Source organism: Aureispira sp. CCB-QB1 (assembly GCF_000724545.1).
In the GTDB taxonomy this organism is placed as follows: domain Bacteria; phylum Bacteroidota; class Bacteroidia; order Chitinophagales; family Saprospiraceae; genus Aureispira.
Window position 1 is genome coordinate 57,672 of sequence record NZ_JHBV01000025.1, and the last position, 43,349, is coordinate 101,020.

At 35.5% G+C, this 43,349-nt stretch carries 32 protein-coding genes (1 of these 32 only partly in view); 20 read left to right on the plus strand and 12 right to left on the minus strand.

The window, feature by feature from the left end; genetic code table 11:
• Positions 1-1,390, minus strand: the 5' portion of a protein-coding gene (locus tag CG11_RS12405; RefSeq protein ID WP_052596632.1) for a DUF1800 domain-containing protein. The gene continues 146 nt to the left of window position 1, outside the view; the window shows 1,390 of its 1,536 coding nt (coding positions 1-1,390); the start codon lies at positions 1,388-1,390; the stop codon falls past the left edge of the window.
• 395 nt (positions 1,391-1,785) lie between these two features.
• Here CG11_RS12405 and CG11_RS12410 point away from each other — a divergent pair, with 395 nt between their 5' ends.
• Positions 1,786-2,916 carry a hypothetical protein gene (locus CG11_RS12410; RefSeq protein WP_052596633.1) on the plus strand — a complete coding sequence of 377 codons (1,131 nt, stop codon included), beginning with the start codon at positions 1,786-1,788 and terminating at the stop codon, positions 2,914-2,916.
• A 305-nt stretch (positions 2,917-3,221) separates the two neighbouring features.
• Here CG11_RS12410 and CG11_RS12415 read toward each other — a convergent pair whose 3' ends face one another.
• Positions 3,222-3,653: an ATP-binding protein gene (locus tag CG11_RS12415; RefSeq protein WP_052596634.1), complete on the minus strand. Its 432-nt coding sequence runs from the start codon at positions 3,651-3,653 to the stop codon at positions 3,222-3,224.
• Positions 3,654-4,262: 609 nt separating this feature from the next.
• Positions 4,263-5,609: a sigma-54 dependent transcriptional regulator gene (locus CG11_RS12420; protein ID WP_052596636.1), complete on the minus strand. Its 1,347-nt coding sequence runs from the start codon at positions 5,607-5,609 to the stop codon at positions 4,263-4,265.
• Between the two features lie 693 nt (positions 5,610-6,302).
• On the opposite strand from CG11_RS12420, the gene CG11_RS12425 reads away from it, so the two are divergent.
• Positions 6,303-11,510 carry a PAS domain S-box protein gene (locus CG11_RS12425; RefSeq protein ID WP_052596637.1) on the plus strand — a complete coding sequence of 1,736 codons (5,208 nt, stop codon included), beginning with the start codon at positions 6,303-6,305 and terminating at the stop codon, positions 11,508-11,510.
• Here CG11_RS12425 and CG11_RS12430 read toward each other — a convergent pair.
• Positions 11,507-12,289 (minus strand): sugar phosphate isomerase/epimerase, encoded by a 783-nt coding sequence (locus CG11_RS12430; RefSeq protein WP_052596639.1) that lies wholly within the window; start codon positions 12,287-12,289, stop codon positions 11,507-11,509. The genes CG11_RS12425 and CG11_RS12430 overlap by 4 nt on opposite strands.
• 277 nt (positions 12,290-12,566) lie before the next feature.
• On the opposite strand from CG11_RS12430, the gene CG11_RS12435 reads away from it, so the two are divergent.
• The 12 genes from CG11_RS12435 to CG11_RS12490 all read left to right on the plus strand — a co-directional run bounded on the left by CG11_RS12435 (position 12,567) and on the right by CG11_RS12490 (position 26,371).
• On the plus strand, positions 12,567-12,869 hold the full coding sequence (locus CG11_RS12435) for a hypothetical protein (protein WP_052596641.1): 303 nt from the start codon (positions 12,567-12,569) through the stop codon (positions 12,867-12,869).
• A gap of 7 nt (positions 12,870-12,876) precedes the next feature.
• Positions 12,877-13,875: a UDP-N-acetylmuramate dehydrogenase gene (gene murB, locus CG11_RS12440; protein ID WP_052596643.1), complete on the plus strand. Its 999-nt coding sequence runs from the start codon at positions 12,877-12,879 to the stop codon at positions 13,873-13,875.
• Between the two features lie 210 nt (positions 13,876-14,085).
• Positions 14,086-14,529, plus strand: coding sequence for a hypothetical protein (locus CG11_RS12445; RefSeq protein ID WP_052596644.1), 444 nt, complete (start codon positions 14,086-14,088; stop codon positions 14,527-14,529).
• A 407-nt stretch (positions 14,530-14,936) separates the two neighbouring features.
• On the plus strand, positions 14,937-18,080 hold the full coding sequence (gene secDF, locus CG11_RS12450) for a protein translocase subunit SecDF (protein WP_052596647.1): 3,144 nt from the start codon (positions 14,937-14,939) through the stop codon (positions 18,078-18,080).
• 522 nt (positions 18,081-18,602) lie between these two features.
• Positions 18,603-19,259 (plus strand): sterol desaturase family protein, encoded by a 657-nt coding sequence (locus CG11_RS12455; protein ID WP_052596649.1) that lies wholly within the window; start codon positions 18,603-18,605, stop codon positions 19,257-19,259.
• Positions 19,260-19,437: 178 nt separating this feature from the next.
• A complete protein-coding gene (locus tag CG11_RS12460; RefSeq protein WP_052596651.1) occupies positions 19,438-20,058 on the plus strand; it encodes a T9SS type A sorting domain-containing protein in 621 nt (206 codons plus the stop codon).
• A 143-nt stretch (positions 20,059-20,201) separates the two neighbouring features.
• Complete coding sequence (locus CG11_RS12465; RefSeq protein ID WP_052596653.1) at positions 20,202-20,939, plus strand: bifunctional 2-polyprenyl-6-hydroxyphenol methylase/3-demethylubiquinol 3-O-methyltransferase UbiG; 738 nt, start codon at positions 20,202-20,204, stop codon at positions 20,937-20,939.
• Positions 20,940-21,231: 292 nt separating this feature from the next.
• Positions 21,232-23,640, plus strand: a complete 2,409-nt coding sequence (gene pbpC / locus CG11_RS12470; RefSeq protein WP_052596691.1) for a penicillin-binding protein 1C — start codon at positions 21,232-21,234, stop codon at positions 23,638-23,640.
• 64 nt (positions 23,641-23,704) lie between these two features.
• Entirely contained in the window at positions 23,705-24,037 is a 333-nt protein-coding gene (locus CG11_RS12475) for a hypothetical protein (RefSeq protein ID WP_052596655.1), read from the plus strand.
• A gap of 2 nt (positions 24,038-24,039) precedes the next feature.
• Positions 24,040-24,483 (plus strand): hypothetical protein, encoded by a 444-nt coding sequence (locus tag CG11_RS12480; protein WP_052596657.1) that lies wholly within the window; start codon positions 24,040-24,042, stop codon positions 24,481-24,483.
• Positions 24,484-24,724: 241 nt separating this feature from the next.
• Complete coding sequence (locus CG11_RS12485; RefSeq protein WP_052596659.1) at positions 24,725-25,096, plus strand: BlaI/MecI/CopY family transcriptional regulator; 372 nt, start codon at positions 24,725-24,727, stop codon at positions 25,094-25,096.
• A gap of 141 nt (positions 25,097-25,237) precedes the next feature.
• Positions 25,238-26,371 (plus strand): M56 family metallopeptidase, encoded by a 1,134-nt coding sequence (locus tag CG11_RS12490; protein ID WP_081909541.1) that lies wholly within the window; start codon positions 25,238-25,240, stop codon positions 26,369-26,371.
• Between the two features lie 135 nt (positions 26,372-26,506).
• On the opposite strand, the gene CG11_RS12495 is transcribed toward CG11_RS12490, so the two are convergent.
• The 3 genes from CG11_RS12495 to CG11_RS12505 form a co-directional block, all read right to left on the minus strand.
• A complete protein-coding gene (locus tag CG11_RS12495) occupies positions 26,507-26,995 on the minus strand; it encodes a hypothetical protein (RefSeq protein ID WP_197043839.1) in 489 nt (162 codons plus the stop codon).
• Positions 26,996-27,365: 370 nt separating this feature from the next.
• Positions 27,366-28,004 carry a 4'-phosphopantetheinyl transferase superfamily protein gene (locus CG11_RS12500; protein WP_052596665.1) on the minus strand — a complete coding sequence of 213 codons (639 nt, stop codon included), beginning with the start codon at positions 28,002-28,004 and terminating at the stop codon, positions 27,366-27,368.
• A 446-nt stretch (positions 28,005-28,450) separates the two neighbouring features.
• Entirely contained in the window at positions 28,451-29,272 is an 822-nt protein-coding gene (locus CG11_RS12505) for a lysophospholipid acyltransferase family protein (RefSeq protein ID WP_052596667.1), read from the minus strand.
• A gap of 300 nt (positions 29,273-29,572) precedes the next feature.
• Here CG11_RS12505 and CG11_RS12510 point away from each other — a divergent pair, with 300 nt between their 5' ends.
• From CG11_RS12510 to CG11_RS12520, 3 genes are read left to right on the plus strand one after another with little or no spacing between them, the layout of a single operon-like run.
• Positions 29,573-30,136: a dihydrofolate reductase family protein gene (locus CG11_RS12510; RefSeq protein WP_052596669.1), complete on the plus strand. Its 564-nt coding sequence runs from the start codon at positions 29,573-29,575 to the stop codon at positions 30,134-30,136.
• The gene (locus CG11_RS12515; RefSeq protein ID WP_052596671.1) at positions 30,120-30,506 is read left to right on the plus strand and encodes a hypothetical protein; all 387 of its coding nucleotides are present in this window, start codon (positions 30,120-30,122) and stop codon (positions 30,504-30,506) included. The genes CG11_RS12510 and CG11_RS12515 overlap by 17 nt, the downstream gene beginning before the upstream one ends.
• Positions 30,507-30,560: 54 nt before the next feature.
• Complete coding sequence (locus CG11_RS12520; RefSeq protein WP_052596673.1) at positions 30,561-31,886, plus strand: HTTM domain-containing protein; 1,326 nt, start codon at positions 30,561-30,563, stop codon at positions 31,884-31,886.
• A 33-nt stretch (positions 31,887-31,919) separates the two neighbouring features.
• Here CG11_RS12520 and CG11_RS12525 read toward each other — a convergent pair whose 3' ends face one another.
• Both CG11_RS12525 and CG11_RS12530 read right to left on the minus strand, forming a co-directional pair.
• The gene (locus tag CG11_RS12525) at positions 31,920-33,713 is read right to left on the minus strand and encodes a leucine-rich repeat domain-containing protein (protein ID WP_052596674.1); all 1,794 of its coding nucleotides are present in this window, start codon (positions 33,711-33,713) and stop codon (positions 31,920-31,922) included.
• 8 nt (positions 33,714-33,721) lie between these two features.
• Positions 33,722-34,363, minus strand: a complete 642-nt coding sequence (locus CG11_RS12530) for a hypothetical protein (protein ID WP_052596675.1) — start codon at positions 34,361-34,363, stop codon at positions 33,722-33,724.
• Between the two features lie 225 nt (positions 34,364-34,588).
• Between CG11_RS12530 and CG11_RS12535 the strand changes: the two genes are divergently transcribed.
• Positions 34,589-35,149, plus strand: coding sequence for an AraC family transcriptional regulator (locus CG11_RS12535; protein ID WP_052596677.1), 561 nt, complete (start codon positions 34,589-34,591; stop codon positions 35,147-35,149).
• Between the two features lie 160 nt (positions 35,150-35,309).
• Positions 35,310-37,502, plus strand: a complete 2,193-nt coding sequence (locus tag CG11_RS12540; RefSeq protein ID WP_052596679.1) for a cation-translocating P-type ATPase — start codon at positions 35,310-35,312, stop codon at positions 37,500-37,502.
• A gap of 13 nt (positions 37,503-37,515) precedes the next feature.
• Here CG11_RS12540 and CG11_RS12545 read toward each other — a convergent pair whose 3' ends face one another.
• The 3 genes from CG11_RS12545 to CG11_RS12555 all read right to left on the minus strand — a co-directional run bounded on the left by CG11_RS12545 (position 37,516) and on the right by CG11_RS12555 (position 40,371).
• A complete protein-coding gene (locus CG11_RS12545; RefSeq protein ID WP_197043840.1) occupies positions 37,516-38,079 on the minus strand; it encodes a rhodanese-like domain-containing protein in 564 nt (187 codons plus the stop codon).
• Between the two features lie 590 nt (positions 38,080-38,669).
• Positions 38,670-39,422 (minus strand): SDR family oxidoreductase, encoded by a 753-nt coding sequence (locus CG11_RS12550; protein ID WP_052596682.1) that lies wholly within the window; start codon positions 39,420-39,422, stop codon positions 38,670-38,672.
• A gap of 355 nt (positions 39,423-39,777) precedes the next feature.
• Positions 39,778-40,371, minus strand: coding sequence for a TetR/AcrR family transcriptional regulator (locus CG11_RS12555; protein WP_052596684.1), 594 nt, complete (start codon positions 40,369-40,371; stop codon positions 39,778-39,780).
• A 408-nt stretch (positions 40,372-40,779) separates the two neighbouring features.
• On the opposite strand from CG11_RS12555, the gene CG11_RS12560 reads away from it, so the two are divergent.
• Positions 40,780-43,245 (plus strand): DNRLRE domain-containing protein, encoded by a 2,466-nt coding sequence (locus tag CG11_RS12560; RefSeq protein ID WP_052596686.1) that lies wholly within the window; start codon positions 40,780-40,782, stop codon positions 43,243-43,245.
• Positions 43,246-43,349 lie beyond the last annotated feature (104 nt).

The window sequence follows — 43,349 nt, forward strand, 5'->3', positions numbered from 1 at the left end:
GGGAAAGTTGTTGTGTATTACCTAGTATTTTCTGAACAAAAAATTGAACAATTTCTTTACTGCTTTGCACCGAAGGAGGAAGCAAGTCATCTACGTCAAATGTTGCCATTTTATGCCAATTATCAAATAGAATAGATGGGATGCTATTCCAGCGTTTGAGCATCATATTACTATTGAGCCAATAAGAGGCTTGATCGGGATGTCCTGTAGGCGTAGTCCAAGAAAATAAATGATAGCCCATTTGTTCTAACATCCATTGTAGGTTGAGATTGGGCATAAAATCCAAGTCCAATATTCGAACCATAGAACAAAGTAATTCAAAAGGATTTTTAATTTTATTGCCTAGAGCATGACGAAATTCTTTGGATAAAAGGATGGTTTTGAGCACAGCCCGAATTTGCTGTGGAGAATCTTGTTCTTGCATCCATGTTTGGGTTGCTTTCGTGATAATTGACTCAGGAGGATCATCGGCTATAAAACGAATGCACAACTTTTGGCAGATAAAACGAGCCGTTCCTGGGTGTGCTGCGAGTAAGTCTAATACTTTCCGTCCATCAGCCAATGGCCCTTGGTTTGCTTCAAACTCTACCCCTAGAATTCGTTTTTGATAATTGTCGTGCCATTTTTCTAGGTATAAAAACTCTCCTGTATGAGGTTTATCTCCATTTTCTGTCCAAGCCCCATCAGCAACCGTCCATCCTGTAAAGGCACGGGCTGCTTCGTAAATATCCTCATCAATATAACCAATTGCCTGACCTTCTGTCGCACCTGGAACATCTCGCCATTTGTTATAAATATGATTGAGATAGTTGTCTTTGCCCAAGGTATGCAACTCAAAGAGTTCTCTTGCAAAATTCTCATTGGCAGGACTAGCTCGACTAGAGGCATTGTTTAAATAAAATAACATTGCTTGACTAGTGGCTACATCCTCTAAAAAGGTTCTAAAATTTCCAAAGCAATTTTTACGAATAACAGCTTTGTCATATAAGGGCAATGTTGCAGCAATGCGTTCATCTGCATGAATACTGACATTGAAGTGGTTGTGCCAAAAATGAACCATCACTTCTCTAAGTTGCCAAGGACTGTAGATCGCATTGAGGCAGGTATTAATGATTACTTCAGCAGCAGGTATTGTTTGATGTGCTTCTTTTTTTACCAATGCCCAAAGCTCAGAGAGTTGGGCATCAAGAAATCTAAATGGTTGCCCTGCTGCCTCCGACTCCTCTTGAATGAATTTGAATTTTCTTCGTTGTTCAATTAATTTTGGTGACTCTTGATTAGAAGGATTTAGCTGTTCTTCAAGATAGGCTTCAAAACCAATTGTATTGATACGCTCTAAACTCTGTCTATTGGGACCAAATCCGATTCTATGGAGTATTTTTCGATTCATTAGGAAGAAAAATTTAAGAAAAAGTAATTTTGGGATTAAACATTACGCTGTAAAAAAACGTATTGACTAATTGCGTTTCTACTAAGCAATAGTTCGTTGAAACCACGAAGTAGCAGTGTAGCTAACTACTAACTAAAGTAATGTAGAGAAGAAAAGACAAGGGGCTAATCCTTTACTATTAAAAGTGAATTCAAAAGGAATGCCAAGACAAAACAGAGCGAAGGACATTCTACTTAAAATATAATAATTATATTTGTAGTAGTGGCTGGCAAGACCTGTTAGACTGCTTAGCTTAGCTTGGCTGGCTTTATTTATGGAATTTCCCATAGGGGGTTCTACGTTCGCCATGATTAGGAGGTTTCAGTAGGCTATTCTTAAACATCAATTTTATTAAAATGAAAGTAAATATAAAAAATATCTTAATTGTTCTAAGTGTGTCTTTTTTGTGGAGTTGTGGAGAAGATTACTCAACAATTGATAAAAATGTTACTTTCCCTAAAGCTGTTGTTCAGCCAGATGGTGTTCGATTTGATTATTTGATGTATGATAACGATTATAATTGGGTGCCCCAAAATGGAGATCCAACAGAATATGGCAATGAGCATAAGCAGTCTGAATCTTCAGGACTTTATTTTAAATTAAGTAATAAGCGGGCGTTTGGTCCAGGTGTAGATGCTACTGTGCAAGGGGAGAAAGAAGGGGAGTGGTATCGTATTTCTTTTGCGTGCATGAAACCTTCAAAAGTAATTGTCAAACCTGAGGATGTAAAAGGAATTCTTGTGGTTAGTTTTGAAAGAGGCGATTCTGTGTTAAATTATACAACTTATCCAATTCAAGATTTACTAAAAGAACAAAATAAGCAGTTTGTTGATAAATGGGAAACACTGTCTGTTTGGTATGAGGTGCCTAAGGAGGTGCAAGAAGGTGACCGTTTGAAAATTTACCCTTGGAACCCTGTAGGTGGAGATTTGTACTTAGATGATTTTACTGTAGAAACATGGACAACAAAAGCACTAAAGCCTGAAGGTGTGATTTGGAGTCATATTGTTACAGAGCAAAATTATGAAACGAGCGATTTGGCAGGGCAAACAACGAAAGAAACAGCAGCAAGAGGTTTATTCTCTTGTGTCTTGTCTAGTCAAGAAGGCAGAGCACAATACGGCAAAGGATATTCAGGAATGTTGGCATCTGCCAAAATTCAACCTGGTGATTATGTGAAGGTTGCTTTTGCTGGGTTAAAAAAACACCACGTAAGGCAAGTAGCCAAATCCGCTAATATGGTTGTTTCTTTAGAACGAGATGGCAAGCAGTTGTTTTGGGAAGGGTTGGCAATAGACCCTAGATTAAAAAAAGGAGATAGACAGGCTTATGGAAAATGGGTGAACTTGGTGATGTGGAAACAAATACCTGAAGATGCTAAAGAAACAGATGTTCTTAAAATTTACCCTTGGAATAATAATTTGGATCCGATTTATATAGATGACTTACAAATAGAAGTTTGGAAAAAAGAAGGACAGGGTGAGTAGAACTCTATTTTTATTAACATCAATAGTTCGTTGAAACCACGGAGTAGCAGCGCAGCTAAACTTTATTGGTTTGATAATCAGCAAGTTGTGTCTTTGTTGTGTTTTGTGTTAAAATTTTGATTATCAACTGCGCAGCACTCACGAAGTAAACTAATATAAATGTGCTTTTTTATCTTTTTGGTAACTAAGCTTGCGATCTCACGAGCGTAGCGAGCTAAAAAAGTAAAAAACTAAGCTTGCGCCCTCATGAGCGTAGCGAACTAATCAACGACCACGAAGTAGCAGCGCAGCTAACTACTATAACATTAGACCCGATTCTTGCACATAAAAACAGTATTTAATTGGTTGTCTCGTTGATAGTAGTAGGTGTCCATACATTTTCGTACCAAATGCAGTCCTAGGCTTCCGATGTCTTCTAGAATAGAGTGTTCTTTACGAACTTGATTGGTAGGAAAAAAAGGGTTGAAAGCTATTCCTTTATACTGCAATTCTATGATTAGCTTGCCAGTATTGGATAAAGAAAATACTAGATCAATAGCTGTTTCTTGGGATTTGAAAGCTGTATAATCTAAAATACTAGATAGGAGTTCTTTGATGGCAATATTAATTTTTTGAATGACAACAACAGGTATTTCATACATATTGGCAAATTGCTCTAAACTAGAAATAGCTTTTGTAGTTTCTAAAGAGGAATATATGGTTATTTTTTTCTTAGAGATAGTTTTTTGTGTATCCATGTTATTCATAGCCATTAAATACAAATAAGAAAATTAAGCGGGCTTAAGAAACTCTATTTTTGATAAGAAAAGGGCTGATGATCCGGGGGGAATCATCGCCCGAGTAAAATTGGAAGTGATTAATAACTTTTTCAAGTTATTTGGTTTCATAGCAACTTACATGGTCTGCTACACTTATATGTGTTGGGGGAATAAAATTAATCTTAAAATGCTTGAAATTAGTACGAGTACTATTTTTCTATTTGATTGATGATAGGCTTAATGTTAAACCTACATAAATTGTTGCAAAAAGAATGCAACTGATATATGAGTTATTTTTACCATAATACTAAACTGTCCTACGATTTAGCACCTCAAAAAGAATCCCCATTCTATTTGGTAAAACATCAATCTACCAGTTGCACTTAGTCTAAAAGTTCCATTAAACTAACTATCAATATAAAAAGGATAGTTGCTCTCTATAAGTATAAAACCGAGCCAAAAAATAAAAAGTTGAATATTAGTCTTTTATGTATTTTTGTTGGTGGAATTTAATCCATCTGGTAGACAAAGGTGTTTCTAGTAGAGACATTTTGGATAAAAAAAGTGCTTTAAAATAACAAAACGGCATCAAGAGTCTTCTTTTAGCAATTTGTAGATGGTAGAACGTCCAATTTCTAACTTTTTAGAGACCAAAGTGACATCATTATTGTGTTTTTCTAAATAATGGCGAATAATTTTTTTAGTATAATCTCGCATGGTCATTTCTCCATCAAGCAAGCTAAACCGCTTTTGTTTACTTCGTAGTTGTAAGTGCTCTTTTTTAATTTGCTTTTCGTCGGAGAGCACCATTGCTAGCTCGATGATAGATTTTAGTTCTCGAACATTACCAGGGAAGTTATAATTTAGCAAAGCATCTTTGGCTTCTTGAGATAGTGTTTTGACTTCTACCTTATTATCTTTGGCGTAGTTTCTTAAGAAATGTTTGCTCAAAATAAGAATATCATTTCCACGATCTTTTAAAGGCGGGAGTTTGATAGACAAGCCGAGTAGACGATAATACAAATCTTCTCTAAAGTTGCCTTTGTGCACTTCATCAAAAAGATTTTTGTGCGTAGCCGTAATAATTTTTGCATTAAACTTGATGGATTTATTTCCTCCAATTCTAGTAATTTCTTGCTCTTGCAAGGCTCTGAGCAATTTAGCTTGTACAGACAAATCTAAATCGCCAATCTCGTCTAAGAACAAAGTTCCTCCATCTGCCAATTCAAATTTGCCTTGTTTGGTTGTGATTGCACCAGTAAAAGCTCCTTTTTCATGTCCAAATAGCTCACTTTCTATGAGTTCCTTAGGAATGGCAGCCATATTGACAGCAACAAATCGCTTTTTTCTTCGAGGAGAATTGTAATGAATACTTTTGGCAATAACTTCCTTGCCAGTGCCTGTATCTCCAGTGATAGAGGTAACAATATTGCTTTGGGCGGCTTTTTCTGTTAATTTACAAACTGCTTTGATAGCGGGGCTTTGCCCTATAATATCACTAGAATTAAATTGTTTGGCAAGTTGTTCTCTTAAAACACCAACTTCTTCTTTTAATTGGATATTTTGTTTGATCAATTCAACAGAACTTCGAAGTCGTTCCTTCATGCCTGTATCTTTAGTAATATAGTCGTTTGCTCCTTGTTTGAGCAGGTCGATAGCAGTACTAATATTTTTCTGTCCAGATAGAACAATCACCCTAATTTCAGGATTGAATTGTTTGATTTTTTGAAGCACTTCGGCTCCGCCCAAATCGGGTAAATTGTAATCCAAAGAAATGAGTTGAGGTTGTAAATGAAGATGGTCTAGGCAGTCTTGCCCCGTATCAAAAGTATGGACCTCATGTTCTGGATTACTTTCCATAACATATTTGATTAAACGTTGCTGCATTGGGTCATCTTCAACAATAAAAATCCGAAGACTACGACTGTATTCCATTAAAAGTGCTTTTTTTGATGCAAGAAGAATGATAATCAAGAACTCATGCTACACAAAACAATTAGACATCAAGCAATTGTTTCTAAAATTATTAGAAAACATGTGAACGAAACATAATCCTAGAGAATTGAGGCGTGCAAGAAACAAAGAGCACAACTAATGTACCTAGAGGGACGCTTAGGATTTATGACCAATATGGCTAAACATTCTTTATGCTTCTATTTTATTTAACAATTAATTTGGTGATGATGTCCGTTGAATGATTGACTAAATAAATAGGCAACTATTACAATTGGTTTAACTCTAATAAACTTTACTAGTTTTTAGTATAGTAATTAGCTGCGCTGTTACTTTTGGGACGTTCATTATTCCTTTTGGTTAAGAACAGCGCCTTAGTGCCACTAGCATAAGCTAGTTTGGCAAACTTAGCTAGTTATGTTGTTCCGTTGTGGTTTTAATGACCACAAAGTAGCGGTATCGCCAACTATTTTTAGTAAGCAAATAGTGTTTTACCAACTGATTTAACTCTATCAACTAGAGTAATTGTGTTTGTATTGAGAGGTACAATATACTCCTTTTTACCAAAAAACTATTGAAGCTTGTTTCTTTTTCTTATTGTCTTTTGTTTGAATATTCTGTAACTTAGTAAGAATTACAAAAACACCTTGGCGAAAATTGTTTTGAGTCAATAGCATGGAGAAACATATGATAGGTTTTAAAACAAGCGATTTTAAAAAAAAGGCTGAAGAAACATGGGCTTCAAAGTATCGGGAAGATGAATTTCCCAAAGACCCTGCTATTCTTCAACACTTACTAAAAGAAGCACAGATTCGGCAAATTGAATTGGAGTTAGAAAAAAAAGAGCTACTACAAATAAGAAGCTTGTTGAAAGAAGCAAGTCAAGAAGCTCAAGTTGGCGTATGGGAATTAGATGTGTCGACTGAAAACATAGATTGGAGTTCTATTATCAGTGCAACTGGTGAAGAAGCTAGTGGAATTGCCTTGAATATAAAAAATGTTCTCAACCTGTATAAGGAAGGACCAGCAAAAGAAAAGATGCAATATTTGGTGCAACGAGCCATTAAAACTGGAGAAGGTTATGATGTAGAAATTCCTTTGATTAACCAAAAAGGAGAGGAGGTTTGGATTAGGACTGTTGGCAAAGCTGAAATGAAAGATGGCAAATGTGTTCGTTTGTATGGTGTTTTTCAGGATATTACAGAACGTAGGATTGTGGCAGAGCAGTTGGCTAATAATGAAGATTTGTTGTCTTCTATACTTAATACTTTGCCTATTGCAGTATTTGCCAAAGATGTTAATAATGATTACAAGTTTTTATTGTGCAATCGAGCTGCTGAAAAATTGTTTAATACCGCTCCAGGAACTTGTATCGGAAAGACTGATTACGACTTGTTTTCTAAAGAAGAAGCAGATTGGTTTAGAAAAAAAGATATTGAGGCAACTGAAAAGGGAGGCGTCATTGATGTTCCAGAAGAAGTCCTTCATGGTGATTCTGACCCCATTTTATTGCATACTCAAAAGACAGTTGTTCGAGATGTAGAAGGAAAACCCTTGTTTTTAATTGGAGTAGCAGAAGATATTACCGAAAAAAAAGCTTCTGAAAGATTATTAAAAGAGACGAATGATAAATTTAAGGCTATTTTTAATGGCTCGAATGATGCGGTTATGCTGTATACATCGGGCAAGTTCTTTGACTGTAATTCCAAGACCTTGGAAATGTTTGCTATTAAAAATAAGTCGATCTTTTCGAAATTAAATGCTTCTGCATTATCGCCAGAATTTCAACCTAATGGGAAATGCTCATTTAAGGCTGCTAACGAAAAAATAGCGTATGCTTTTGAGCATGGGGCTTGTCGTTTTTACTGGCTTCACAAGCGAAGTACAGGAGAAGTTTTTGATGCGGAAGTATCTCTTTCGGCTATTTTTTATAGAGGAGAACGAGTTATTCAAGCTGTTATCAGAGATATATCTGAGGAAAAATCAGCAGAAAGGGCATTACAAAAGTCAAAAGATCAATTGGAAACGCTTTTTGGGTTGTCTCCTGATTTTATGTTTAAGAGTCGTATTAAAGATTTTAAACTAGTAGATATCAATCAACGAGCTTGTGAGTTTTATGGTTATTCCAAAGAAGAATTTCTAGAACTAAACTTGCTGGATATTGAAGTCCATTCGGCAGAGCATCACTTTAGAGATACCATGTATGATGCTTTAGAAATTGGTGAAGTATTAGAAATAGAAGGAATCCATAGAAAAAAAGATGGCTCTACTTTTCCTGTGTTTGTGCGTGTTTGTAAACTAGACGAAGAATATGAGTTGGCAACAATAACAGATATTACGGAACGAAAAAAACAAGAGGCAGAATTACAAAAATTGTCTTTTGTGGCTCAAAAAACAGATAATGCGGTTATTATTTTGGATGAGCAGGTGCGTATAGAGTGGGTCAACGAAGGTTTTGAAAAAATGACAGGTTACACTTCTGAAGAGGCGGTTGGTAAAAAAATTGGTGTATTGTTAGAAGGGGCAGACTATACAGAGACTTTTGAAGAAGAATTAAAAGCAAATGCTACTCAAAACAAAGCATCTCTATATGAAATACCAGGTTATAAAAAAAATAATCAGTTGTATTGGCGATCAACCTCGATTACGCCTTTTTTGGATAGTGATGGATTGTCTAAATATATTGTTATTGAAAGTGATATTACGGAACAAAAACGGATTGCTGATGTCATAAAAGAGCGAGAGACATTGGCTGCTGCAAAAGAGCTGGTGGAGCGTAGTGAGAGAAGGTTGGCGGAGGCACAAGGCATTGCAAACATAGGATATTGGGAATTAAATCACTTGACTGGGGAGGAAATCTGGTCGGAACAATTGTATCATATTTTTGAAACTAGCCCAGCTCTTATCACTCCTAGTGAAGCCAATTTCTTGCAACATTTACACCCTGAAGATAGAGAAAGAGCGCATGCTTCTTATTTAGAATTGGTTAGAACCCAAAAACCGTATCATATTACTTATCGTTTGTTGTTACCTAATGGCAAATTAAAATATGTCAATGAGCGTTGTCGAGCCGAATTTGATGAAGAAGGACGTCCTTGGCGTTCAATTGGAACGATTCAAGATATTACCGAGCAACGGATAGGAGAAGATAATTTGAGAAAATCTCTAAAAGAAATCCAAGACTTAAAGTATGCATTGGATCAGTCTGCAATGGTGTTGACCATTAACAAAGATGCCAAAATAATGACTGCAAATGCTAATTTCTGCTCATTGTCCAAATACACAGAAGAAGAACTTATTGGCTGTGATTTTCAAATGACAGATTCTAATTATCATTCTAAGTGGTTTCTTCAAAATCTTTGGGAAACGGTCGAACGAGGGGATGTTTGGAAAGGAGAATTAAAAAACAAAACGAAATATGATTCTTATTATTGGGTCGATACTGCTGTTGTTCCATTCTTAGATGAGCAGGGCGTTGTTTCTCAGTATATTGTTATACAGAGAGATATAACTGAAAAGAAACGTTTGGAAGAAGAGTTGGAGCAAAGCAACGAAGCCGAGTTTGCTAAATTGTACCAACAACAACAGTTGCACATAGCAGAAATAGAGGAACGCAGCGCAGAACTAGATCGCTTCTTTAACCTGTCAATTGACATGATTTCTGTGGTAACACCAGATGGTTATGTCAAGAGAATTAACCCTGCTTTTTCAAAAGCTTTAGGATATACTAAAAAAGAATTATTTGCTCAACCCTTGTTAGATTTAATTCATCCTGATGATGTAGAAAATACTAGGAAACAGTTTGTTCGCTTGATGGAAGGGGAGGATATTATGAATTTTGAGAATCGTTGCCGTACTCAATGTAATGAATACCGTTGGATGTCTTGGCGTATTGTTCTAGATAAAGAAAAAGAGTTGATTTATTCCATTACTAGAGATATAACAGAAGAGAAAAATGCTACTAAGAAAATTGAAGATTTGACTTATACGCTCAATCAAACGGCTATTGTGATGATTGTGAGTAGGGATGAGAAAATTGTTTCTGTAAATGATAAATTTTGTGAAATATCAGGTTATAACCGAGAAGATGTCATTGGGCAACACCATGAAATTCTGGACTCATTTCATCATTCGGATACTTTTTGGGAGGATTTAAGAGCGACGATTGAGTCTGGAAAAATTTGGCAAGGAGAAATCAAAGAAAGGGCTAAAGATGGTTCTTTTTATTGGACGTATACCTCTAGTGTTCCTTTCTTGAATGCAGATGGTGAAGTGACTCAGTATATTGTTATACAGGCAGATATTACAGATCGGAAACAGCTAGAAGAAGATTTGAGACAAGCCAAAGAGGAGGCAATTAAAAATGCCAAAATCAAAGAAGATTTCTTGGCAAATATGAGCCATGAAATCCGAACACCAATGAGTGGGGTATTAGGTTTTTCTAGATTATTACTACAAACTTCAATGGATACAACACAGCGCAATTATGCGCAAAGTATTTATAGCTCAGCCGAAAACTTATTGGTTGTTGTAAACGATATTTTGGATGTTTCTAAAATAGAGTCTGGAAAGTTTCAGTTGGATGAAGTAGCCTTTGATTTGAGGAAACGAATAGAAGACAGCCTTAGTATTTTGAGGGTAGACATCGAGAATAAACAATTGAAGTTGATTGTTGAAGTAGATGCTCAGATTCCTAAAAAGGTATGGGGAGTGCCCGACCGCCTTTCTCAGATTTTGATTAATTTGGTGGGAAATGCTGTCAAATTTACAAAAATTGGTTCTATTTACTTAACCGTAAAATTGGTGGATCAACATCTGTTTTTTGAGGTGAAAGATACTGGGATAGGTATCGCCGCAGATAAATTAGACGCTATTTTTGAGACCTTTACGCAGGCAGAAAGTTATACAACGAGGGAGTATGGTGGTACTGGGTTGGGACTCAGTATTTCTAAGAAATTGGTTTTGTTAATGGGGGGAGAGATAGGAGTAGAAAGTAAATTAGGAAAAGGCTCTATTTTTTATTTCTATTTGCCGTTTAGGGCAGCAGCTGATAGGGCTTTAACATCAGAAGAGAGTGATGCCGAACAATTTGCTCTGGAGCCTCAACTAGGAGAAAATTTAAAAATATTGGTTGTAGAGGACAATTTAGTCAATCAAGAACTTGCATTAATTTACTTAAATATGCTGCACTGTGATTGTGATTTGGCAAATAATGGCGAAGAGGCTTTGGTGAAACTTTCTGAAAACTCCTACGATTTAATTCTGATGGATATACAAATGCCTAAAATGGATGGCATTGCTGCTACTTTAGAAATTAGAAAAAGAAAGATAATCACTCCAATTATTGCCATGTCTGCACATGCATTGAGCAAGGAAAAAGAAAAGTGTTTTGATATAGGAATGAACGACTATATTGCGAAGCCATTTAAAATAGAAGAATTAAGAACGATTATTATAAAGCATACACACAAAAGGCTAGAGCACCCTAAACGGATTGCTAATACATCCAATACCTTAACAAAAACAACTGCCGCAAACGAAAAAAAATATCAGAATCATTTTGAGCATTTGTTAACTGTAACAGATGGTAACGAACAGTTGGCAAAGGAATTATTACTTTTATTTAAAGAGGAATTATCGAAATTTTGCCAAAATATGGATTTGGCTTTTGATAAAAATGACCGTTCTGTTATTCGTAAGCATTTGCACAAAATAAAACCAAATTTAGAGTTGTTGCACTTAGACGATTGGTACCAAATCTGTGATGGTATTAGCCAGCTGTTGGATACGGAAACCTCTATGGGTACTTTAAAAAAACAGTATCAGATGATGAATGCTGCCGTACCTGATTTGATGGCAGCTATTGAGAAAGAATTGACCTAAAATCCAAGTGCTCTTAATGCCTCTAGAGAAAGTAAAAAATCTTCTCGATGAGCGACCTCTATCACTAAATAGGGAGGCTTTTCTAAAGCTTGAATAGCTTCGAAAAAACCATCAAAATTGACACTTCCTTTGGTAAAGGCAACGTGTTGATCTATGGTGCCGTCATTGCTGTGCAAATGGATATACGCCAAGTGATCGCTATATCCTTTGACCCAACTCAAGGGGCGATTTTGAGCTTTGGTAAAGCAATGACTATGTCCTGTGTCATAACAGGTTTTGAAATTGGGATGGTGGAGACGATCTAAAATGCCCCCTATAAAACTATGATCTTCTTCTTGCGTATTTTCAAGGTGAAGGCATAAATCGTGTTGCTCTATTTTGGGAATAAATGTTTTCCAAAATGCTACTTGTTTATCTATCCAAAAATCTTTGTATCCTAGTCGTCGAGAGTGGCTGTAGTTGGTATGAAAAACCAGTTTTTTTATACCTAATTGTATAGCTATATCCAAAGATTGATTGATTCTGAACCGACTAACCTCAACAATTTTGGGATCTCTTGCGGTCATAGATAAATCGTAAAAAGCTCCATGCATGGTAATAGGTTGCGTAAAATCTTTTAGCATAAGTTGATATGCTTGAATTTGCTGTTCTAAATCTGGCGCTTCTAATGACGATGGGTAAGAAAAATAAGACAGCTCAATGCCGACGTTGGCATTTTCCAAGCGGGTTAGAACTTCAGGAGTGACTTTTGCAACAGAAACTAAAAGCGGAATTTTCATGGTGGTATGATTTGGAAATTAAATTCAATAGTTGAGTAGCGTTGTTACTAGGTTATAAAGTTATCAATAATTTTTTCAAAAAGAACCACAATTTTCTACTTAAATACTAAGGCGTTGCTTTTGCAATGAATTATAATGTATTGAAAATATAATACTTAAAAAGGAATTAGAACCTACGAGTACTTTTATAAGGAAGTTATTTTTTAATCGTCTCTTATTGTCGTAATTTTGTGAGCTATATCATTTGTGGAAACAGACCACAGACAAACCAACTATTATGCAAGACACACTTATTACAATAACAATCGTAACCTTTGGCTTTTTATTAGTTGCTAATGTGTTTTTTAGAATAAAAACATTTAGAACATTTAAAAAACTCGCAGAACAAGGAGTTATGTTTAGCAAAGAGCACGTCCTAAGCAAAGAATTACTAGAACGTGAAATTATCTCCAAACATCCTGATAAAAAGGAGTTAATCTTGTCTCATGTCAATAGTATGAAATTATCCATGCGTATTTCAATGCTTTGTATGGTTGTATTAACTATTTGTGGTGCCGTTTTGATGTACTACAGAAAATAAGCAATAAATGAAAAAAAATGCTTCTTTAAAGAAATTACACACGTTCGGTTTAGAGGTACAAGCAGCAGATTATATTTCTGTTGCTCACGAAACTGAATTGCGAGAACTATTGCCCTTGCCTAAAACCCATTTGATCTTAGGTGGAGGGAGTAATATGCTTTTTACAAAGGATTTTGAGGGCTTGGTTATACACAATAAGATAAAAGGGATTGAGGTTGTTGAAGAAAATGAAGAACAAGTATTGGTTCGAGTAGGCGGGGGCGAAATTTGGCATGAATTGGTGCTTTGGGCAATTGAGCAAAATTACGCAGGCTTAGAAAACCTATCGTTAATACCAGGTTCCGTTGGTGCTGCCCCTATTCAAAATATTGGAGCGTATGGCGCAGAGCTAAAGGATGTATTTGATTGTTTGGAAGCTATGAATTTAGAGACAGGAGTAATAGAAACGTTCGATTTTGAAGATTGTGGGTTTGCGTATCGGGAAAGTATCTTTAAGGGAACTTTAAAAGGAAAGTATTTTATAACAAGGGTGTTGCTGCGTCTATCCAAACAAGCTACATTTAATATCTCGTACGGTGCTATTCAAAAAGTACTAGAGGATACACAAAGCCCTTTGTCTATTCGTTCTATCAGCAATGCTGTGATTCAAATTCGAACTCAAAAACTACCTGATCCTAAAGAAATTGGCAATTCAGGTTCTTTTTTTAAAAATCCTATTGTAGAAATTGCTGTTGCCAAAGCGTTACAAGAAAAATACCCCTCTATTCCTGTATATCCTGTTAATAACGATTTTAATAAATTGGCTGCTGGGTGGTTGATTGATCAGTTGGGGTGGAAAGGTTATCGAAAAGGGGATGCAGGAGTGCATCAACATCAAGCATTGGTTTTGGTCAATCATGGAAATGCAACAGGTGAAGAAATTTGGGCGTTGGCAAAAGAAATACAAGCCTCTGTGCAAAAAGAGTTTGGTATTTTGTTGGAGCCAGAAGTAAATATTATAGCTTAAACCCCAGATCTATGAGTGAATTAACACGAGGACGTAGCTTCGGATATGTGCTTGGTTTAGCTTTTTTACTACCTAAAGAAAAAAATCAATGGCGTATTAATTAAAAATACAGCAAATTATACCCAGATAAGAACATATTTTTCTAATTTTGCAGTTCATAAGGATATTATATGTTAGTATTAATAACAATATATAAAAACTAGTAATACTTTGGACAATAATTTTTCAACAAACAAGACACTCGCTCAATTATTTGTGGGGATTATCGCTGTTGCGTTAATCACGTCTCAGTTTTGGTCTTGTTCAACAGCCCAAGGGATTACTTACATAAACACAACCGTAGAAACAGACGTAGAACAGGATAGGGGACAAGACGTGTTGTTGTTTAAATTGCTTTCGCCTGTAATGCCCGAAGATGGGCAGCAGATTACTAAAAGAAGCATTACCGATGCAAAAAATGTAGACCAAAATCAACCTTTGGTTACCATTCAATATATTCCTGTGCTGGCTTATTTAGAAGGTCTCCCCTTCATTCAGAATGTCAGCCCTTACTCTCTCAAGGATATTCAAGCACATACACCAAATATTGTCTTGTCTACTCCTAAGCGAGGTCCTCCTTGTTCTAAGATGTCTTCGATTAAGTTCGAAGCATAGATACAAAAGAAAAGTACTCTATTGCACAGCATGTTCTTATTCTGTAAAGTAAGCTAAATATGGCTATGAAACTGTTTGAACGAAGGATTAATCCTATTAAAAGCTGTGTGGAGTAAAAAGCAGGAATAACTTATAAAAAACAGAAGAAGGGAATGGCTAGACCATTGCTAAAGTTTAATTATTTGAGGAGGCAGAAGCCCTTAATTAAGGAGCTGATAGACTATGTTTTGTCTAGTTTTTTATAAGCCAATTATTTTAACCATACTTAAAAAAATCTATATTTGCACTCAATTTGCCCAAAGCTACTGAGCAGGGTAAATTGAGCACAATATTGTCAACTTGCTTAACAAACTAAAAAAAGTCAAGTTTGGCGCAGAACAAATTTTTAAGACAAATTATAAAAAGTAATGCAAGGAAAAGCACTGATTAAATTTTTTACAGGCGTAGCATTATTGGTAGTTGCCTATCAATTTTTGCTTTGGTTCCCAACAAGAAGCGTGGAATCTAATGCAGACCAATATGCAGCGGCAGCAGTTTCGCAAATGCCTGATTCAAATGTTAAAGAAGAACGTAGAGATTCGTTCCGTAATGCTTATTTAGATTCTGTTTCTAACAAACCTGTATTTAGCATACCGTTTGTTAAAAGCTACAATTATCAAGAATTAAAACAACAACAAATTGCTTGGGGATTAGACCTTCAAGGTGGTATGAGTGTTGTTATGCAAGTAGATTTGCAAGAACTAATCATTGCATTGTCTGGCAAAAGCAGCAATCCAGAGTTTTTAAAGGCATTGGATCAAGCAAAAATAGCACAACAATCTGCACAAACAGATTATGTGACGTTGTTTGGACAAGAGTATGAAACGTTGACAGATTACCCTTTAGCGCGTTTGTTTTCTGTAAGTGAGCGTTTGAAAGGGGAAGTAACTGTAAATTCTACAAATGAAGAAGTATTGACAGCTATTCGTAAAGTAGCTGCTGAAACAGTAGAAAGCACATACAATTTATTGAAAAAACGTATTGACCGTTACGGTGTTGCGCAACCAGTTGTTTCTTTAGATAAGAATACAGACAGAATTACAGTAGAATTGCCTGGTGTACGTAACCCTAAGCGTGCTAGAAAATACTTGGTTGCTACAGCTAACTTAGAGTTTTGGGAATTGCACCAAAATGCAGATATCCAAAATGAGTTGATTACTTTGAATGAAACGCTAAAAGAGCAACAAAAAATAAAAGAAGGATTACAAGATACTACTTCTAAAGTAGAGGAAGTGCCAACAGTAGCAGAAGAAACGCCTGATTCAACTGGTTTGGAAGGTGATTCTACTTTGAGTGATTTAGGAAGCTTGGAAGGAGAAGGTGATTTGGCAGGTGATTCTACAGATATAGGACCATTGTTCAAAATCCTACAATTGAATTTTGCTCAGAATACTCAACAACTTTCTGGTGTAATTGGTTATGCAGAATTGTCTAACGTAGCAGCAGTAGAAGCTATGTTAAAAAGCAAAGCAGCTAAAAAAGCGTTGGGATCAAAAGCTAGATCAGTTCGTTTTGTATGGGATGCTAAGCCATTTGAAAGTACAGATGGCAAGAATTTCTTGGCACTATATGCTTTGAATACAAAAGGAAGAGACAACTCTGTTTTGAGTGGAGAGCGTGTGGTACAATCATTCCCAACACCAAACCCAACAGGTAGCGGTTTTGCGGTATCGTTGAGTATGGATCAAGAAGGAGCTCGTATATGGAAAAAAATGACAACAGATAATGTTGGTCGTCAAGTAGCCGTTGTTTTAGATAATAAAGTATACTCTGCTCCTAATGTAAACGAGCCTATCCCTAACGGAAATACGTCTATTTCTGGAGGATTTGAAGAAGTAACAGAGGCAAAAGATTTGGCTAATATTTTGAGTATTGGTAAATTGCCTGCAAGACCAGAAATTATTGAAGAAGCAGTTGTTGGACCTTCTTTGGGAGCAGCTACTGTATCAGCTGGTATTTGGTCATTGGTAGGTGGTTTTGTTTTGGTACTACTATATATGTTGGGATATTATGCAATGGCAGGTGTAATTGCTGTAATTGCTTTGTTCTTAAACGTATTCTTTATTTTTGGTTCTTTGGCTTCATTTGGTACTGTGTTGACATTGCCAGGTATTGCGGGTATCGTATTGACAATTGGTATGGCAGTGGATGCTAACGTAATTATCTTTGAGCGTATTCGTGAAGAATTGAGAGGCGGTCAAGATTGGAAAGCTGCGATTACAAAAGGATTTAGCCATTCGTATTCAGCGATTTTGGATGCTAACATCACGACATTGATTGTAGCGGCTATTCTGTACAACTTTGGTTTAGGACCAATTAAAGGTTTTGCGACAGTATTGATTATTGGTGTTGTTTGTTCAGTGTTCTCTGCGGTATTGATTGGTCGTATGATCTTTGATTCTTACATGGAAAGAAACAAAGAAGTAACGGTATGGGCTAGTTGGTCTAAGAATATTTTGGCAAACCCAGGAATTGATTTTGTCAGCAAGCGCAAAATTGCTTATGGTATCTCTGGATTGGTATTGACAGCAGGTATTGTTTCTATTTTAAACAACGGTTTTGAATTAGGGGTAGATCTACAAGGAGGTCGTTCTTATACGGTTCAATTTGCAGAAAATGTAGATGCTTCGGCTTTCAAAACAGAAATTGAGAAAGCATTTGCGACCGTAGAAAAAGACAAGGAAAATGTCAACAAAACAGTTGTAAGAGAGTTTAGCAAAGCTACACAAGCTAAAATTACAACTTCCTTCTTGCAAAAAGAATTGGAAATAGATGCAGATTCTGTTATTTTAAGAAAAGTGTACGAAGGAGCAAAAGCATATTCAGGAAACGATATTAGTTATGAAGATTTTGCAGCAGGAGAACCTGCAGAAGGCGGTCAAGCTGGCGGATTCTACTTGAGTGCATCTTCAAAAGTTGGACCTACTATTGCCGATGATATTCGCAATTCAGCTGGTTGGGCAGCAGGTTTGTCTTTGATATTTATCTTCTTGTATATCTTCTTGCGATTTAGCAGATGGCAGTATAGTGCTGGTGCCTTAGCAGCATTGGTACATGATGTTCTGTTTGTTTTGTCAATCTTCTCTATTTTCAAAGGAATTTTACCATTCTCATTAGAGATTGATCAAGCATTTATTGCCGCTATTTTGACCGTAATTGGATATTCTATCAACGATACGGTGGTTGTATTTGACCGTATCCGTGAGGTAGGAAGAGATATGCAAGACAAAGCTTCGTTCAAAGAAATTGTCAACATTGCTGTTAACAATACAATTAGCCGTACTTGTATTACGTCTTTAACTACCTTGTTAGTAGTTTTAATTTTGTTCCTATTTGGAGGATCTGGAATTAGCGGCTTTGCTTTTGCATTGTTGATTGGTATCCTTGTTGGTACGTATTCTTCTATTTTTATCGCAACACCAGTTGTTGTAGACACAACAGGAGATCGCAATATTTTTGATGCACCTGTAGAAGAAGAAGTAAGTGCAGAAGATGAAACGCCACAGGTTTAAGTAACGATTTAAAGGTTCTTGTCTAAAAAAACAATTGTTTTTATAAGGTCATAACCTTTATCCGCTTGCTTAATTAAACGTTAAATATATTTAAAATGGGCTGTCTCCTAAAGGGGGCAGCCTGTTTTTTTTGAACTAAAAATATCTTTTGTACAAAAAATACCTATCTTTGCCCCATCCAAAATGGACTGATTGTTGAGTAGAAGAATTTTTGAATGAACTATTCTTCTATTTGTTAATGAACAGTATCATGAGTTAATATTTAGGGAATTAAGTATTGATTGAGTTATCTCTTTTATAAGGGAATTTTATTGATAATGAATTTGCTATGGTTGATTTGTGTGTATTGAAAAGGAACTAAATCAGCGAATTATTCAAGAATCAATTTTATTTTAATAAAAAATAGAAGAGGGAATACAAAAGAAATTTTATCACCAAAATCAAGAAGAAAAAATTTCTTACAAAGGGTACCTTCTTTTTTTTCTTCATAAGAAGCTCTCGCTTCACTAAAAGATATAAAACATGAAAGGAAACGATCAATTTGTATCAGCAAAGGATGAATCTCCAAGAATGTTTGAAAACGATATTTTAGACTATTTTTCAAGAGCACATCCGATTTCCGTACCGATTGTATTTGTGCCAATCATTCTTTATTTTTTGTACTCTGCTTTTGTCAATTATGGATTGACAGTCACGAATTTTGTCGCCTTGTTTTTTGCAGGTATTTTAGTTTGGACTTTGTTTGAGTACTTTCTACACCGTTATCTATTCCATTGGCAAATTGATACCGACTGGGGTAGAAGATTACATTTTATGATTCACGGTTGCCATCACGATTACCCAAACGACTCAATGCGTTTGGTTATTCCAACAGGAGCTAGTTTGGTTTTGGCTGTGATCATGTACTGGTTTTTCTACTTCTTTATCGTGTATTTGTTTGGCGGTACGATAGGAATGCACCATGGTTTTTTTGCCTCTTTTGTAATGGGGTATGTAACTTATGACATGATGCACTATGCGACGCATTACGCAAAATTTAAAAACAAATGGTTTAGAGAAATTCAAAAGAACCACTTAGACCATCATTATGTAGATCATGACAAAGGTTTTGGATTGAGTAATGTTTTCTGGGATAGAGTCTTTGGAACAGCTCAAGACAGTATCAAAAAGAAAAAATAATTTGATTTTAATTCTAAAAAAGCTTCTGGAATATATTTTCAGAAGCTTTTTTTTGTAACTTATATAGACCTTTTGCTTTGATTATGAAGGGTTTTGTTCTGGGAAATTTTATTAATGGCAATTGGGAGCGACAGAAAAAAGCCAAGTAACAGAATTTATTAACTAAAACTATAAGCATATGCAACAAAAAATTTTACACTTAATTTTTCTTTTTTTATGGAGTAGTTTCTGCCTAAAAGCACAAACAGACTCCATTAACATGACCAGTTTTGTAGGGGTACCTACAGATGTGGGAATAGACATTATGTGGACGACAGATGGAGAACACAATGTAGCGTATTTTACATTGGAACGTTCTTTAGATGCCATGAGCTTTGAACCAGTCAAAGTCGTGAAACCTCATAAGGATGTGTCAGGAAAGAAAACGTATGCCTACAGCGATGAAAATATATTCAGAGCTCAAGTTTACTACCGAATAACAACACAATTGTCAACAAGTCAAAAAACATCTACCATTATTGCTGTTGTGCGCAATGATCGCTTGAATTTGCCAAATATTATGATTTACCCTACGATCACAAGCCACTCTGTTAATGTAGTCAAAAATTCGACAGAGGACTTGTCAGGTGCTTACATTCGTGTTTTTGATATGTCAGGGCATTTGTTGATCAACAAACCTGTAAAAGGGAATTTTTTAGTAGAAACGATTGATGTTTCTACGTACGAAGCAGGAGCCTATGTCATTGAATTATACAAAGATAAATTTGCCAAACAAGCAAAATTTATCAAGCAATACTAGTTAGGCAGATTATCTAAACCAAAATTAAAAAACAGTTCTAAGAATTCGTCTAAAAGTTGTAATCCCCATTCGTTGTTGATAGAGGAAGAATAATTTTTAGAAATACTCTAAATTCTTAGAACTGTTTTTTTTATCTTTGAACCATGAAAGAAATTGAGTTTAAAGAAGTTGATCAAGTTGGAGGGGATACTCTAGACGTCATCAGTAACGCTAATAAGTTCAATCGTTGGACTTATGATACCATACGCCCTTTTTGCAAAGGAAAGATCTTAGAAATAGGAAGTGGCGTTGGGAATATTTCTCAGTTTTTTTTGGAAGATGGTGCACCTATTTTACTCTCCGATATTCGTAAAGGCTATTGTAGCGAGCTCAAACACAAATTCCAAGCGTACCCGAATTTGGAAGGAGTAGAACTAATTGATTTGGTTGACCCTGCTTTTGACGAAAAGTTTAAGAATTTATTAGGTACTTTTGATACCCTTTTTTCACTAAATGTTGTGGAGCATATCTATGATGATAATTTAGCGATTCACAATGCAAAAAAATTACTCAAAAAAGGAGGTCGTTTAATTATCTTGGTACCATCTTATCAATTTCTATTTAATGGTTTAGACAAGGAATTAGATCATTATAGACGTTATAATAAAAAGACATTGAGTGCGCTTTTTGATAAAAATGATCTAAAAATTATCAACAAGCAGTACTTCAATTTTATGGGAATATTTGCTTGGTTTATTTCTGGAAAATTGCAAAGAAACGAAACCATTCCAGAAGGACAAATGGGCTTATACAATGCGTTAGTGCCTATTTTTAAGATAATTGACCACATCGTATTTAGAGCAGCAGGTTTGTCTACAATTGTAGTAGGCGAAAAGAAATAAAGTTGCTTTGGGCAAGCTTTCTCCAAGTTTTAAAATCGGGTAATCACTAGCACAAAACCTTAATGAATTACATCGCTACTTAATAGATTACCGCCAACCAACAATAGTTAACTGAAACCACGCAGTAGCAACGAACTACTAAACCAAATAACGAGCAAAAATTACCAAATACTAAAGCACCCTTCTTTTATGAGGGATCGGTTCGATGTTTGAAATAAATAGTTCGTTGATTAGAAACCTAGGAAACCTCAACCTAGGGCTATTTCATAATGTTTATATTGACTCCCATAGAATGAGAACGCTAAAAAAACATCCTAAAAAAATACTTGCTTGCTTCTTACTTTGTAGCATAGTTTATTATTATTGTTTGCCCCAAAAGTTATTTCAAGACCCCGTTTCTACCGTTTTATTTGATAAAAAGGGAGCTTTATTAGGAGCTAAAATAGCAACCGATGGTCAATGGCGTTTCCCACACAATGATAGCGTACCAGACAAGTTTAAACAGGCGATTATAGCGTTTGAAGACAAGCGATTTGAAGACCATTGGGGCGTTGACATATGGGCTATATTGAGAGCAATACGATTGAACACACAACAAGGTCGTCGAGTGAGTGGGGGGAGTACCATTACAATGCAAACCCTTCGAATGGCTCGCAAAAATCCACAACGTACCCTTGTTGAAAAAGTCAAAGAAGCTATCTTGGCTACTCGATTAGAATGGTCGTATTCTAAAGAGAAAATATTGGCTATGTATGCTTCTAATGCCCCTTTTGGTGGGAATGTAGTTGGGTTAGATGCTGCTGCATGGAAGTATTTTGGAAGAAGTGCCGCTCAATTATCTTGGGCAGAGTCGTGTATGTTGGCCGTATTGCCGAATAGTCCTAGTTTGATCCATTTGGGAAGAAATCGGACTAAATTAAAAAAGAAACGAGATTGGTTATTATCAAAACTTTGTGCCAATGGTGCCATGGACAGCATTACTTGCCAATTGGCACAGTTAGAACGTTTGCCTGACAAACCCAAACCATTGCCTCGTTGGAGTCCTCATTTGTTGGAACGTGTCCATCAAGAACTTGTTTTGAGTCAGCAACACAAAGGGATTATACATTCTACTATTGATTTGAATTTACAAGTTCAAGTGAATGAAATTTTGGATCGCCATTATCAAGTTTTAAAATCAAATGAAATTTATAATGCAGCAGCTTTGGTAGTAGATGTGGCAACAGGGGATGTAATCGCCTATGCTGGGAATGTGCCGCACGCTGCTCAGGAGCACAGCCCTGCTGTTGATATTATTACAGCACCTAGAAGCAGTGGCTCTATTTTAAAACCTTTTTTGTATGCGGCGATGCTACACGATGGAGAAATGACTTCACAAACCTTATTGCCAGATATACCATCGCATTTTGGCGGATATACACCTAAAAATTATGATAAGAGTTATTCGGGGGCAGTACAGGCGAATCAAGTAATTACGAGATCCCTAAATATTCCCTCTGTACACATGTTAAAGCGTTATGGTATGATGCGTTTTGCGGATAAACTGAGACGGGTTGGAATGACCACTTTGGCGCATTCTGCCAAGCATTATGGATTGACATTAATTTTAGGGGGTGCCGAGACTAGTTTGTGGGATTTGGGAGCAATGTATGGTGGAATGGCTCGAAATTTAGCCAATAGTTATACCTATAATGGTTTGTATGATTCTAATAATTTTAGAGCATTAAATTACTTAAAAGAAAATTCTCAAGGAGTATTAAAAGGAGAGGAGCAAAATAAATTACAAAAAAATACGCCTTTATCAGCAGGGGCTATTTGGCATACCTTTCAAGCCATGCAGGAAGTTGTTCGCCCCAATGAGGAAGTCTTTTGGAAAAGTTTTCCTTCAGCGCACCGAGTAGCGTGGAAAACAGGAACAAGCTTTGGGTTTAGAGATGCTTGGGCAGTGGGTTGTACTCCAAAGTATGTTGTGGCTGTTTGGGCGGGCAATGCCGATGGAGAAGGGCGTCCAGGTCTGGTTGGTGTGCATGCCGCTGCTCCAATTTTATTTGATATTTTTCATGTGCTAAACCCAGGAAGGCTTTGGTTTGAAAAACCACATGATGACTTGGTCGATTTGGCTGTCTGTGCCCATAGTGGACATATTGCTTCGGAGTATTGTACGAATGTGATTAGAAGGGCAGAACCTAAAGTTGCGACTAAATCTAAGGTTTGTCCTTATCATAAAAGAATTCATTTATCCAAAGATGGCAATTATCAAGTGCACAGCGATTGTGTATCGCCAATGGATATGCAACATGCTAATTACTTTGTTTTACCTCCCACTCAAAGTTGGTATTATAGAAAAAAACATCCTAGTTATAAAATCCTGCCTGAGTATAGAAGTGATTGTAAAAATAGTCTTGCTAGTCATCAAAAAAAACAGATGGCATTGGTTTATCCAGAGGCTAATATGAAAATTTATGTACCAACAAATTTAGATGAAACCAAAAGTAGAACGGTTTTTGAAGCAAAACATACCAATGCTTCTACTCAAATTTTTTGGCACTTAGACAATGTTTATATTGGTCAAACTCAAGAATTGCATTATATGGAGTTAAATCCTGAGGCAGGAATGCACACCATTACGATTGTAGATGAAGATGGAAGTGCGATTAGTCGCCAATTTGAGATTATTGCTTCTGAGGATGAGGAAAGCTAGAAAAATGTCTCCTTATTCAAATTGTATTTTTGCTATTATTAACAAAAAAAGTTATCTTGTATAGATGTCAAAAAAAAGTAAAATACATAGAGGACGCTTTCAAGCCCAAGGCAATGGTTTAGAAGAGTCAGAATCATGGGCACAAGATAAACCACTTTCCGTTTCTAGTGCACTTGCGCTATTACGTAGTTTGATTGCTAAACTAACTCCTAGTGATTACGCCAAACGAAAGAAAGCATTTGAAAAAGCAGAAGAATTTGTAGAAAATGCAAGTGAAAATGGAGGGATATTTGCTGTGATAAAAAAGACCTTTAAGGTAAAAGGTTCTAAAGATGAACGGGTAGATATAGAAGTGTTAGGTGGTAAAGCGTTTGTTAAAAATGATGAAAATGAATAAAAATGGTTGCTGTAGTTAGAGAAAAAGATTTTCTGTACAAAAATTTTTTAGAGAAAAAGAAGATTTACAGTCAAAATGAATCTTATTGGAAGAGATATGTAAGAAATGTACTAGAACCTAAAGTGATAGAACATGAATTTTGGTTGAAGAATGAATATGCCAATGGTACTAAAATTTATGATGGTAATCCAATTTATAGTGCAAAATTGCAAAATAGAAAAGCAATTAGAATAATACAAGAAGAACCAGAAAGTGATACACTTCAAATTTCTGCTTGGATTGAAGAAATAGAAGATGAACACCAAAATAAAATAGAAGAATTGGTTATCTCTTTGGAATTAACAAGAACTACTCGAAAACTTGCGTTAGAATTAATCAAGGAGTGGGCATTGGATGAAGTATCAAAGGAAAAAATGATGTCTTGGATACCAGAAAAAATTGATTAATAATTTTTTATAGAGAATGGCATTAAATCTTTCAAGACTTGATGCCATTCTTATTTTATATAGGTTAGAGGTAAGTTTTGTTACCAAACCTCATATGTTATTATTATGATAATAACCCCCAATTATTAGGAACTTAAAGATTAGTTTTTTAACTTAGTTTTTAGTTGTTCTGTGAGCTAGTCTTCAGAATAGCCCAATAATCAACATATTAATAAATTACAGCATAGAAAATAACAATCATATGACAAGGATACTCACACCCTTAGAATTACAAGTCATGAACTTGCTGTGGAAAAAAGAAAAGGTCTTTATAAAAGACCTTTTGGAAGCTTGGCCCGTAGATGAATCGGGAAAAAAACCGGCTTACAATACAATTTCTACTATTGTTAGAATTCTTGAAAAAGATAAAGGTTTTATCGGATATAAAGCTTATGGTCGTACCCATGAGTATTATCCCCTAATTACAAAAAGTGATTATCAAAAAACATTTTTGAAGAACGCAATTGACAAAGTTTTTTCTGGCTCTGTAACGAGTTTGGTCTCTGCATTGGTGGATGATGAAAAAGTCAATCAAGACGAAATTGATGAATTAAAACGCTTGTTGGAGGAATAATAATATAGGAGAGGAAGCCAGCTAGAAAAATAAGCCAATTATTGAAACGTTTTCTAAGTTGGTAAAGTAAAGACACAAATCTTTTCAACGTTACGTTCTATAAGTATAAACTCGTTTAGACATTTTCTCAATACTAGGAATATGGTGCACTATATACTATTATCCTGTCTCCTTTCGATGATTGGAGGAGGACTTTATTTTTTTGTATTACAAAAACGTTTGCAAGTATTGCAGGCGAAGTACGTTTTATTAGGTATCTTAATATTAAGTTGGATGATACCTATAATGGTACCTAGTTTACCCAATTATACGCAAGAATTGGGAGCTGAATATCTAGTTGATTATAGGAATTATGACGCTTGGAATGTTGTAGATATTCAAGATGAGAATTTGGTGGCCTGTTATGAAGATGCTGCCAACAGCCGAGAACAATGTCATTGTGAAGTCAAGCAACAATCAGATGTGCTGTATTATCAATCTAACACATACTATAACTTTATTATTACCTGTAAGAGTCCTTTGTTTTGGTTCTTTGTAGGAATGATGTTACTTTTCTTGTTGGATTTTGTATTAAAGTTGGCTTGTTTGATTTACTTGGCACAGATTAGTCCAAGAGAACAACGAACCTTAGGAGGAAGTACGTTTTATTTGTTGCGCCCAAAACAAAATTTACCGCTGTCCATTAGCTCTTTTAGTTTGTGGAATCATTATATTTTGTTGGATAGCCACTTAGAGGCTAATTTTTCAGATCGAGAAATGGAAGCTATTTTATTACATGAAGTAGCTCATTTACAACAACGAGATACTTGGCAGCAAATGCTGTTGTCGATTTTAAAGATTTTTTGGTGGATGCAACCCATGTATTATTATATTAAGCGAGAGTTAGATGAATTGAATGAGTATGTTGCGGATGATTTTGCGGTTCAACATTTGGGAGATGCCAAATTTTATGCTAGAATATTATTAAAAGCTAAAGAACAGCAAACGCAACACAATGAATTAAGCTTAGTGGCTTGTTTTGCACAGGGTTTGTTCAAACAGCGTATTTTGAGATTGATTAATACGCCTACACCACATGCTAAACCCAATTGGATTTTTTCTCTACTACTTGTTGGTGTAGTTTTTTGGAGTACTAGTGTTGTTGCCTTGCCTATTTTACAAGAACATGATATAGCGATTCAACAATATGAAATCTTACAAAAAAAGAATTCTATAACAGGTAAACATGAGTTTTGTAAGAGTTGTATTTTTGACGAGCTCAACAAAGAACACTAGACATTATCAGGAATAGAGATGTATAGTCGGAAAATCAAGATATTTTTTTAGGCATATCATTTCATTTGTGATAATGTCTAAAAAAAATGGATTATCAAGAACTAGTTGATAATCCATTTTTTTTTAATAAATCACTTATTCAACACTATCTACGCGAATGCTATCAATGATATTGATACTAGGTAACTCTTCTTTAGGAACTTTGGGGGCAAAATAAGCTAAATCTCGCATACCTGAGTATTGGGTTAGGTACCATTTATTGTCAATCAGCGAAAATAGATTTTCAATCATAAAGGCATCTTGAACGATAATGCGTTCTCGCATTACATCATCCATGTCATAAAAAGGAAGTACATTGATTTGATCACTCTTGGGATCTACTGCCTTTTTGAATCTCCAATTGTCTATTTCCCAATAAAAAGGCTTCGTATCTCCATTAGGATTATTTCCTAACAAAGGGAACTCAATTCGTCGTATTTGGAATAGACTATCTGAATAAAATTTTTCGTGAAAAGCTTGGAAATCTTCTCGTCCGCGTTCATCGGTAGGAAGAGATTCTTCGGATGAAGTACAGGCAAAAAATGAGAAACTGATTAAAAGGAGTAAGACGGATATTATTTTCATATGTTTTAGAATAATACTTCGTTGCTTTTTTTTTTCACAAACTAACAGACTCACGAAGTAAAAACATAAAAAAGCATCTTGCATTAGTGTAGCTGTGTTGCCACTACGTGGTACTTTGTGAGAGCTTCGCTGTTGATTATCAGTTTTATAGTATAAAGATTAATAAAGGAAAGTTTTACTGATAATCAAAATGATACGATTTGTGAACGGAGTAATGTTAGAACGAAAGTTATAAAATTGCTATTAGAATTGACTTGTTTACTTAATTTTAATAAAGTACTGAATTGGTTATTTTGAACAACAAAGTACTAAAATTTTTCCAACGTACATGACCAAAGTGCGGCTAACTATTGATACTATTAACTCAATATTATTCTTTGGTTACAACACAAAGATAATAATTTAACGTCTTTTCATAAAAAACTTGATAGCTTGCCTCAAAATTTGGCTTTCGAATAACCGCAGTAGTGCTTCCTTTAGAAGTTATCTCAAAGGGGCTAATGTGCAAATGCCGTATGAAATCTACTTTTCCTAAGGCATAGGCTTTAAATAAAGCTTCTTTTATACCCCAGTAAATGTGTAAGTAGTCGATGTATTGAGGACTTTTTTGGAGTACGGCTAATAAATCCTTAGCAATGTATTTGCTAGCAATACGCTCTAATTTAGGAGTAGGGATTTGTAAGTCAATTCCTATAGCTTGTTTGGATTTAGCAACAGCGATGTAAGCACCACTGTGACTGATAGAAAGCTCTAAAGCTTGTGTTTGTAACTCTAGTTTCCCCAAGGCATTTTTTTGAAAATTTCGGTAAGAGGTATGAAAGAGCTCTTGTAGACCACATCGACTAGCCAACCATTGTTGAAAAGCTAGAGGATTGCTATATTTTTGTTGCAAGAGTAATAATTCATTATTAGTAAGTTCTAGAAGTTCTGCAAAAAAATGCAAGGGTTCTGTAACGTTCCAAATGAGTATTTCAAATGCAGGAGATTGGTATGTTTGTAAAATAGGCATATTACAAATATACGCTTTGCTTAGTAGTAGTTCGTTGATTTTTTACTTTTTTATCAAAAAGATAAAAAAGCACATTGATATTAGTTTAGCTACGCTGCTAACTATTTAGGAAAAGACATAAAAAAAGCCCTTCGGTCAATCACTCCAAAGGGCATAAGGGATATTAAAATAACTAATTTCATTAAATCTTCTATAAGTAAGGGATCACTTAGGAAGAAATACTAATTCAACTATCTACTACAAATATATAAGAGCTTACCTAAAAAATAAAACACAAAAAAAGAGAAAACTTAGTTTTAGTAGTGGACTTTTGTGGTATAATAAAGTATTAAATTTAAGCGTTGGTTTTGGTTTTAATGTGTTGTTATATAGTATTTTGTGTTTGGTTTGTGTTTGTGGGGAGGCTGATTAAAAAACTTAAAAAAAACGTAGAAATCTTAAAGGAATTATTTGTGTAGCATTTGAGATAAAATTCGTTTAAATAAGGTTTTGTTAGGATCATGAGCTCTTATTTCTAACAAATCTTCAATTCCTTGTTCGACGCTATTGCGGACTATGTTTTTTAATTCTTGGATTGCCTCTTTGTCGTTGGCTTTACCTTTGTAGGGTTCTGTTAGGATCGGTTGACCAAATTTGTAGTAAAAACGCTGAGGTTTAGGGAGAGGAGTCAGCCCAACTCCTTTAACGAGTGGAATGATCATATCTTTACGAGCACCAAACTGTTTGAGCAAAGTCCCTAGCGGCGAGGATAAAATTTCTTCACTATCCCAGACCAGTTCGTAACATTCTTCGGCACCTACGGCAGAAAAAGGAACGATTGTGCATTGGTGTTCAATCGCCATTTTAGCAAAACCAGCCCGATTGTTCCATTTTAACCGATAAGCTTCGCCTTTATTTTTAAAGGCTTCTCTAGCTCCTCCAGGAAAGACCAAGGTATATTGTTTGTCTTTCATGAGTTGGGTGCAGTGTGCTCTACTAGCCTCTACCATTCCAAATTTGCCAGCTAAATCTCGCCAAAAAGGTATTTTAAAATGTGCTCTATCGCCCAATGAATAAGTGAAAATATCTTTATCATTATACAATTTAAACCACATAATACTCGCATCCCAAATGCCTAATAATGTATGGTTTCCAACAAATAAAACAGGACCTTCTTCTGGAATTAAATCGGCGTCATAAAACACAGGGTCATTTAACCAAAACAAAGGCTTGAAGAGTTGAAACATTTGCTTTACTTCTTTGGGAGATGGGCGCTTTGTTAAATCCATAATAAATTGGTATTTGATAAGAACAATAGTATGTTGTAAAATGATATTTATTACTAGTTGTTATTTAATTAGTTTGGTGCGCTCATAAAGGCGCTGTCGCTTAGTTGCCTATGGTGTTAACTCTTGTAGTTGCCCCAAAAGGCAGTATTATAAAATTAATAAAAAAATAACAAGTTCGTATAGTATAATTGCTCTACTGTTTCAATTATCTTTGAATAACTACTTACCTAGATAATCTTATGGAACAAACAATAACCTAAATAAAAGTTTTGGGAGGTCGATTTAAAATAACTCAATGATATGAAAAAAGAAAATAAGGTATATATTGCTACTAGTCTAGATGGCTATATAGCAGATCAAAATGGAGGATTAGATTGGTTGCATTCTATTCCCAATCCAGAAAATTCAGATATGGGCTATGCTGATCTTACAGCAAGTATAGATGCATTGGTTATGGGAAGAGTTACTTTCGAGACGGTTTGCAGTTTTGATATTGATTGGCCTTATCAAAAACCTGTCTTTGTATGGAGTAGGACATTGAAAGAGGTTCCAGCTTCGTTAAAGGATAAGGTGTATTTGGTGAAAGGCACAGTCGGTGAAATTTTGGAGCAAATTCATCAAAAAGGCTTTTATAAGCTTTATATAGATGGAGGGAAAACCATTCAAAGTTTTTTGAAAGAAGACTTAGTCGATCGTATGACCATCACAATTATTCCTAAACTGTTGGGTGGTGGATTTCCATTGTTTGCAGAACTTCCCTCCGTTTTAGACTTTGAATGCATCGACACCCAATTGTTCTCTAATCAAGTTGTACAAAATACTTTTGTGCGAAAACACGCCATAAATCATGAAACTACAACCTAAAACTTTATTTCTTATAGATGGCTTTGGAGCTTTATTATCTGCTTTTTTATTGGGTGTTGTATTAGTTCGGTTCGAACCTATTGTAGGAATGCCAGTTTCTACTTTGTATTTATTGGCTTTTTTGCCTTGCCTTTTTGCTTTGTACGATTTAATTTGTTATCTGAAGGTTAAGAAGCAAGTGTTATTATTTCTAAAAGGAATAGCAACAGCGAATTTATTGTATTGCATTTTATCCACTTGTTTGGTTGTCCATCATTATGCTCAACTGACAGCATTAGGTTTGGTTTATTTCATAATGGAATTGATTATTGTCTTAATTTTAGTAATCCTTCAATTTAAAACAGCCTATAAAGAATCAACGAATTCCTAGTAGCAGCAGAGCTAATTATTACAAGAAAGCAAAGCTTCATAACATTCGTAAAACTTGAACAGCATAAAAACATATCTAGAGCGTCCTATTTCGATTGCACCTTTGATTGTTTATAGGATACTATTTGGCATAATGGTATGCTATGGATGCCTGTGGTCTATTAGCAAAGGAGATATACAAAGTCGTTATTTAGAGCCACAATTTTTTTTCAAATACTATGGTTTTGAGTGGGTTGGATTTGTTGGAGAACAAGGCATTTATATCTTATATGGTCTTTGGTTTTTGAGTGCTTTGGGAATATTACTGGGGGCATTTTATCGAGTCGCTATTTGGAGTTTTTTCTTTGTATTTACTTATTTGCACCTCTTAGATGCTACCAACTATATCAATCATTATTACGCCATATCTATTTTTGCCTTTTTTTTAGGTTGTTTACCTGCTCATGCGGCTTGTTCTGTAGATACTTGGCGCAAACCTTCCTGGCAACGGCACAAGATGCCCTATGGGTATATTGCTGTTTTTCAAGGGCAAGTTGCTATTATTTATTTGTTTGCAGCAGTTGCAAAGATGAATTCGGATTGGGTATTCAATGCCATGCCCTTAAAAATTTGGTTACTACAAAGTCAAGATTTTCCAATAATAGGCACTTTTTTTCAATATCATGCGACCCATTTACTCATGAGTTGGTGTGGCTTATTATTTGATCTAACCATAGTCGTTTGGTTGTGGTTTTCAAAAACTAGGAAGTGGGGGTATGGGATGGTCGTTGTATTTCATACGCTAACAGGATTGCTGTTTAATATTGGACTGTTTCCAATTTTGATGATTTTTAGTACGGTTGTATTTTTTGACCCTATAGCTCAAGAAAAATTCTTAAAAAAATTAGGCGTAAAGTTGCAAAAGAATCAAGTGGATTGTATAACACCGACTTATCTAAAATATTTTTTTATAGGGCACTTTATCGTTCAAATATTGCTGCCTTTGCGGCACCATGTACTCTATGGAGGCAATATATTATGGACAGAAGAAGGTTATCGATTTTCTTGGCGTGTCATGTTGCTAGAGAAAGAAGGAATGGCTACTTTTTATGTTGAAGACCCCGATACAAAGCGACATTGGGTCGTTTCCAATCAAGAATTCTTAACCGCTTTTCAAGAAAAAAGAATGGCGATTCGACCAGATCATATCTTACAGTTTGCTCATTATATAGCGAAACGATATGCCCACCGTTATACCATTCAGGAACCAATTGTTCGAGCAGATGTGTATGTAGCCATGAACGGTCGAGTTAGTCAACGTCTGATAGACCCTACTGTAAACCTAGCAACGAAGTCAAGAGGAATTGGTCAGAAAGACTGGGTGTTGCCATTTTCTTATTAAATAGGATTAACCAACTCCTATATTGTACCTGTGTTAGAAGATAATTCTTGTATAAGGCATCTTTTTTCGCAAGGCTTCAATTTCTTCTTTCGAAATTGGATTAAAATTAAGCGTCAAACGGCGCAATTTTTTCAGTTGTGTAATTTCTTCAGGAATGCTTGTAATTTGATTAAAACTCAAATCTAAACTGACTAATTGTTGAAGTTGGGTAATCTCTTTCGGGATTTCTTTAATTTGATTGCTACCTAAGTTGAGTACTACCAATGTTTTGCATTGAGTCAATACTTTAGGAAACGCTGTTATTTTATTTTCTTGTAATTTTAGCTGTCGCAATCGTTGTAGTTGCTTAAAATCTTCAGGCAAGGTGCTGATTTGATTGTATGACAAATCTAAAGCGACAAGATTTTTCCAATGGCTAACGACCGCAGGTAAGGAAGGCATCTTATTATTGGATAGGGCAACTTGTTTTAAGCTCTTGAGTTGCGCAAAAGAAGCGGGCAAGTCAGTTACCGCATTGTTATACAAATAAAAATTTTCCAATCGTTTTAATTTTCCAATGGTTTCGGGCAAGCTCTTGAGTGGATTGCTACGCAAGTCTAATGTTTTTAATTGTTGTAAATTGCCAATAGAACTAGGAAGTTGTGCAATTTTGTTAAAACTTAAATCCAACTCTTGTAAGTTTTGGAGGGCACCCAAATTGGATGAAATTTGCTCTATTTTATTATCCATCAAATCCAAACTTTCTAAGGAAATCAGTTCAAACAACTCAGGGGGAAGCACGGTTAATTCATTATCCATTAAATCCAATACCTTAATTTTAGGCATGTTTTTAATATAAGTTGGAATGTGTAGGAGTTTGGTAGAACTAAAATCGAGATGCTCTAAATTAGGAATTTGAGTAATTAGTTCTGGAATTTTGTAAAATGGGTTCACACTCAAATCCAAGCGTTTTAATTGTATCATATTAACAATGTTTTTAGGCAGGGTTTGAATTTTATTTGAACCTAAATTGAGGGTTTCTAAAGAAGGAAGCGATGTTATGGCAATTGGAAACGTTTTTAGTCGATTTGAATTGATATTCAGTTCTTGAAGCGCACTTAATTGCCCAAAGGACAAGGGCACACTATCCAAATTGTTGCGATACAAATTGAGTAATTTCAACTTAACAAAACCACTCCAGTCATGTGGTAGTTCTCGGATTTGATTATAGGTTAATTTGAGCTGTTCTAATCGAGGCAATTGGGCTAAATTAGTCGGAAAATAAGTCAAATGATTATTAGAATAGTCAACTACTTTTAGCTTAGATGCTGCTGCTGAAGTATGAAGCTCATCGATAATTCGAGAAATTCCACGTTGCTTAAAATTGGCTTGAATGGCTTGGTGTAGACTATCAAACGCTAAAGGAGAAGCACCATATCGGGTGAAATGATAAATGGAATCTCTTCGCAAACTTTTGACATTGTAAAGCGTAAAATGCGTTAGCTTAGGAAGCTGCAAAGCGGCTCTGAAATCATAATGGTGGGGGCGGTCTACGACGATTTTTAATTGTTTGACGCCTTTGACCTTGGACAGTTGGTTTAAGGTATTTTGTCCATAAGTGCTATCTTTTAAATGTATATAGAGCTTTTTAAATTTTCCTTTATTAAAATCAGAAAATACAGTTGTTCCTAGCGGATCAGTATTAAAATGAAAATCTAAATAAGGAGCCCACTTTGCTTTTTTTATCTTCTTTTGAATTACTTCAGGAGCTTGTCGCTCTGTTAGACGCAGTTTGTATTGGCAAGAATAAAGGATTGAAAGGATAAGCCCTAATAAAAGATATTTCATATTTAGGATTAAAATAGTTTGGTACTAATGTACCCTAGGTGAATAAAGAATACCCAAATTACCAAAGGTAAATGAATAAAAAGCTTGGGATGGAATATTTTATAAATGAAAAAATATAAAGTAACTAGTAGGAGTGTTATTAACGTAATTAAAAAATTAACAGAAAGCCAATTATTAACTTCATTTAACATATAAGAACGAATCGTGCAACAGAAACTAGCAATACTAACGGCTTGCATGATTTTTAATGCCCAAAAAAAGTATTGGTTGGTGTCGTTATAGAGTGCCCAAGTTAGAAAATAAATGATGAGAACAATAAGTCCAATAGATTGTAGTATTGTTGCTGTAGGATAAGGAATCAATTGAAAAAAAACACCTACTAGAAGCATATTAGCTCCTAGAAAACGTAAAATATCGATAGGTTTGTTACTTTTAAACGGTCTTGCTTTATAATTTAAGCTGAATTGGGTTAAAATAATGAGTCCAATACCAAGTTCTGCACTGAGCAAAAGAGAGGCGTAGCCCAAGAAGTACAAAATGAGACTACAGGATGCTATACCCAATTGCCAAATAATAGTTTTTAGTGGACGAGGGTTATGTGGTAGTTGTGGTGGTAGTTGATTGGGATTGTCTAATATTTCTTGAGTCATACGAATTTTTTTTGGACGATTACTTAAATCCAATAGTTGGTTGGAACCACGCAGTAGCAGCGCAGCTAACTAAAAGCGCAGCGCTCACGGAGTACCACGCAGTAGCAGCGAGGCTAATCAACGAACTATTATTATTAAATACATAGCAACAATATCTTTTTAATAAAACGATTGGAGCGTCAAAGAGTTTTGAAGTGACTTTGAAACCTTACATAATTAGACAAAATGAAAATATATCTTAAAAATATGGTTTGTCATCGTTGTACAATAATGGTACAAGCTATCCTTGAAGAATTACATATTCCTTATACATCTATACAACTAGGAGAGATAGCGTTAAAAGAGGCACTTAGCCACGAGCAAAAAAAAGTATTGTTGCAACGATTTCATGCTATTGGTTTTGAATGGATTAGTGATAAAAAGTCACAGACAATAGATCGAATAAAAACGCTTATTATTGAATTGGTGCATCACAATGACAATACTTTAGTTGATAACTTATCTTCCTATTTGTCCAAGGCCTTGTTACAAAGTTATGCTACTTTAAGCACCTTGTTTTCTGAGGTTGAAAATCAAACGATCGAGCATTATTATATTGCTCAAAAAATTGAAAAAGTCAAAGAGTTATTGATGTACGACGAGTTGACATTGAGTGAAATAGCATTCAAACTTAATTATAGTAGTGTAGGGCATTTGAGTCGTCAGTTTAAGAAAGTAACGGGCTTTACACCCACTTATTTTAAACAGTTAAAAGATAAAAAAAGACAGCAATTGGATAAGTTGTAATAATGATGCAAACCCTTCTAAAAATTGTGCAACAACTTTTAGTCTTTATGCCCTATTTTTGTGATAACAGTTGGTTAAAGATCTAACAGACTATTATTAGTAAACTAATTCGATGCCCTTACGGGGAATAATCTAATAGAATTAAAACGAATAAAAAATCATGAAAATATACGATATAGAAGGTTTGTCCTGTGCATCCTGTGCTTCAAGCGCTCAAAATGTCTTGGGGCGTATGGAAGGAGTAAAAGAGGTACGTGTCAATTATGCGACCAAGACAGCAGCAGTTGATACAACGATTAGCACACTCACCATAGACGTTTTGAACAATAAACTAGAGCGTTTAGGATTTGTTTTGCATCCCAAAAACAAAGACAGCCATACCCAACGCCGAGTGCGAGAACAAGAAGCATTGAGCACGCTAAAAAAAGAACTTCTGATAGGAGCTGTCTTTGCATTCCCTCTTTTTATTATAGCCATGTTTGTTCCAACAATTCCTTACAGCAATTATATTATGTTTGCTTTGACTCTGCCAATTTTGGGTTGGACAGGACAACGTTTTTTTATTAGTGCAGCCAAGCAAGCCAGTATATTGAAGGTAAATATGGATAGCTTAGTGGCTTTAGGGACAGGAACCGCATTTTTGTTTAGTACATTCAATACCTTTTTTCCTCAAGTGTTAGAATCCAATGGCATGGTGCCGCATGTTTATTTTGAGGCAGTTGGCGTATTGTTGGTGTTTGTTTTGTTGGGCAAATATTTAGAAACGAAAGCAAGTCAACAAACTTCTTCTGCCATAGAGGAACTATTGGCAATGCAAGCAACTACGGTGCAATTGCTAGAAAATGGAGTAGAAAAACAATTGCCAATAGAAGTCATCCAAGCAGGAGATGTATTAAAAATTCGTCCTGGTGATATTATACCTCTAGATGGTGTTTTAGTAGAGGGGACAGCAAGTGTTGACGAAAGTATGTTGACAGGAGAGTCTTTTTTGGTAACTAAAAAGCAAGGAGATAAAGTCTTTGGAGGTACAATTTTGCAGCAAGGGAGTTTTACGATGGAAGTAAAACGAATCGGAGAAGATACAGTGTTGGCTCAAATTATAGCTTTGGTGGAAGAAGCCCAAAATACTAAAGTTCCCATTCAAAAGTTGGTGGATAAAATTGCAGCGGTATTTGTACCCGTAGTGATGTTGATTGCTTTGTTTACGTTCTTGATTTGGTGGGCAAATGGGATGTGGGTAGAAGGTTTGGTAAATGCTGTAGCGGTGTTGGTAGTTGCCTGTCCTTGTGCTTTGGGCTTAGCTACTCCAACGGCAATTACTGTGGGTATTGGAGCTGCTGCTCGAAAAGGTATTCTAATGCAAAATGTAGCCGCAATCGAAGCAGCCAAAGATATTGATAGTATTGTGTTGGACAAAACAGGAACCATTACGGAAGGAAAACCCCAAGTAACAACTGTTGCATGGAAATCAGGTTTAAGTAATCAAGAATTTTTGGAGGCAGTTATCTGGGGGTTAGAAAATGAGTCTGAACATCCCATCGCCAAGGCATTGGTTGCGCATTATCAAGAGCAAGGAAAAAGGCATTCGTTTGTGATACAAAATTTTGAAAACCATTCTGGCTTTGGATTGAGTGCCACCGTTGGAGATGATTTGTATTGGTTGGGCAATCAAGCTCTTTTGAAGCTACAAAATATAACCATTGACAAAGAGTTGGAAGGAGTGGCAAAAGCTTGCTTGAGTGCTGCTAAAACCTTGGTGTTTTTTGTAAAAGGGCAAGAGGTGTTGAGTGTTATTGGTTTGAGCGATGTGGTAAAAGCACACGCCAAAGAAGCAATCAAAACACTCCAGCAACAAGGCAAAACGATTTATATGTTGACAGGGGACAACGAAGGCACGGCAGCTCATGTGGCACAAGAAGTGGGAATAACGGAATATCAGTCGAATGTATTGCCCCAAGATAAGATTGCTTTTGTTAAAAAATTGCAAGCTAGCCAAAAAGGCGTTATGATGGTTGGTGATGGCATTAATGATGCCCCCGCCTTGGCACAAGCTAATATAGGTGTTGCCATGAACAACGGTACTTCTGTTGCTATTAGTAGTGCGGATATTGTGTTGCGTCAAAATGATTTAAGGCAATTAGAGATAATTTTATCTACCTCTAAGCAAATGTTACAGATTATTCGACAAAATTTATTTTGGGCATTTATTTATAATATCTTACTAATTCCAATTGCTGCTGGTGTGCTCTATGCTTGGGGCATTTTATTAAACCCAATGGTAGCAGGTGGCGCAATGGCTTTAAGTTCTGTTTTTGTTGTTGCTAATAGCTTGCGCTTGAAAAAAATTGGATAAACAAAGAGTGGGCTTAGTAGATAGCTAAGCCACTTTTAACTAACTTTAAATTGGTTCTATTGCCAACATGAATTTTATCAGTAGCACCATTTTTATCATAAATAGAATTGCCTTCGTTTTTCCATCCAATTAAGCCGTCTTCGAGTACTTGAACGTCTGTGAAACCCATTAATTTGAGGTATTGAGCAACAACAGTACTTCGGTTTTTATTGGCTGAATAAACAATGACTCTAGCTTTTCTAGAAACCATCCAAACACGTTCTATAGAAAAATCTTTATAGCCAGTTCTTCTTGCACCTTGAATGTGACTAATTTCATATTCTTCCTTTGAGCGGGCATCAATAATAATGATTTGCTCTCTGTTGTTGGTTTTTATAACATATTCTAATTCTTTAGCAAGAATAGGAGGGATGCGGATGTTTTCAGGATCTTTGCAATAAGCTTCAAAATCAGGAAGTTCGTTAGGAGATAAAGCAGCAGCGTCTTGACTACTAGAGGGAGAAAACCCAAAAGGATCGTTTTGGGCAAAAGAATAAGTAGCATTATTCAATATGAAAAAACATATTAAACATGCCATTAAAATAGTTTTCATTTTAAAGGTGTTTAAAATCTCAGGGAATAAATTCTAAGTAAATTAGTGGGACATACTTAGAATCTATGATTCAACTTTTTTCTTAACTAAAATCAAGCCATTTTTTGATGATTTATTGGTGTAATAAGCTTTGAAAATGCTAATGTCTCCTTATTCAATTAAATAGCCAAGAAAAATTACATTTAAAAAATTGTTTATTGGGATTCATTCCTTGTTTTATTGTCAACAGAACAGAATGACAATGGCTTTTATAATTCTTTATTTACTGATGGAAATAATGGGTTGTTTTTTTATTAAAGAAGAATATAAAGCAATTGCTTTCTCTTAAAAATACAGAAAGTCTCTTAGGTAGATTTTTGAAACTCTATGAAGTTAAACAACATAATTGGGGAGATTGTTTTTTATGTTGTAGTAGAATGTTTCGAAAAGAAATATACTAGATTTGTTCTTTTAAAAAAGTTTTTTTTGCTAGAATCATTAACATTGCTATTATGGTAGCTTAAAACAAAAATGCCCTCCCTTTCTACAGGAGAGCATCTTCTAAAAAAAATCACCAAGTCTATTTTTATTTATCTTTATATCTGACTTAAACCACCATCAATAGATAGCTCAATGCCATTAATAAAACTAGCATCATTACTAGCCAAGAAAACAGCAGCACTTGCAATTTCATTGGATTCACCAAAACGTTTAAGAGGTACACTAGCAGCAAAACCAGCACCCATTTCTTCAACATCTTTAGGTGTCATCCCTTCCATTTTGTCATAGATAGGTGTTCCGATAGGACCAGGAGCGATGCTATTGACACGAATTTTTCTAGGCGCAAGTTCTGTGGTTAATACACGAGCATACGCACGCAAAGCACCTTTGGTAGCACTGTAAATACCAGCTCCTTCAAATCCTTTTTGATGAACAATTGAGGTATTGAAAATAACACTTGCACCATCATTTAAGTGAGGGATGGCTTCTTTTAATAAGAAAGCAGGTCCTTTTATATTAATGTCGAAGGTGGTGTCAAAGAGTTCTTCAGAGATTTGATCCGCAGGTGCAAATTGAGCAACTCCTGCATTGACAAAAATAACATCTATTTTGCCATAAGTATTAACGGCCTCTTCTATCAATCGTTTGTTATCGGCTAGACTCGCTTGATTGGCTAGAACAGCTTTAAAGTCTCCACTGAGTTGAGCAGAAGCTTCGTCCAAGGCTTCTTGGCGTCTACCAGAGAACACTACTTTTGCTCCTTCCTCCAAGAAATGTTGTACAGTAGCAAAACCAATTCCTGAATTACCTCCTGTAATAACGGCTACCTTGTTTTCTAATTTTTTCATTGTTTTAATTGTGTTTTAATTTTAATAATTATAAAACTGGAAAATTAGACCAGTCTGTTTAATTTGAAATTGTAAAAAAAATAAGTAAATCTTTTATGACTGTTAATAATCTACGATAAGATTGCATTCAATTACCTTGCAGTATATAGAATAGTAGTTAGCTATGCTGCTACTGCGTGGTTTCAACGAACTATTGAGAAGTGAATTAAATACAAAATGCTCCTTTTTGGATAGAAAAAACTAAAGTAGGAGTAGATGATTAAGTTAACAATAAGAATTACTTAAGGTGCATATTAGCGTTAGCAGTTCGTCAAAAAAACTAATCAACAATACTTATTTGTTATTTTGACAGAATCTATGCATGCGCTTTAGCTGCAATAAACTCAAAAGTCATTTGATACCATTTGTCTAAATAGGTTCGATTATTTTGTGCTTTCATTCTAGAAAAAGCGCCTCCAATTCCCGCATGGATATATTCAGCGATATAAGAAGCAGAAAATTTGGTGGTAATCTCACCAAGATCTTGTCCTTCTTTGACACAAAGAGCAATTTCTTCAACAACTTCTTGAAAGTGTTGGTCTATTATTTTGCCAATATGTGTATTAATACCCGCTAATTCAATAGATAGGTTATTAATCAAACAACCAGCATTACAACCCTCTTTGTGATTGATATCAAGAATATATTCGTAGAAGTTACGCAACCGTTGAATAGGAGAAGGTTCTTTGCTATTCAAAAAAGAACGAATTAATTCTACGCTTTTGAAGCCATATAGTTTGATACTTTGCTCTACAAAATCTTCTTTACTACTAAAAAAATTATAGAACGAACCTTTAGGAATGGCACAAGTTTTAAGTATTTCATTGATACCAACATTATGATACCCACTCTTTCGTATGAGTTCAGAACCTAATGCAATGATATCTTCTTTGTTATACTTATAACCCATTTTATAGAATGAAATATTTGAAAACCAAATTAGACCGTTCGGTTTAAATGAAATTACATTGACCTTAACGTTTGTTTTTTAGAAAGGTTTCAAAGATGATAACTTTTTTTGCAAAAAAATAAAAAAGTACCTTCTTATTAGCTTCCCAAGCTATTCTTTTATGTTATCAATATAAGCTTATTTGGCAAACCTCCTTAGAAGAAGATATTACAGGCTCATTACTTGGTAGAGCAATGAAATAGTTTAAATAATTAAGCGTGTATTATGATGATTTTTAGTGAACTATTAATGGAATAGTGTTCACAAATTTCTATTAGTTATCGTTATATTAAAAAGATACCTCATATCTACTTCACTTTTGGTGAAAATTTGACGATTACATTATTGTTGATTCTTAAAATGATAAAAATGAACCAAACCTATTTACATCTTACACAGCAAGTAATTTATTTTTTACTCCTCTGCTGTTCTTTTTTGTGGTCTGCCACAACCAATGCGCAATGCACCATTACTTTGCAACCAGATGGTATACAAGGAAAAGATGCCGAAGTCAATAGCTTAAGTTGTTCCTCATCTTACGCAGTGAGTACCAATTGGTGCGAAACAGTCAATGGCGGAACAACCAGTAATTTGCGTTCCAAAGCTTGGACTTGGTGGGGAACGCATGCAGCAATTCGTTCTTTGTTAGAGTTTGATTTATCATCTCTTCCAGCGGGATGTACGGTCACCAATGCTACCTTAATTATGCACAATGGAAACGACAACCCCAACGCATACCATTGTGGTCAAAACTCAACCATTCATCCCTGTTTGCCAAATGATATTTATTTGCATAGAATTACGCAGAGCTGGCAAGAGCATACTGTTAATTGGTTAAACCAACCTACTTATGCGTCGACCAATCTAGGAACAGACTATATTTTTGAAGGCAACAATAGTCAACCGTACAATGATTATAGTTTTGATATTACTGATATGGTGAATTTTTGGTTGGCAAATCCAGCTCAAAATCATGGAATGTTACTCAAACAACAAGATGAAACCAATCACTACAAATCAGTATGGTTTCGGTCTAGTGATCATTCTAATCCTGCTGTTCGTCCAGAATTAGTATTAACACTCAACTGTTCAGGAAACTGCGACAACATTATAGAAGGGAATATTTTTGATGACTTGAATGGAGATTGTGTGATGGGAACGAATGATTTGCCCTTAGAGAATTGGGTTGTTGAAATACTACCAGGTCCAATTTATACGTCTACAGATGTAAATGGTTTTTATAGAGCCAATGTACTAGATGGGACGTATACCGTTAATGTATTTAATCCAAATACCAATCTTTGGTATGCAGGTTGCCCAGCTAATAATACACAATCTGTCACAGTTAGTGGAGGGAGTACAGGCATTGCAGATTTTGCTTATGATGCGGCGTATTATTGCCCATTATTGACCGTAGATGTTGCTTCTAATTTTTTGAGAAAATGCCATACCGAAAATTTTATCGTACATTATTGTAATCGTGGTAATGTCGTTGCCAATAATGCTTATGTTGAAGTTAACTTTAGCAATGGTTTAACTCCTTTAAGTTCTGATGCTACTTATACGGTCAATTCTTCTAGCCAGTGGAGTTTTCCTGTCGGAAATTTAGCGCCAGGAGCTTGCGGTAGTTTTTATGTATTGACACAAATCAGTTGTGATGCAAATTTTGGCGATATAGAATGTGTGACAGCAGAGATATATCCAGATTATCCTTGTAGCGAATTGCCAGGTGACTCTACTGTTTGGGATCGTTCCTCGGTGATGGTTGTGGGAACTTGTCAAGGCGATACTGCTGCTTGTTTTACCATCACGAATACAGGGAGTGCATCGAATGGTAATATGCAAGGGACGTCTACTTATCGTATTTATGATAATAATGTCTTGGTTCATACAGGAACCTTTCAATTGGCGGGCGGAGCCTCTACAGTTATTTGTTGGCCAACTACAGGCAATACCATTCGCTTAGAGGCAGATCAACGTCCTGGTCATCCAGGAAATAGCCACCCCAATGCGGTCGTAGATAATTGTGGAAATAATAGTGCTGCTTTCAATTTAGGATTGACCTTGCCTGAAAATGATGCTCCTGCTGATATTGCTGTGGAGTGTGCAGAAGTTCGCTCTTCTTATGATCCCAATGACAAACGAGTCATCCCAGCAGGGGTAGGAGCACAGCATTATGTCGACCAAAATATTATGTTGGATTATAAAATCCGTTTTCAAAATACGGGAAATGATACGGCTCTGAACATTGTGATCAAAGATACTTTATCGCCTTATTTGGATCTTAGTTCGATACAAATTGGTGCCTCTAGTCATTCATACAGTTTTAGCATAGAAAATGGTCGAGCACTTAAATTTTCATTCAACAATATTATGCTCCCTGATAGCAATGTCAATGAGCCTCTATCGCATGGATTTGTTAAGTTTAAAATCAAGCAATTGCCTAATTTGCCAATAGGAACCGTTATTAACAATAGTGCTTCGATCTACTTTGATTACAATGCTCCTGTTTTGACGAACAATACCTTTTTGACAATCGGAGATATGAATCATATTTTAACTGTAAATACAGAAGAAATAGAAAAGGAGACTATTAATATCAATATTTATCCGAATCCGTTTGGAAGAAGTGCGGTGGTTTATGTACAAGGATACGAAGGAAAAGAACCGATTAATTTTGAGCTTTTTAATGCATTAGGTGTACGTGTTCAAGTTGTTCAGACACTAGATCATAATTTCGAAATTAAGCGTAGCAATTTACCATCAGGAGTTTATTTGTATCGAGCTACAGCCAATCAATCTTTGTTGGGAAGTGGGAAATTAATTATAGAATAAACTAATGCTATTTTTTAGCCATACAAATTAATTCGTGATGAACTGTGTATATATGCAAACAAAAAAGTGATTAATTTACATTAAATTTTAAATAACAAGGATGG

Coding starts and splice junctions, on each gene's coding strand:
- CG11_RS12425 (WP_052596637.1), top strand. CDS start 6,303: ATGGAGAAACATATGATAGGTTTTAAAACAAGCGATTTTAAAAAAAAG.
- CG11_RS12500 (WP_052596665.1), bottom strand. CDS start 28,004: ATGCCTATTTTACAAACATACCAATCTCCTGCATTTGAAATACTCATT.
- CG11_RS12525 (WP_052596674.1), bottom strand. CDS start 33,713: ATGAAATATCTTTTATTAGGGCTTATCCTTTCAATCCTTTATTCTTGC.
- CG11_RS12485 (WP_052596659.1), top strand. CDS start 24,725: ATGACAAGGATACTCACACCCTTAGAATTACAAGTCATGAACTTGCTG.
- CG11_RS12490 (WP_081909541.1), top strand. CDS start 25,238: ATGGTGCACTATATACTATTATCCTGTCTCCTTTCGATGATTGGAGGA.
- pbpC (WP_052596691.1), top strand. CDS start 21,232: ATGAGAACGCTAAAAAAACATCCTAAAAAAATACTTGCTTGCTTCTTA.
- CG11_RS12530 (WP_052596675.1), bottom strand. CDS start 34,363: ATGACTCAAGAAATATTAGACAATCCCAATCAACTACCACCACAACTA.
- CG11_RS12505 (WP_052596667.1), bottom strand. CDS start 29,272: ATGGATTTAACAAAGCGCCCATCTCCCAAAGAAGTAAAGCAAATGTTT.
- CG11_RS12455 (WP_052596649.1), top strand. CDS start 18,603: ATGAAAGGAAACGATCAATTTGTATCAGCAAAGGATGAATCTCCAAGA.
- murB (WP_052596643.1), top strand. CDS start 12,877: ATGAAAAAAAATGCTTCTTTAAAGAAATTACACACGTTCGGTTTAGAG.
- CG11_RS12560 (WP_052596686.1), top strand. CDS start 40,780: ATGAACCAAACCTATTTACATCTTACACAGCAAGTAATTTATTTTTTA.
- CG11_RS12550 (WP_052596682.1), bottom strand. CDS start 39,422: ATGAAAAAATTAGAAAACAAGGTAGCCGTTATTACAGGAGGTAATTCA.
- CG11_RS12555 (WP_052596684.1), bottom strand. CDS start 40,371: ATGGGTTATAAGTATAACAAAGAAGATATCATTGCATTAGGTTCTGAA.
- CG11_RS12475 (WP_052596655.1), top strand. CDS start 23,705: ATGTCAAAAAAAAGTAAAATACATAGAGGACGCTTTCAAGCCCAAGGC.
- CG11_RS12535 (WP_052596677.1), top strand. CDS start 34,589: ATGAAAATATATCTTAAAAATATGGTTTGTCATCGTTGTACAATAATG.
- CG11_RS12410 (WP_052596633.1), top strand. CDS start 1,786: ATGAAAGTAAATATAAAAAATATCTTAATTGTTCTAAGTGTGTCTTTT.
- CG11_RS12495 (WP_197043839.1), bottom strand. CDS start 26,995: ATGAAAATAATATCCGTCTTACTCCTTTTAATCAGTTTCTCATTTTTT.
- CG11_RS12545 (WP_197043840.1), bottom strand. CDS start 38,079: ATGGCATGTTTAATATGTTTTTTCATATTGAATAATGCTACTTATTCT.
- CG11_RS12540 (WP_052596679.1), top strand. CDS start 35,310: ATGAAAATATACGATATAGAAGGTTTGTCCTGTGCATCCTGTGCTTCA.
- CG11_RS12460 (WP_052596651.1), top strand. CDS start 19,438: ATGCAACAAAAAATTTTACACTTAATTTTTCTTTTTTTATGGAGTAGT.
- CG11_RS12515 (WP_052596671.1), top strand. CDS start 30,120: ATGAAACTACAACCTAAAACTTTATTTCTTATAGATGGCTTTGGAGCT.
- CG11_RS12430 (WP_052596639.1), bottom strand. CDS start 12,289: ATGAAAATTCCGCTTTTAGTTTCTGTTGCAAAAGTCACTCCTGAAGTT.
- CG11_RS12510 (WP_052596669.1), top strand. CDS start 29,573: ATGAAAAAAGAAAATAAGGTATATATTGCTACTAGTCTAGATGGCTAT.
- secDF (WP_052596647.1), top strand. CDS start 14,937: ATGCAAGGAAAAGCACTGATTAAATTTTTTACAGGCGTAGCATTATTG.
- CG11_RS12420 (WP_052596636.1), bottom strand. CDS start 5,609: ATGGAATACAGTCGTAGTCTTCGGATTTTTATTGTTGAAGATGACCCA.
- CG11_RS12465 (WP_052596653.1), top strand. CDS start 20,202: ATGAAAGAAATTGAGTTTAAAGAAGTTGATCAAGTTGGAGGGGATACT.
- CG11_RS12415 (WP_052596634.1), bottom strand. CDS start 3,653: ATGGATACACAAAAAACTATCTCTAAGAAAAAAATAACCATATATTCC.
- CG11_RS12435 (WP_052596641.1), top strand. CDS start 12,567: ATGCAAGACACACTTATTACAATAACAATCGTAACCTTTGGCTTTTTA.
- CG11_RS12480 (WP_052596657.1), top strand. CDS start 24,040: ATGGTTGCTGTAGTTAGAGAAAAAGATTTTCTGTACAAAAATTTTTTA.